Here is a 57,671-nt window from a genome sequence, read left to right as displayed (position 1 = left end):
GAGGTCCTGGTGCCCGGCCAGCGCGGCGCCGGCGGCCACGAGCGTCGAGGCCCGCCGGCGCTCCAGGCCGAGGGGGTGCAGGGCGGCGGAGGACAGCCGGGCGAGGGCGGCCGGTGCCGGCGGCGCCCACAGCCCGTCGACGCCGGGGGCGGGCGAGCCGTGGGTGGTGACCAGGCGGCGCCACTGCTCGGCGGCGTCGAGGCGGCTGATCCGCTGCTGCACGACCAGGCAGCTCAGGTCGTGCCAGAGCGTGCCGGTGCGGGCGATCCGCCGCCGGCCGTGCCGCCGCCACAGGTCCCGCAGCGGCGGGCCGGCGGGGTCGAAGCCGGTCACGTCGTCCTCGCAGCCCAGCAGCCGCGGCGCGCGCTCGAGCAGCCACCCGGCGCCGTCCCCGGACGCCTCCACCCGGGCGGTGCCCGAGCCCGGCTCCCAGGTGACGACGACGGTCCCGGCGCCCTCGGGTGTGCAGGTGGCCCGCTCGAACCGCCCGGGGGACAGTCGCGCCGTCGGGTCGCGCGGCAGCCAGACGACCGAACGCAGGGTGGCCGCGAGGTCGACGTCCCCGGTCGGCACCACGCGGACGGACGGTCGGGGGGCGGCGGGCACCCGCCGATACTGCACCCGTGCAGACCGCGCTCGTCCTCGTCCACGACGCCGACCCCTCCCGCGGCGCCCGGCTGCCCGGCACGCTGCGGCCCGCGCTGGAGGCGCAGGGGCTGGCGGTCGTCGTCGGCACCACCGTGGGGCCGTCCCCGCTGCTCACCGACCTGCCCGATCCCGCCGGCCTGCGCACGCTGGTGGTGATGGGCTCGGGTGCCGCCGCCTACGACGACACGGTGCCGTGGCTGGGTGCGGAGCTGGCCTACCTGCGGCGGGCGGTCGACGCCGGGACGCCGGTGCTCGGGGTCTGCTTCGGCGGGCAGGCGCTGGCGCGGGTGCTCGGCGGGGAGGTGTCGCAGGCCCCGGCCGGCGAGCACGGGTTCCTCGACGTCGAGACCGCCGACCCCGCACTGGTGCCGGCCGGCCCGTGGTTCGAGTACCACGGCGACCGGTTCACCGTGCCGCCCGGCGGGGTCGAGGTCGCGCGGACCGGGCGCGCGGTGCAGGCGTTCACCTCCGGCCCGCACCTGGGCGTGCAGTTCCACCCGGAGATCGACCCGGGCGCCTTCGCGGCGTGGGAGGAGACCTGGGCGCTCACCGGCCCGCCGCCGCCGGAGGCGGCCGCGCTGGTCCCGGGGCTGCGGCGGGAGATCGCCGAGCGGGCGCCCGAGGCGGCCGCGGCGTGCGCCCGGCTGGTCGCCGCGTTCCTCGCCCGCGCCGACGCGCTGCCCGGACCGGCCGCCGCACCGGCAGCATGACCCCGTGAGCGCTGACCGGCACGGCCACACCCACCGCCTCGACCTGGCCGACCCGACCGTCCGCGAGTGGGACGCGACGGTGGTCGCCGTCGACCTGGAGCGGGGCGTCGTCCTCGACCGGTCGGCCTTCTACCCGGGCGGGGGCGGGCAGCCGCCGGACGAGGGCGTGCTGCTGTGGGGCGGGGTGCGCACCCGCATCGCCGGCACGGTCAAGGGCGACGACCTGTACCTGGTCCCCGTCGAGGGCGACCCCGTCCCGCCACCGGGGACGGCGGTGCGCGGCGCGCTGGACGACGAGCGGCGCACCGCGCTCATGCGCACCCACTCGGGGCTGCACGTGCTCACCGGCGTGGTGCTGCGCGACTTCGGCGCGAAGGTCACCGGCGGCAACATGGAGCCGCTGACCGCGCGCATGGACTTCGACCTGCCGGAGGTGCCCGCCGACTTCCGCGACCGCATCGCGGAGGCGGTGAACGCCGAGATCGCCGCCGACCGGCCGATCGAGGTGCGCACCCTGCCGCGCGAGGAGGCCTACGCGATCCCCGACCTCATCCGCACGGCCACCGACCTGCTGCCGCCCGACATCGAGCAGGTGCGTGTGGTCGACATCGTCGGCCTCGACCTGCAGGCCGACGGCGGTACGCACGTCGCGTCGACGGCGATGGTCGGCCGGGTCGAGGTGGTCAAGCTGGAGAACAAGGGGCGGGGGTTCCGCCGGATCCGGATCCGCATCGTGTGACCCGGGTTTGTGCTCCACGAGCGGTCGGAACTCGGCCGCTCTAGTCTTCTCGTGTGCGGGGAGCAGACTCGGCACCGGCGACTGCGGATCCCGCAGTCGCCGTGGCGTGGCTGCAGAGGATCCTCCTGCTCGCCTGCCTGGTGACCGGCCTGTACGCCGTGGCGCTCCTGGCGTCCTCCCCGGCGCGTGCCGAGGACCCGCTCGCTCCCGTCGGTGGCGCGGTGGACGGGGTCACGGCGGGTGTCGACGACGCCGCGCAGGTGGTGGAGCCGGTCGCCGAGGTCGTGCCGGAGGCGGTCGCGGAGGAGCCGCCCGCTCCAGAGGTCGAGCCGCCTGCTCCAGAGGTCGAGCCGCCTGCTCCGGTGGAGCCGCCTGCTCCCGTGGAGCCGCCCGCTCCGGCCGTCGACGTCCCCGCGGAGACGTCTGCTCCGGCCGTCGACGTTCCCGCGGAGACGCCGGAGCCGCCCGCCGACCCTGTGTCCCCGGTGACCGAGACCGTGACCGAGCCGGTCTCCGAGGTCGTGGAGCCGGTCGTCGAGCCCGTGACCGAGCCGGTGCCCGAGGTGGTCGAGCCGGTCGTGGAGCCCGCGCCGCCCGTCGCCGAGGTCGCCGAGCCGGTCGTCGGCGCGGCCGCTCCCGGGGTCGGACCGCAGGCGCGTCCGGGACCGCCGGCCGGTCGTCCGGAGCTGCCGCCGGCCGCCGGTGGCCCGGGATCCCCCGGCGGCCCCGTGCTGCCGCCTGTGGTCGAGGTGCCGCCGGTGGTGGCGGGTCCCCCTGTCGAGCTGCCTCCGGTCGTCGAGCTGCCGCCGGTGGTGGTGGGTCCCCCCGTCGAGGTGCCCCCGGTGGTCGAGGTGCCCCCGGTCGTCGACGTCCCGCCGGTCGTCGAGGTGCCCCCGGTCGTCGAGCTGCCCCCGGTCGTCGACCTGCCGCCGGTCGTGCTCCCTGTCGATCCGCCGGTGCTGCCGCCGGTCGAGACCCCCGTGGACCCGCCGGTGCTGCCGCCGGTCGTGGTCCCCGTCCCGGACGTCGTCCCCGACGTCGTCGGGCCGGTCGTCGATCCCGGGGTCCCGCCCGTCGTCGTGCTCCCGGAGACGCCCCGCCTGCCCGAGCTGCCGCCCGTGGTCCCGATCGTCGACCCGGTGGTCCCCACCGTCCCGGTTCCCTTGCCTGACGTCGTGCCGCCGGCCGTCCCCCCGGCCGTCGATCCGGTGGTCCCCGCCGTCCCGGTGCCCCTGCCCGACGTCGTGCCGCCGGCCGTCCCCCCGGTCGTCGACGTGCCGGCCGACCCCGGGCAGCCGGGGCTGCCGCCGGTGGTGCCCGTCGTGGACCCGGTGGTGCCCGTCGTCCAGGTCCTCCTGCCCGACGTGGTCGGGCCGGTGGTCGATGCGGTGCCTCCGGTGGTGGACCCCGTCCTCCCGCCGGTCGTCCCCGACGTCCTCGTGCCGGTGCTCGAGGTCGTCCAGCCGGTGGTCGAGGTCGTCGCACCACCCGTCGCCGAGCCGATCGCAGAACCCGTGACCCCGCCGGTCACCGACACCGCCGATGCCCCGGCCGAGTCGGCCGTCCCGTCCGACGAGATCGTCGCGTCGGGCGCCGTGAGCACGACGACCGCGACCACCCCGACCGCGACCACCCCGACCGCGACGCCCCCGACCGCCACGGTCGCGGCCGCCGACGTCGTGGTCGGGGCAGCGCTGTCCGCCGTCGCCGCCGTCGTCGGCACCCCTGCGCCGACCGTCTCCGCGGACGAGACGGGGTGCGGGTCGGCCACCGCGGCGCTGGTCGGACCGCCCACCCGGTCGGCCCGCGGTGAAGACGCCGCGCGCACCCAGCCGGTGACCGGCTCGAGCCCGGCGTCGACCCCCGCGGCCGGCAACCTGCCGTTGACCCCGCGCCTCCCGGACCCGGGCCGCCCGACGTCGCCGGACTCCACTCCGGCCGCGCCCGCCGCGCCGACGCTGTCGTCGTCGACCTCGCTCGCCGCCGTCGCGGCGGTCTGCCCGTCCGCGGCACCGCCGGCGGCCTTCTCGCTCGTCCCGGCACCGACGGCGGCCGCCGCCGTCGTGGCCGCCCACCTGCGCGACCCGTCCTTCTCTCCCGACTGACCTCCCTGCCGGGCGCGCACCAGCCGCCGGGCGAGGTCGGGGCCACCCCGCACCGCACCGCCGGCCGTGCGTCGCCCTCCCGGGCGTGACCCCGACCTGGCCAGAACTGGGCCGGGGCCACCGGGCGGGGAGGTATCGGGGCTGGGGGTTCCGCGCGACGGCCGGCCGTCAGCCCGGCACCCCTGACTTCCCCGCCCACACCCCAGGACGACGGGGGCGGTGGTGACACCATCGCCTCCGCCCCCGTCGACCTGACCTCACGACGCGGGGGACACCGCCGCGCGGCGACCACTCCCGCACGGGCTCGACGTCGTGCACAGTGCCGCCCGTGACGGCGTTCGTGATCGTGACCGTGCTGGTGGGGGCGTTCCTGATGGTGCTCAGCTCACGGCTGGGCCGGTCCCGTCCGCCCGGCCGGCACGCACGGGCCGCCGGGGCCGACGGGGGGTCGTACGGCGACTCCTCCTGGTCCGACGGTCACCACGGCGGCCACTCCGACTCCGGCGGCTGGGGAGGCGACGGCGGCTGTGGGGACGGCGGTGGAGGTGGCGGCGGCGACTGACCGCCCCTCAGCGCCGGACGGTCACCGCCGCTCGTCGTCGGGTCGGTGACCGGTGCCGCCGGGACCGTGGTCGGCCGGCACCTCCTCGCCGGAGGCCACCGGGCCGGGCGGGGTGCCGTCGCCGAAGGGGGAGCCGCCGAGCTCCTCGCGGCCGTGCGGGGTCAGCCAGTTGCGGGTGTCCGGGCCCATCGGGATGACCTGCGTCGGGTTGATGTCGGCGTGGACGACGTAGTAGTGCTCCTTGATCTGCGGGAAGTCGGTGGTGTCCCCGAACCCCGGCGTCTGGAACAGGTCCCGCGCGTAGCCCCACAGCGCCGGCATCTCCGACAGCTTCTGCCGGTTGCACTTGAAGTGGCCGTGGTAGACGGCGTCGAAGCGGGCGAGCGTGGTGAACAGCCGGACGTCGGCCTCGGTGATCGTGTCGCCCATGAGGTAGCGCTGCGTCGTGAGGCGCTCCTCCAGCCAGTCCAGCGCCGTCCACAGCCGGTCGTAGGCCTTGTCGTAGGCGCGCTGCGAGCCCGCGAACCCGCACCGGTACACGCCGTTGTTGACCTCGGTGTAGACCCGCTGCATGACGTCGTCCATCTCGTCGCGCAGGTGCTCGGGGTAGAGGTCGGGGGCGCCGTCGCGGTGGTGCGCCGTCCACTGGGTGGAGAAGTCCAGCGTCATCTGCATGAAGTCGTTCGTCACGACGGCCTTGGTCGGGATGTCGACCATCGCCGGCACCGTGATGCCGCGCGGGTACTCGGGGTCGCGGGCGAGGAAGGCCTCCTGCAGGCGCTCGTAGCCCAGCACCGGGTCGCGACCGCCGGGGTCGAGGTCGAAGGTCCAGCTGCGCTCGTCGTGCGTGGGCCCGCAGATGCCCATCGAGAACGCCGGCTCCAGGCCGAGCAGCCGGCGCACGATGGCCGCGCGGTTGGCCCACGGGCAGGCACGCGCGATGACCAGCCGGTAGCGGCCGACCTCGACCGGCCAGGGGCTCGAGCCGTCGGCGGTGATCCGGTCGGTGATGTAGTTCGTGTCGCGGCTGTACTCCTGGCCGCTGCTGACGTATCCGGACCCGCTGTTGTCACTCACGCGATCAAGCCTCGCCGACACCGCGTGCCACCGCGCGGCAGGACCTACAGCCGGGACGTCGTCGCCTCGTCCTCCTGCCCGCCGAAGTACCGGTCGAGGACCGCGCGGAAGACCGGCTGCTCCGGGTCGGCGCGGGCGAAGAGCGTCATCGACGAGCGCAGCTTGACCGCGTCGACGGTGCCGAGCACCGCCTCCGGGTCGCTCTGGTCGATCTCGGTGAGCGCCTGCGCGGACTCGACCAGGCGCGGGCCGAGCACCGGGTGGGCGAGGTAGGCGCGGGCCTCGTCGAGGCCGCTGAGCGCGTAGTGCTGCGCCGTCGGGCTGCGGCCGAGCCCGGCCACCTGCGGGAAGACGAACCACATCCAGTGGCTCCTCTTGCGTCCGGCCCGCAGCTCGGCGAGGGCCTGTGGGTAGGTGCCGTCCTGGGCGACGACGAAGCGGGCGAGCCGGTACGGGTCGTCGGTCACGGGATGCAGGATGGCTGGCCGGTCCCGATCGCGCGACGGACGCCGGCCGCTACCGGGGGAGGACCGTGACGGGACACCGCACACCCGGTGCGCGGCCCAGCCGTCCGTCGCCGGTGACGACCGGACAGTCCAGTGCCTCGGCCAGGGCGACGTAGACGGCGTCGTAGGCCGTGAGGTTCTCCCGCAACTCCCAGACGCGCTCCAGGAGGCCGCCTGCAGGATGACGGACGACGCCGAGGCGCCGCCACGTGTCGAGTGCGGTCCACCCGTCCTCAGGGGACACGTGGCCGGCCGCCACGACACGACGCAGCGCGCTGGCCACCTCGGCGTCCACCAGGTGCGGCACGTGCACCTGTTCCCGGGACAGGGAGGCACGTGCCGGACCGTCGTTCAGCAGGGCGGTGACCACGGCCGAGGCGTCGGCGACGATCACCGTCCCGCGCGGTCGGCGTCGAGGGCGCCGACCAGGTCCGCGACGGGGACGTCGAGGTCGGGTAGCGCTGCGAGGAGAGCCGGGTTGTCGGCCCGGCGCGCTGCTGCGCTCAGTTCGCGGACGGCGAGGGCGCCGACCGACATGGACTCGCGCTTGGCCAGCCGCTCCAGGCGCTCCACCACGTCGTCCGGGACGTTGCGCAGGTAGAGGGTCCGCATGTCGCACGATGCTAGCAAGCAGCAAGCAATACGCAGTCAGTCATAGGGGTCGGTCAGGACGGCGGTCGCCTCGACGACGTCGAACGTCACGGGCGGGCCGTCGGTCGTGGTGGTCCCGGGGACGTCGGCCGGCGCGCTGCCGTCGACGGTGAACGTCGCACCCCACGTCACCGTCAGGCTCGCCGAGTACGTGCCGGACCGGTAGAGGTGCTCGGCGGCGTGGCCGGGGTAGGCGCTGCCCGGCTCCGTGCTGGTGAGCGTCGGGGCTGCCGGGTCGCCGGTGCGCCAGGTGTACTGCTCGGCCCGGGCGACGATCACGACGGTGAAGCCGCGGATGTCCACGGTGAAGGTCTGCGTGGCCGGCGAGTCGGTCCAGAAGACCACCGGCAGCCCGGACAGGCCGTCGCCCGGCGGCGCGTGCTGGGTGGTCAGCTGCGGGAGCGGGAGGCGCTGGAAGTAGGTGAAGACCTCGTCGGGCGACGGCGGCGGGTTGAGCGCCGTGATGTCGATGCAGGCGGTGCGGACGTCGGCCCAGTCCTCCAGCAGGTCCCCGGGGGCGAACCCCGCTGGTACCTCGACGACGGCGGTCCCGTCCGGACGGACGACCGGGCGCTGCTGAACGGTGAGGAAGCGAACGACCTGGCCCGGCTCAGCAGGACAGTCCTGGAAGTCGAAGACTCCACAGAAGCCGTCGCGCTCGTCCGCCAGCACACACGGCTGGCGCAATCGCCAGACATAGTCGACGGCTGCTGCGCCAACGGCGCCGACTACCTCGCCGACGCGTCCCCCGGAGAACGCCGTCGTAACAGCACCATCGTCAAGTCCCGTCTCGGGGCAGCTCTCGAACCGGCAATCGGCATTGGCAACGCTGGCGCTGCCGAGGAGACACATGCCAAGCGCGCAAAGGGTGGCAAGGAGAAGAGTGATTAGGCGAGTCATCCAATGCCAAAGCTTGTGACGAGCCAAGTCCGATCACTGGCTGACCAGAGCAAATCAATCCCGCCAGCGGCGTTGGTCTTGAGCTCTTGTCCAGGGTCGACGACCGCTCCTGTTGCATCTACTAGGCGCACAGCCTCCTGCCGGACGCCAAAACCGAAGGCAGCGGTGTCTTCAGCTAGCCGCGGAGTCGTAACGTCGTTGAGCTCTAGCTCACCGCCCTCATACCGCTCGCCTGCGGCCGCCGTTTCGTCGTAGGCGCCTGCGATGCGCTGGCACTCGCCGCAGTCCGGACCGAGATCACGCAGGGGCTGTCCGGCGGGGATCGCTCGCTGCCGGTTCAGCAGGTCGATCCAGTAGCGGAGGAAGGCCTCGGCGCCGGCGGCGTCCTGGGTGCGCGCCTCCGGCAGTACGGGGAAGTCCGCGGGCCCGACCACGGGGAGCGCCTCGGTGGTCGGTGCGGCTGAGGTGGCCGAGGGCAGGCTGGTGCTGGGGGCCTCGGCGTCGGCACTGCCGCAGCCGGTGAGCAGCGTCGTCCCGAGCGCTACGGCCGCCGCCGTCAGTCGCATCCCCCCGCGGTGAATACGCACGGCTGGGGACGATAACCAGAACGGAGGCGAACGCCGGTCACCCCTGTGGACGAGCCACCCGAACGGCTGCTCAGCCGGTCGTGTCGACGACGGCGAGGCCGGCCGTGCGCCAAGCCTCCAGGAGGTCGCCGTCGCCGGCGGTGGCCACGACCGTGGAGTCGGCGTGCCCGACCGCGGCGGCGCAGTGCACGGCGTCGTAGCCGCGCAGTCCGTACGTCGCAGCCAGCCCAGCGGCGCTGCGGACGAGCTGGGTGTCGACGGAGAGGGAGACCACCTGGTCCCACAGGGCGTCCCAACGCTGCAGCGCCTCGGCGTGCTGCGTTCCGGTGAGCCGGCCGAGGCGCTGCGCGCGAGCGAGGGCTGCCGCCGCCTCCACGTAGGTGAGCTCCACGGTCAGCACGGCCTCGGCCTGGTCCCACACCCGTCGGCAGCGCACGCTCGTGGGTTCCGCGACGATGAGCGGGACGAGGGCCGAGGTGTCGAAGTAGGCGATCACCGACGCTGGTCGGTCACCAGGTCGGACACCGTGCCGTCGACGACCAGGGGCTCTGGAGCGGCCCGCTTGGAGGTCCGAGGCGGCTGAACGAGCCCTTCTGCGATCAGTCGTTCCAGCGTCGTGGGCCGGTTGACCGGCACGATGCGCGCCACGGGCCGTCCGTGGTCGGTGACGGTGACCGTGCCGCCGTCACGGACGGAGGCGATGTGACGGCTGAGCCCGTCGCGGAGCTCACGGATTCCGACCCAGGACATCGGACCTCCTTGTTGTGCCCATCACGCGATGGCTGATTGTAGCCACGTAGGCGCACGGGAAGATTTTGATCATCGAGTCCTTGCCCTCCGCGCCGGCGTGTCCGCGCGTGTCAGCGGCAACAACCCGATGATCAACAGTCGAGCCAGCCCCTCATGCCGGAAGCAGTGAGTCCAACCCCTGCTCCGAGTCGGCCGCCAGCGCCCGCCCGACCGCGACCGCGTGCGTCATCCGCAGCGACCCGGCCAGCCACAGCAGCACGTCGTGCAGCCGCAGCCGCGTCAGCGGGCGCCCGAGCAGGGTCGCCGTCGCCGTCTCCAGCGCGGTGAACGCCGCGGCGTTGGCGGTCAGCTCCCGGTGGACGACGGCCTCGGGTCCGCTGTCGCCCTCGCCCACGTGCCCGTACAGCTGCCGCCGCGTGACGCCGTCGAGCAGTGGCACCAGCGCCGGGTACCGGGAGTGCAGCGCCGCCCGCACGTGCCGGTCACCCACCTCGCGCAGCGCCGCGCCCACGGTCCCCGGCTCCATGAGCACGGAGAACTCGTCGGCGGGCAGCTCCCAGAACGCGCGCCCGGCCGCCCGGTCGACCAGTGTCCCCACCACCGGCCAGACGTCGTCGAGCGCCGTGCGCACCCGGCGCCACCCGGCCGGGTCGAGTCGGCCGTGCAGGCCCTCGGCCACGAGGACGTCGCGATCGGTGGGGGAGCCGGCGGTCTCGGGCGGCTGCCCGTCGAAGCGGTCGTGGGCGAAGGCGAGCACCTGCACCCACCGGCCGTGCGGGTGGCTGGGGGAGCGGAAGAACAGCGGACGGCGGCCCCGCGCGTACCCGAGGACGGCGGCCAGCGCGGTCGGCAGCGGGATCGGGTCGGGTCCGGCGCTCGGGAGGACGAGGGCGGCGCCGCCCCCTCGTCCCGCTGTCACGTCTGTCATTACTACCCCGTTCCGGGGTGGCCGTGGGACGGATGGCGGGACCGGGTCCAAGGACACTGGGCGGACCACCGGAGCGGGAGCAGGCTCCCCTTCCCGGGTCCGAGCCCGCGGTCGTCCCTGCCGGAGGTCCCCATGGCCCGCCTGCGTCGTCTCGTCCTGGTCCCGGCCGTGGCCGCCGGCCTCGTCACGGCGCTGGCTGCCCCGGCCTGGGCGGCGCCACTGACGCCCAGCAAGCCGACGACGGTCGTCATCGAGGACCTGACCTTCCCCTACGGGCCCTGCCCGGACGTGACCGTCAGCGACTTCGACATCCGTCTCAGGATCCAGACGTTCAGCGACGGCGACCGCGTCGTCCAGGAGGTGCGCAACGTCTCCTACACGGGGACGCTCACCGGTCCGACGGGGACGCAGACGACCTACGAGGGCCACTTCCGGGTCGTCGACCTGTTCGACGAGGGCGTCTCCGTCCGGCAGGGACTGGTCGGCCGGACCACGCTGCCCGACGGCGGCGAGCTCGTGCTGACCGCGGGTCGCCAGGTGCTCGACCTCGGCACGCAGGACGTCGAGGTGGCCGCCGGGAACAACACCTTCGAGGAGTTCAACGCCGCACTGTGCGGAGCCCTCGGCGCCGAGGTGGTCTGACACCGGGAGCCCGGCGCCGATGAGTCCGGGCGTGCTAGGCGGTCCCACCGACGTGCAGACGATCGACCTGGGGCCGGCGACCGCCGAGGTGGCGCGCGTCGTGGCCGGCATCCGCGACGAGCAGCTGACCGCGCCGACCCCGTGCGAGGGCACGACCGTCGCCGGGCTCCTCGACCACCTCACCGGGCTCACCCACGCGTTCCGGATGGCGGCGGAGAAGACGCCGGTCGAGGGCGCCGCCTCCGCCGACCCGGGGCACCTGCCCGCTGACTGGCGCACCCGCATCCCCGCGCAGCTCGACGCGCTGGCCGCCGCCTGGCGCGACCCGGCGGCGCACGAGGGCACCGCGCGGGCCGGGGGAGTGGACATGCCCGCCGGCGTCGCGGCCGTCGTCGCCCTCGACGAGGTGGTCGTGCACGGCTGGGACCTCGCCGTCGCCACCGGGCAGCCCTACGACGTCGACGACGCCGCGGCCGAGGCGTGCCGCGCGTTCGCCGAGTCCTTCGGCGACGACCGCCCGCCGGGGCTCTACGGGCCGGTCGTGCCGGTGCCGGCCGACGCCCCGGCGCTGCACCGGCTGCTCGGCGCCACCGGCCGTGACCCGTCCTGGCGGCCGCCCGGCTGAGCCCTTCGACCCTGGCCGGTTCCGCAGCGGGGTGCTGAGGTGCATGCACACCGGGGGACAGGGGGACACCGTGCGCAGGCAGCTGATGGTCGGGATCGCGGCGCTGCTGCCGCTCGTGGCGGTCGCACCGGCCGCCGCCCAGGAGGACTCCCCGCTCGGGACGCCGGTGTACCTCGCCCTGGGTGACTCCGTCGCCGCCGGCATCGGCGCGGTGCCCGCCGCCCCCGGCTACCCGCAGCTGCTCGAGGAGCTGCTCGACGCCGACTACAACCCGGCGGCGGATAAGGCGACGGGGCGGTCGCTCGCGGACTTCGAGCTCGTCGACCTGGCGGTGCCCGGCGCGACGACCGCAACCCTGATCGAGTACCAGCTCCGTCCGGCGGTGCAGCTGATCGAGGCGCGCGACGCCGACCGCGACCCGAAGAACGACGTCGAGGTCGTCACGGTGACCATCGGCGGCAACGACGTCTTCACCCCGATCGCGCAGGCGTGCATCGCCACCGCGACGCCGGCGGGCTGCCAGGCCACGGTGGACGCCGTGCTGGCCGGCGTCGAGGACCGGCTCACCACGATCCTCCGGGAGCTGGTCGCCGCCGCGGGCCGCGACGCCGAGGTCGTGGTGACGACGTACTACAACCCGATCGGCTCCTGCTTCCTGACCGGGGTCAACCCCGCCGCCCCGGCGATCGCGGACGTCGTCCTGGAGGGCGGGACCATCCCCGGGGTGCTGTCGCTGCAGGGCGGCCTGAACGACGTCATCCGCCGGGTCGCCGCGGAGACCGGAGCCCAGGTGACCGACCTGTACGGCGCGCTCGGTCCGGCGGACTACGTCGGCGGACGCGACTGCCTGCACCCCGATCCCTCCGGGCACGAGGTGATCGCCGAGGAGCTCTACGCCACCCTGGCCAGGTGAGCGGTGGGGTGGCGGCGCCGCCACCCCACCGCCGTCCTCAGGCCTGTCCCGCCTTCTCCTTCTCGTAGCGCTCGGTCATGGTGGCTACGGCCTGCAGCTGCGCGGCGGCGTAGTCCTCGCGCTTGCCCATGGCGTACTCCTTGGCGCCCAGCGTCTGCTGCGCGTGGCTGACCTCGCCGCCCTGGAAGTGCGGCATCACGTGCTGCGCGATCAGCTCCCACGACCGCTTCGTGGCCTGCGGGTTGGCCCATTCGTGGCCGAGCAGCAGCATGGCGCCGAAGCCGCCGGACTGGTCCCACAGCCGCTGCACCTGCGCGCGGGCGTCGTCGACGGTGCCGATCGCGCCGATGCCCGCCTCGTTGATGAAGTCGATCATCTCCTTGGCGTCACCGCCCTCGACCGCCATCTGCGGGAACGCCGCCGTCTTCTGGAAGTACCGGAACCAGGTCTCGATGCCGAACTGGACGTCGGCGTAGGCCTGCTCGCGCGTCTCGGCGATGTGCATGAGCCCGACCAGCCGCCAGTCGCGCCGCGAGACGGTCTGGCCGTAGTGCGCCGCCCGCTCCTCGACGACGTTCCAGTGGTGGGCGAGCGCGTCGAAGCCGTCCTTGGTCAGGGTGGCGCCGATCGACAGCAGCCCGACGCCGTGCCGGCCCGCCATGCGCGGCCCGGTGGGGGAGGCGACGGCGGCGACGGCGATCTCGAAGCAGGGCTGGGTGTAGGGCCGCAGGTGCAGCCGCGCGTTGACCAGGTTGTGGGTCTTGGTCTGCTCGGTGACCGTCTCGCCGCGCAGCAGCCGCATGATGATGTCGAGGTCGACCTCGAGCAGTTCGCGGGTGTCGGTGGGGGTCAGGCCCAGCATCATCGAGTCGGTGGGCAGCGAGCCGGGCCCGCAGCCGAGCATCGCGCGCCCGCGGGTGAGGTGGTCGAGCAGCACCATGCGCTCGGCCACCCAGAGCGGGTTGTGGTACGCGATCGAGGTGACGCCGGTGCCCAGCTTGATGTGGCGGGTGCGCTCGGCGGCCGCGGCGATGAAGATCTCCGGTGAGGCGATGATCTCGGTGCCGGCCGAGTGGTGTTCACCGATCCAGGCCTCGTCGTAGCCGAGCCGGTCGAGGTGCTCGACGAGCTCGAGGTCGCGCTGCAACGCCAGCGTCGGGTTCTCCCCCGGCGGGTGGAACGGGGCCAGGAAGGTGCCGAAACGCAGCCGGTCCATGAGGGTCCTCCTCGGGTCGGGGATGGGGCCCATAGTGGTGCACGTCACACCCCGGAGGCCATGCCCCCAGGCCCCACCCTCAGGCGACGACGAACGCGGTCGACGACGACGGCGCGGCGGAGATGCAGGACCCGATCACGGTGAGCCGGTCACCGGTCAGCGCCACGCGGCCGAAGCTCGCCTGGCCCTCGCACACCCGCACCGCACCGAGCTGCTCACCGCTGGCAAGGTCGAGGGTGACGACGCCGGACTCCACCTCGAACCCGGCCACCGGCAGGTAGGCGACGCGCCCGTCGGGGGAGACGGCGAGGTCGGCGAGCGGGCGGTCGGTGCCGGGGATGCGGTGGGACGCCGTCACCTCGCCGTCGGAGACGGTGACGACGCGGAAGGGGTCCTCGCCCGAGCCCGCGGTGAGGGTGACCACCGCGGTGCCCTCGTCGGCGATCCGCAGCGCGGACGGGATGCTGGCCGGGCGGTCGGGCGCCAGCTCGACGAGGTCGCCCGGCGCCAGGTCCGCCGACCAGGTGCCCAGCACGGCGACGTCGGCCAGGTCGACGGCGCGGGCGTCGCTGAGCAGCGCGGTGGGTCCGCCGTCCGGGCCGACGGCGAGGGCGCGGACGGTGAGGCCGGCGTCGAGGTCGGCGGTGGCCCGCACGTCGCCGGTGGCGGGGTCGACCGCCGCGAGCCGGCTCTGCGTGGCGAGGTAGAGGGTGCGCCCGTCAGGGGAGAGCGCGGCGGTGTCCCCGGCGACGTCGAGCTGGGTGACCGCCGGCTCCCCGCCGGGCGGGAGGGTGGTCAGCCGGCCGGGTGCGGTGACCACGGCGGTGCCGTCGTCGGTGACGAACAGCTGGTCGGCGGGGCCGGCGAGCGGCCGGAGCCCGCCGACGCCGTCCTCGTCGACCGGGGCGAGGTAGGTGACGGCCGGGTCGGCGGTGTCGGCGAGCAGGGCGACCGCCCCGTCGGGCCCGGCCGCCAGGTCGAGGACGTCGACGCCGGCCGGTGCGACGGCGTCGAGGTCGACGATGGCCCGCAGCTCGCCGAACGTCCGCGGTGCCGGGGCGGTGTCGCCCTGGACGTCCGTGCACCCCGAGACGGCCAATATCGCGACAAAGGCACCGAGGGCGGCGCGGCGGGTGGACGGCATGCGGGCTCCGGGGTCGGGAGCCGAGTGTCCGGCCGCCCGGACCGGCGCGGCAACCGCGTGGTCTGATGCTGGGCGATGGAGCCGGCGCCGGTGCCGGCCCGGAGTCCGGAGGTGCGCTGGTGGCTGACGCCGAGGTCCTGCTCGAGGTCGACGGCGGCGTGGCGGTCGTGACGCTCAACGCGCCCGACCGCCGCAACGCGCTGACGCCGCAGATGGCCGGCGAGCTCATCGACGTCTTCGAGCAGGTCGACGCCCAGCCGGAGGTCGGCGCGCTCGTGGTGCGGGCGGTGGGGCGGTCGTTCTGCGCGGGCGGCGACGTGGGCACGCTGACGTGGGCCGGCAGGGACCCGGCTGCGCCCGACGCCTACGAGGGCATGGGCCGGATCTACGACTCCTTCTACCGGCTCGGGCAGGTCCGCGTCCCCACGATCGCCGCCGTGCGCGGATCGGCCGTGGGCGCCGGGATGAACATGCTGCTGGCCACCGACCTGCGGATCGTCGCGCACGACGCCCGGCTGCTGGCCGGCTTCCTCAAGCGCGGCATGCACCCCGGCGGCGGGCACTTCGTCATCCTGTCGCGGCTCATCGGCCGGGAGGCCGCCGCGGCGATGGCGCTGTTCGGCGAGGAGGTCGACGGGCGCCGCGCGGTGGAGCTCGGGCTGGCGTGGGAGTCGCACGACGACGCCGCCGTGGAGGACCGCGCGCTCGAGCTGGCCCGCCGGGTGGCCGCCGACCCCGAGCTCGCGCGGGTGGCCGTGGGCAACTTCCGCAAGGAGGTCGTCAACGGCGCGGTGAGCTGGGAGGTCGCCACCCAGTTCGAGCGCCCGGCGCAGATGTGGTCGATGCGCCGCCAGGCCCGCCAGGACTGATCCGGCCTGGGGCCCGCGCCGCTGCGTGCTCCGTCCGTGACGGTCGGCAACTACAGTCCATGCGTGTGAGCGCCGCCCCGACGCCCCGCCCGTCCGGGTCGGTGCTCCCCGACCCCCGTCCCGCCGTCGCCGACCCCGGACGGCTGGCCGCGCTCGACAGCTACCGGGTGCCCGGGCACGCCGGGATCGGCGACCTCGACGCGGTCGTGTCGTACATGGCGCGGACCGTGGACGCCCCCATCGCGCTGATCAACCTGGTCGGCACCGACGAGCAGTGCTACCCGGCCGAGCGTGGTGTCGACGTGCCGTACTCACACGTGCCCGACGAGCAGAGCTTCTGCGCGTACGTGGTGGCGCTGCGGGCGCCGCTGCAGGTGCCCGACGCGATGGCCCACCCGGTGTTCCGGCACACCCCGGCGGTGGCCGAGGGCGTGATCCGCTCCTACCTCGGGGTGCCGCTGATCGACGAGGACGGCTTCGTGCTCGGCGCGCTGGCCGTCTTCGACGCCGTCCCGCGGGAGTACACGCCGGCCGAGCAGGAGGTGCTGGAGGTCCAGGTCCGGCTGGTGCGCGGCGTGCTGTCGCTGCGGCGGCAGGTGGCCGCACACCGGTGGGACGGCGAGCTGCTGGCCGCGCAGGGCCGCGTGCTGGAGGCGGTGGCGGCCGGGCTGCCGCTGACCGAGGTGCTCGAGGTGCTGGCCGGCGCGGTGGCCGGGCCGGCCGCCGGCGCCGACGCCGCACAGCAGGTGCGGCTGCAGGAGGCGGTCGACCGGCTGACCGCGGTGGCGAGCCGGGCCGACGGCTGGCGGCAGGCGCTGCTGCGCTCGGCCCGGCAGGACCCGCTGACCGGGCTGGCCAACCGCAGCCACCTGCTCGACAGCGGCCGGGTGGCGCTGGCGCTCGGCGGCGCGGTGCTGTTCGTCGACGTCGACCGGTTCAAGGAGGTCAACGACCGCGGCGGGCACGCGGTGGGCGACGCGCTGCTGGTGCGGCTGGCCGAGCGGCTGCGCCGGCACGTGGAGCGGGAGCTGCCGGGTGCCGTGGTCGGCCGGCTCGGCGGGGACGAGTTCGTCGCCGTGCTGCCCGGGGTCGACGCGGCCACGGCCGAGGCCCTCGGGCACGGACTGGCCGCCGCGCTGGTCGACGAGGTCGACGTCGGACGGCGGACCGTGCGGGTGTCGGCCAGCATCGGGCTGGCGATGGCCGCGCCGGGGGCGACGCTGGACAGCGTCCTCGCGCTGGCCGACCGCGCGATGTACGGCGCCAAGGAACGCGGCCGCGGCGTGCTGCACGTCGTCGAGCCCGAGGGCCTGGCCGGCTAGCAGCCGCGGGAGTCCCCGCCGTCGTCCACGACGAGCCGGTCCACGTGGTGGGTGTCGCCGTCCCGGCCGATCCCGACGTCGACGGCCCAGGTCTGCGACGAGGTCCGCCGGACCTCCCCGACCGTGACCGTCAGGCCGGCGTCGACCTCCTCGACCACCGCCTCGACGGCGTCCTCGATGCGGACGGGCCGGCCGGCCGCCCCCGGTTGCCGCTGGGTGGCGGCGCACAGCTCCCGCCAGGAGAGCAGCCGGTCGGGGCGCCGGCCGGCCGGGTGCTCCTCGACCGCCCGAGCTGGCAGGCCGGGGTCGGGGCGAGGGCGCGGTGGGTGAGGACGCGGTGGGTGAGGACGCCGGCCGCGGCGAGCAGCAGCGCGAGCAGCACCGCGCCGGCGACCGCGAGGGCGGGGGAGCGCCTGGTGCGGGCGTGCGGGTCGACGACCCAGTCGCCCGGGCCGGGGGACCAGCCGTTCGGCGCCGTCACCGCCGGCCGTTCCCGGCCCGGCGCAGGAACGAGGACGGCACGTCGACCAGCGGCTCGACCCGGCCCCCGGCGGCCAGGTGCAGGCTCCAGGTGCCGTCGAGCGCGCCGTCGAGGACCTCGTGCAGGGCGCCCATCCACTCGCCGTCGTCGTCGGTCTCGACCGGCTCGCCGGGACGGCACAGCGCCAGGGCCAGGTGGGCGCCGTCACCGGTGAGGTGGGTGCCCACCTCGGCGTGGACGTCGAGCACCCTGCTGAGCAGTCCCCGGTCGGGCTCGACCGGGACGTCGTCGACGGGGAGCACGACCGGGGACTGCCGGCCGTCGGCGCCCAGCCAGGTCAGCCAGAGGCTGCGGCGGCCGAAGGTCAGCGGGGTGAGCAGGGCGACCCAGCGACGGGTCAGGGCCAGGGAGGAACGGACGGGGACGTCGGCGAGCGCGGGTGTGGTCACGCGGCACACCGTGGCAGCCCCGGAGGACGCACCCCCGGGTTTTCCACAGGCCGCCGTCGGTCAGGTCAGGTACCGGCGGAACCAGTCCAGCTGCGCGGGCGCCGAGCGCGCGAACGCCTCGCCCGTGTAGGCCTCGAAGTGGCCGACCGGAAGCACGAGCAGCTCCTTCGGGTGCCGGGCCCGCTCGTAGTACTCGAGGGTGAGGTCGGCGACGGTCAGGTGGTCCTGCGCGGCCACCACCACCATCAGTGGCGTCGGCGCGATGTCGGCGATGTAGGCGCCGGGCTCGTACTCGACGAACATCTCCACCGAGCGCAGCGTGACCTCGTTGCGCCAGGTGCTGGCCCGCTCCTGGATCGGGCCGAAGAAGAACTCCGAGGTGTCGGCCGTGGGCAGCGCGCACACCTCGGCCGGGTCCTTCTCCCAGGTCACCTGCATCATCTCCGGCGGCTTGCCCGCGTAGCGGGCGGCGCGGTCGGCGTCGAACATCGCCCGCAGGTCGGCGAACTGGTCGGCGCGGATCAGCCGCCGCGCGTTGGCCAGCCCGCTCACCAGGGGCACCTGGGAGACGACGCACCTGACGCGGCGGTCGATCGCCCCGACGACGAGCACGTGGCCGCCGGAGTACGAGGACCCCCAGATCCCGATGCGGTCGGGGTCGCACCACGGCTGGGTCTGCGCCCAGGTGATCGCCGTCCGGTAGTCGCGGACCTGCTGCCACGGGTCGATCTCCCCGCGCGGCTCGCCGTCGGACCCGCCCAGGTTGCGGTTGTCGTAGACCAGCACGCCGAGCCCACCGGCGGCGAAGTGGTCGGCGAAGTCGTCCAGGAACATCTCCTTGACGGCGGAGAAGCCGTGCGCCATGACGACGAGAGGGCGGCGCGTGTCGGCCGGCCCGTCGTCGGGGGCGTGGTGCCAGCCGCGCAGGGTGACGCCGTCCTCGGTCCTGAACTCGATGTCCTCTCGCATGCCGCCGACCGTGGCCGCTGACGTACGCGGCGTCGCGGCGGTCCCTGCACGTCCCGCGGCGATGCCTGCAGGTCTTGCCGCCCCGCCCGGCCGGGAGTTGGCTGCGCCGCGGGAGGTCCCCATGACGCCGACCGCCGAGCTCCGCACACCCGCCGGCCGGGTCGAGGTCACCCGGTACCGCGTCGGCGACCTGGCGCTGGTGGACCGCCGGTGCGGCCCGGGCGCGCGGCCGGCGGCGGCCGACGCCGGCGTGGTGGGGGTGAGCTTCGTCCGCGAGGGGCGCGAGGTCGTCGAGGTGGGCGCGTCGCGGGTCGTGGCCGGCCCGGGGTCGGCGGTGCTGTGGCGGGGCGACCAGCCGGTGCGCTTCCGGGTGCCGGGGCGGCTGCACGAGTGGACGCTGCTGGCGCCGTCGTCCCGGCTGCCCGCCGCCGCCGGCGGCCCGCTCGACGCCACGGCCGCCGGGCTGCTCACCGCCCTGGTGGGGACGGCGCTGGCGAGCGCCGGCGCGCTCGGCGGGCGGCTGGGGCAGCCGGTGGCCGACGCGCTGGTCGACCTGCTGGCCGGGGCGCTGACCCCGGTCGACGACGACCCGGCCTGGGCGCGGGTGACCGCCCACGTCGCCGCCCACCTGCGCGAGCCGTCCCTGTCCCCGGCGGCGATCGCGGCGGGGGCGTTCGTCTCGGTGCGCTCGCTCTACGGGCTGTGCGCCGCCCGCGGCACGACCCCGGCCGGCTACGTGCGCCGGCTGCGGCTGGAGGGCGCGCGGCGCGAGCTGGCCCGGCGCGGCACCGCGGTGACCGTGGCCGCGGTGGCGCACGGGTGGGGCTTCGGCGACCCCGCCACGTTCGGCCGGGCCTTCCGGGCGGCGTTCGGGCGCACGCCGGATGAGGTCCGCCGCGGCACGCCCTGACCCGAGGGACTCCTGCGGCGGAGGACCGGTCAGACGGTCTCGGGGACCCGGAGGTGGGCGAGGACGAGGTCCATCTCGGCGACGTCGACGATCTTGGCGCCCATGGCCTGGGCGAACTGCTCGCGCAGGGAGCGGGCGTGCCGGCGCACCAGCCCGGCGGCGTCGCGGTTCTCGAAGCTCGTGACGCTGACCGTCCGGCCGGCGCGCCGGTCCACCAGCATGCTCACGCTGCAGAAACCGGGGAGCTCCCGCAGCTTGGGCAGCAGGTTGTGCCGGTAGGCGTCGAGCAGGTCGTCGACGTGGTTGTTCGGGATGCGCGCCCAGGTGACCTGCGCGCCGGCGCCGTCCCCGGCCGGGCGGTCCCGGTGCAGGACGGCGATCTCCCACTCCTGGACGTCGGCGTGCTCGCCGCCGAGGGCGTGCAGCAGGCGGTGCTGGACGGTGCGGTCCTCCGCGGCCGTCGCCCGCATGGCCCGCTCGTCCTGCCAGGCCGTGGCCACGATGCAGCGGCCGGCCTCCCGGTCGGCGAGCAGCGAGAGGCCGACGCAGCCCTCGGCCTGCTCGGAGGCCGGGAGCACCTCGTCGCGCACGTAGCCGATGCCGGCGTCGAGGTGGGCGGGGTTGCCCCGGATGCTGGTCGACCGTGCGTGCATGCCGCCGCTCCTCGCGATGGAACGGGACGCCCCTACGGCGCCGCCGCGCGGCCCACTCTGCCGGTCCCGTCCGGGCGGGGCCAGGGGAACGCTAGCGGGGCGCGCCGGGGCGCTCGTGCCACGGTCGGACGGGCGACGTGGCCTAGCGTGAGCCGGTCGTCCTCGCCGCGCGCCCGTGCCGGATCGAGGACCCCGCGACCTCCGTCCTCGTCCAGGGAGCCCGCAGCGTTGTCCGGCACGTCCTCCGGTAGGCCTCTCCGCGCACCGTCCACAGGGAACCTGCTGGCCGACTGCGAGCGGTGGTGCCGCGACAACCTGCCGCCGCGTCCGAAGCGGCCGCACACGGCGCCGTTACGGGTCGTCGCCGGTGGGGGAGCCGACCGGGCGCCGTCCCGGCGCGGCGGCTTCCGGCCGGGGCCCGGCTGGCCGAGCTCGGCGGCCGCGCGCACCGGCACCTGAGGACGCCGGCCGGTCGAGCGGTCACGGCGTCGGCGGTCCACTGTCGTAGCCGGGCAGCCAGCGCCGGACCTCGCCGTCGACGGCCACGGTGGCGCCCAGCGAGCAGAGGACGCCGGCCAGCCCGGCGGCCACGCGCTGCAGGAGGAGGTGGCGCGGCGGGATGGTCAGCCGGCGCTGGGTCTTCGAGGCGGCGTTGAACGGGTCGGAGACGACCCTGGTCTGCTCCTGCATCCAGGCCCGGGTGAACCGGTAGGCGTCGGTGCGCAGCGGTTGCAGGTACGGGTCGAGCAGCGCCAGCAGCGCCTGCGGGGGAACCTGGTCCGGCCGGAGCAGGCCTGCCGACGCCGCGACGCGGTGCAGGGCCGCGGCGTCGCCGTCCCGTCCGGCGGCGAGCAGCGGTCCGAGCCGGGCCGGCCAGCCGGACGGCAGTGCCTCGGTGGCGCCGAAGTCCAGGACGCCGAGCCGGCCGTCGGGCAGCAGCCGGAAGTTGCCGGGGTGGGGATCGCCGTGCAGCCGGCGGGCGCGCACGGGGGACGACGCGAGCAGGCGCACGAGCAGCAGGCCGGCGCGGTCGCGGTCGTCCTGGCTGCCGTCGGCGATCACCCGGGACAGGGGAGTCCCGTCGATCCACCGGGTGACCAGCACGCGGTCCTCGGCGGCGAGCACGTCGGGGACGCAGATGTCCGGGTCGTCCCGGTAGGCCTCGGCGAACGCCGTCTGGGCGTCGGCCTCCCGCGCGTAGTCGACCTCCTCGACCAGCCGGTCGCGCAGCTCCTGCAGCAGCTGCCGGGCGTCGAGGCCGGGCATGGCCGTCTGCATGAGCGGAGCCGCCTTCTGCAGCATCCCCAGGTCGGCGACGAGCGCCTCGCCGGCTCCCGGGTACTGGACCTTGACCGCCACCGGGCTGCCGTCGGACCAGGTGGCGCGGTGCACCTGCCCCACGCTGGCCGCCGCGACCGGCCGGTCGTCGAAGTCCCCGAGCAGGCCCCGCCAGCCTCCGCCGAGGGACCGGGCGAGCTGCTCGTGCACCATCGCCGTCGGCATCGCCGGCGCCGCCTCCTGCAGCCGGACCAGCGCCTCCCGGTAGGGGCCGACCAGCTGGTCGGGCAGGGCGGCCTCCATCGCCGACATCGCCTGCCCGACCTTCATCGCGCCGCCCTTGAGCTGGCCGAGGGTGACGAACAGCTGCTCGGCGGTGCGCTGCTGCACCTGCGCCGCGACCGCCTCGGCGGGGCGGCCGCCGATCCGCTTCCCGAGACCGACGGCGGTCCGGCCGGCGTAGGCCGCGGGCAGGGCGGCGAGCCGGGCGGTGCGGGCGAGGCGGCTGCGGGTCGGACGGCCGGTGCCGGGCTGGTCCACCGGGGGACGGTAGCGCCGCTGAGGCGCACCCATGTCGGTCGAGATCACGCGATCTCGACCCTTCAGGCGGCCCCGGGCGCCGAGATCGCGCGATCTCGACGGGGTTAGCAGGTAGCCGTCAGTGGACGGCGCGCTCCTGCCCGGCCCAGTACGGCTTCCGCAGCTCGCGCTTGAGCACCTTCCCGGCGGCCGACAGCGGCAGCGCGTCGACCAGCTCCATCGACCGCGGCACCTTGTAGCCGGCGATGCGCTCCTCGCAGAAGTCGTGCAGCTCCTCGAGCGTCACGGTGGCACCCGACGCCGGGACGACGACGGCGTGCACGCGCTCGCCCCAGGTCTCGTCGGGGACCCCGATGACCGCGCACGTGGCCACCGCCGGGTGCTGGGCGACGACGCTCTCCACCTCGACCGAGTACACGTTCTCCCCGCCGGAGATGATCATGTCCTTGATGCGGTCGGTGAGGTACACGTAGCCGGCGTCGTCCATCCGGCCGGCGTCGCCGGTGTGCATCCAGCCGCCGCGCAGCGCCTCCGCGGTCTCCTCCGGCCGGTTCCAGTAGCCGAGCATGACGTTCCCGCCGCGGACGACGATCTCGCCGACCTCGCCGCGCGGCAGCTCGGCGTCGTCCGGGCCGACGACGCGCACCTCGACGTGCGGGGCGGCGCGGCCGACCGAGCGGCGGTGCCTCGGGTCCTCGTGGTCCTCGGAGGTGAGCAGGGTGGCGGCCGGGGCCAGCTCGGTCATGCCGTAGGCCTGCAGGAAGCGGGCGTTCGGCAGCGTCTTCACCGCCCGGCCGAGCAGCGCGTCGGACATGGGGGAGGCGCCGTACATCACGCGGCGGACGCTGGTCAGGTCGAACTCGTCGACCCGGGGGTTGTCGACCACCAGCTGGATCATCGTGGGCACCAGGAGCAGGTCGGTGATGGCGTGCTCCTGCACGGCGGTGAGGACCGCGACCGGGTCGAACACCGGGATCATCACCTGCGTGCCGCCGAGCACGCCGCCGCTGACCCAGGTGGAGAAGGCGGCGAGGTGGAACATCGGCGCGGCGTGCAGCAGGACGCCGTCGCGGGTGAAGTGCTCGGTGGCCAGCCCGCCCATGGACGACGTCAGCAGGTTGTCGTGGCTGAGCATCACGCCCTTGGACCGGCCGGTGGTGCCGCCGGTGTAGAAGACGCCGGCGAGCTCGCCCCCGCCGCGGCGGGCGTCCTCGACCGGCTCGTGGGACGCGACCAGCTCCTCGAAGGAGAGCATGCCGTCGGGCGTGGGGCCGTCGCCGGCGTGGACGACCTCCCTCAGTGAGGGGTGGGCCGCCCGGATGCCGTCGACGTGACCGGCGAACAGGTCGTCGACGACGAGCACCTGCGCGTCGACCTCGACCAGCGACTCGGCGATCTCCGGCACGCTCCACCGGATGTTGACCGGCACGACGACGCCGCCGGCCCACAGCGTCGCGCCGAGGAACTCGTGGAAGCGGTCCGAGTTCAGCGACAGGATCGCCGCGCGCTCGCCGTCGCGGATGCCGAGCCGCTGCAGGGCGGCCGCGAGCCGGGCGATGCGGTCGACCGACTCGGCGTGGGTGCGGGTGCGGCCGGCGCAGACGGTGGCGACGTCGTCCGGTCGCTGCTGGACGTGACGGTGCAGACCCTGGGTGAGGTACACGGCGCTGGCCTCCGATCGGGTGGGTCCGGATCGTGGCGCCGACGGCGGCCGCGCCGACAGAGGCGGACGGCCCGGTCAGCCGATGACGAAGGCGGTGGTCGTCGGCCCGTCGGCGTCGATGCAGGAGCCGACGACGGTCACCGTGGTGCCGTCCGCTGCGAGGGCACCGAAGGCGCCGGCGCCGCCGCACAGCCCGACGACAGCGGTGCGTGCGCCGGTGGTGAGGTCGACCGCCGTCAGCTCGGCCGGGTGGTACGAGGCCGACAGCACCAGGTAGGCGATCCGGCCGACCACGGCGACGTCGAGGGCGGTGGCGTCGGTGCCCTGTAGCTCGGCGACGGTCCGCACCCGGCCGCCGGCGACGGTGACCAGCCGCCCGGCGTCGCGCGCTTCGTTGACGTAGGCGGTGACGACGACGGTGCCGTCCTCCGTCACCTGCAGCGCGGTGGGCGTGCTGGTGCGCTCGGGAACGACCGTGAGCGGGTCGCCCTCCGGCCGCAGGTCGGGAGTGAGGCGCAGCAGCAGGACGCCGTCCGCCGGGTCGTCGGCCAGCGCGGCGAGGTCGCCGTCGGGGGCGCGGGCGATTTCGGTGACCGGCGCGGGCGCCTCCGCGGTGGCCCGGACGGCGCCGGTGCCGGGGTCGACGGCGGCCAGCCGGGTGTCGCGGGCGAGCACGAGCGCCTCGCCGTCGAGGAGGGCGGCGGTGGGCGGCCCGTCGATCGGCAGCGGGAGGGCCGCGCCACCGACCGGCGTCAGCGCGGTGCCGACGACGAGCGGCGTTCCGTCGCCGATGACGAGTTCGCTGTCCGGGTCGATGGGGGTCGGGGCGCCGCCGTCGAGCGGGACGAGCCAGCGCCGGCCGGCGTCGCCGACGAGCACGAGGGAGCCGGCGAGGTCGTGGACGACGACGTCGGTGCCGACGGCGGCGTCGAGGTCGACGGTGTCCAGGACCCGGGGAACGTGCGGGTCGTCGCCGCCCGTGCAGCCGGCTGCGAGCAGCACGGCCAGCGCGACGGCGGCGCGCCGGTCAGTGTGCGGCGGGGACCCGGTCGGCCGACGCGATGAACTCCCGGACGACGGGGGCGATCTCGGCCTCCCAGCGGGAGCCGCTGAAGACGCCGTAGTGCCCGACGCCGTGCTGCAGGTGGTGGCGCTTGCGCTCGGCCGGGATGCCGGTGCACAGCCGGTGGGCGGCCTCGGTCTGGCCGGGGGAGCAGATGTCGTCGTTGGCGCCCTCGACGGTGAGCAGCGCGGTGTGCCGGATGGCGCCGGGGTCGACGCGCCGGCCCTGCCAGGTGAGGCGCCCCTGCGGCAGCTCGTGCCGCATGAAGATGCGGTCGACCGTCTCCAGGTAGAACTCGGCCGGGACGTCCATGACCGCGCCGTACTCGTCGTAGAAGGCCTGGGTGGCCGCGGCGGCGGCGGTGTCGCCGCGCACCAGGTCGCGGTACATCCGCGCGTGCGCGCCCCAGTGCCGGCGCGGGTTCATCGACATGAACGCCGTCAGCTGCACGACGCCGGGGTAGACCCGCCGCCCCGCGCCGGCGTAGCGGCGGGGGACGGTGTCGATGAGCCGCCGCTCGAACCACTCGAGCGGCTTGGTTGCGGCCGCGGTGTTGACCCGGTTGGGGTTGATGCGGGTGTCGATCGGCCCGGCCATGAGGGTGAGGCTGGCCGGCTGGGCGGGGTCGTCGTCGGCGGCGAGCAGCGCGACGGCGGCGAGCACCGGGACGGCGGGCTGGCAGACGGCGACGACGTGGCTGCCGGGGCCGAGGTGGCGCAGCGCGTCGACGACGTGCCCGATGTACTCGTCGAGGCCGAAGCGCCCGTGGGCGGTGGGGATGTCGCGGGCGTTGTGCCAGTCCATGACGTAGACGTCGTGGTCGCTCAGCAGCGTGCGGATGGTCGGCCGGATGAGCGTGGTGAAGTGGCCGGACATCGGGCCGACGACGAGCACGCGGGGCTGGCCGGGCACGTCCGGCTTGGCGAAGTGCAGCAGCGTGCCGAACGGCGTGGCCGTAGCGGGGCGCTCGACGACGTCGGCGTCGCGGCCGTCGACCCGCACGGTGTCGATGCCGTAGGCGGGGCGGTCGTGGGTGGGGCGCGCCTTGGCGAGGATCTCGCAGGCGGCACGGGCGTGCCGGACGGCGGGGTTCGTGGCGAGCGGGCCCGGCAGGGCGTGCAGCGCCCGGGCGGTGAACGCCGTCGCGGCGGCCGCGGGGGCGCTCGCGCGGCGGTTGAGCTCGTAGGCGGTGTAGAGCATCGGCCTGCCTGTCCCCGGGTCGGTGGAGTGACGTGCGTCACCCTGCGGAAACGTAACCGCAACCGGGGACGGTGGCGCGGTGATCAGCGTGTCGGCGGCGCGTCGCCGACACGGCGGACGGTGCCCGTCCTGCTGCGGCGCGTCCGGGCGCGCTCGGCTGACCCGGGGGCCGCGGTCCGCGTCGGTCTGCCGCGGGGGGACCGCTGGTGCAATCGGCGGCCCGACAACCCGGGACGAGGTGGACGCCGTGCCCAAGTTCGTCATCTTCTTCGCCTACCTGCCGGACACGTGGGACCGGCTGGTGCAGCAGCCCGGTGACCGCACCGCCGCGGTGCGGGCGTCGGCCGAGGCCGTGGGGGCGCGGTTGGAGGCCCTGTACTGGATGCTCGGCGAGGCCGACGGCATGGTGGTCCTCGAGGCGCCGGACGCCGAGACCGCGGCGGCGGTGACGCTCACCTCGGCCAGCACCGGCACGGTGCGCACGCTGGGCACCCACCAGTTGTTCGACCAGGACCAGCTGCAGTCGATCCTGGGGAAGGTGCGCACCGGCCGCGAAGTCTTCCGTCCACCCGGCAGCTGACCGCGTCAGGCGGCAGGTGCGCAGCTCCTCGGACGGCACCTGCTGCTACGACGGTGTGCCTGGTGCAGCAGTGCCGGTGCTCTCGTACTGATCGAGGAACGCGACCAGCTCGGCGACGACCTCCGCGGCCCGCTTGACCTCGGTGACCGAGCCGACGCCGGCGCCCGCGTACATCGCCATGGCGTCGACGTGGCCCTCCGCGCCGGCCATCGGCGGGATGCCGGAGCCGCACCACACGGGCATGCGGCCGCGGCCCACCCGGGCGACGACGTCGTCGTCGATCTCGGCGACCCGCTCGACCGCGCGGCGCAGCACCCGCGCCCGGGCGCTGGTGGCGCACAGCGGGCAGTCGGTGGCGAAGGCGCCGGTGATCTCGGTGCAGTCGCCGGCTGCGTCGACGACGGCCTGCTTGTACGCCGGGTGGGCGCCGGACTCCGTGGTCGCGATGAACCGCGTGCCGATACGGGCGCCGTCCGCCCCAGCTCCCAGGACCTCGGCGAGTGCCCGACCGTCGGCGATGCCGCCGGCCGCCAGGACGGGGACGTCGACGGCGTCGAGCACTGTGCGCAGGAGCGGGAGCAGCGGCTCGCGGCCGCGGACGTGGCCGCCGGCCTCGACGCCCTGCACGGTGATCAGGTCACAGCCGGCGTCCACGGCGGCGTGCGCCTCGGCGAGCGACCCGACCTGCCAGTTCACGAGCGCACCGGCGTCGTGGGCGACCTCGATCTGACGGGGGGACGGGTCGAGCCAGAAGAAGTCGACGAGTCGCACGCTCCGGGCGAGGTCGGCGAGCAGGTCGTCGTCGACGTCCGTGGTGAGGACGTTGATCGCCAGCGCCCCCGCTGTCCGCTGGCGCATCCCGTCCAGCCGGCGCAGCAGGGCCTCCGGCGGGGTGCCGAGCGCGGTGACGGTGCCGACGCCGCCGGCGTCGGCGACCGCCACGGCGAGGTCCGGGGGGGACACCGGCCCCATCGGCGCCTGCTGGACCGGCACCGTGCAGCCGACCAGTTCGGTGAAGCGCGTCCGCACGGCCGGACGGTCCCGCCGTCGGTGGGCGCCGTCAAGGCATTCACTGGGCACTGCCATGACGGCTTGGATTCCACAGGGAAGACCCGCAGCTCACGTCTTGCGTGTGAGCGCCGCCGTCCGACGCCCGTCCTACCTGCACGTGCCCGACGAGCTGTCGTTCTGCGCGTACGTGGTGGCGCTGCGGGCGCCGCTGCAGGTGACCGACGCGCTCGACCACCCCGTATAACGCGACAACCCGGCCGTGGCGGCCGGCGCCATCCGCTCCTACCTCGGGGTGCCGCTGATCGACGAGGACGGCTTCGTCCTCGGCTCGCTCGGCGTCTTCGACGACGAGCCGCGGGCGTTCTCGCCCGCGGAACAGGCGCTGCTGGAGAACCAGGTGCGGCTGGTGCGCAGCGTGCTGTCGCTGCGGCGCCGGGTGGCCGGGCACTGCTGGGACGCCGGGCTGCTGGCGGCGCAGGGTCGGACGCTGGAGGTCGTGGCGGCGGGGTTGCCGCTGGAGTCGGTGCTCGAGGTGCTGACCTCCTCGACGGCCGAGCTGGCTGCCGAGGCCGATCTGGAACAGCCGCGGCGGCTGCAGGAGACGGTGGACCGGCTGACCGCGGTGGCGACCAAGGCCGACGGCTGGCACCAGGCGCTGCTGCGCTCGGCGCGGCAGGACCCGCTGACCCGGCTGGCCAACCGCAGCCACCTGCTCGACACCGGCCGCGCGGCGCTGGCCGTCGGGGGAGCGGTGCTGTTCGTGGACGTCGACCGGTTCAAGGAGGTCAACGACCGCGGCGGCCACGCGGTGGGGGACCAGCTGCTCGTCCGGCTCGCCGACCGGCTGCGCCCGGCACGTGGAGAAGAAGCTGCCGGGAGCCGTGGTCGGTCGTCCGGGCGGGGACGATCTCGTGGCGGTGCTGCCGGGGGTGTCCGTCGCCGCCGCGGAGGCCATCGGGCACGGGCTGGCCGCCGTGCCCGATGGACGAGGTGGAGGTGGGACGGCGGACAGTGCGGGTGTCAGCCGCCGTCGGGCCCTCGATGGCTGCGCCCGGGACGACGCTGGACGAGGTACTCCCGCTGGCGGACCGGGCGATGTACGGCGCCAAGGAGCGCGGCCGCGGCGTGCTTCACAAGGTGGACGCCTAAAACCGTCTAGCGTCACCAACGCTGGACTTGAAGTGCTCGTCTTCTCAGCCGTTGCACATGCCAGTGGGCTTCTAGCTCACGGAGCGCCCTAGCGGTCGCCTGCTCTCTACTGAGGTAGTATTGCACGGTCTCCAGACTTTCTCGCAAGCGGCTCGCTTGCCCCGTCCGCAAGAAACACTCGAGAATCGGTGGTGCGCCGACACGCCTGGCTGCTGCTGACGGTGAACATCCCCTCAGTGCTTAACGCTGCCAACGCGCTACAGCAGACGCCGAGTACCTCACGAAACTCCAGCAGCGGACCAGTCGTTGCCGCAGTGCAGATGGAGGCCGCGGGCAAGTCGGCCGCCGCGACAAGGCGTCACGATGGTCGGTTTCAAGCTCATCGCGCGTCCGACGCGGCGAGAATGCAAACTGCCGTCACGCCAAGATGGGGAACATAGTCCCGACGGATCATTTTCCCCCTCCCTCATGAAGGGTGCAGTAGCGGTGCGCTAGAGCCGCGTTGGCAGGGATCGTTTTGCCTCCTCGCCAGTAGTGCTCAATGTGGTGCACGTGCGCGTCATCGATGGAACGGATGACCTGACTGCAGAGTTTGCACTTAGGAGACTTGTTCCATAGCTCCTCCTTGAGTTCCTGGCTGAAGTTGCGCGCCTGCGGGTCGTCGCCGACTACGTCCTCGAGGCGTGCTAGCCATGTCGTGAAGCGATAATTTACACGCTTCGGGTCAGTTGTGCTTGCTGTGATCGCGTCAACAAACTTGGCGTCACTCGACATCAGATCGATGAGAGACTCCCGGATCGCTTCAAGATGAGGCCAATACTGAGCCTTGGATCGCAACGAAAAGCCATACATCACCACGTCATCGAGGGCCTTGTTCACCTGGCGCAACTCCCACTGACCATCCGGTTCTTCGTTCGCGCCGGTAATATACCGACGAAACGCATGCGGGCCGAAAGTTTGCCAGCTTAGGTCGATGGCGTTCTTGAGCTTCTGCCTCCAGCGTACTCAACTTCTTGGCGGAGTACGTACGACCAATCACCATTTCCTCATCAAGGAAGTGGCCAATATTCTTGCTGGTCAGCGTCTGCCATCGGCGGTTGATCCAAGAACTTCCGCGCAGCATCATTTCCACATCCAGCATGCGGATGTCTGGCTTGGCGTCCGCGCGGAGCATCTTGAGGAAGGTGGGATTCCTCGCCCACTTCTTGAGTTCGTCGTTATAGGGTCCTCGGAACGCAGCATTTCGCAGCTCTTGTGCATTCAGCTTCACGGACCCCGTGTTGAGCCGGCGGAAGACCTCAAGCTTCACGTCGGGGTCGGACTCGCTCTTGATGCGAATGATCTGGAGTTCGCGATTCTTGAGAAACTTCTGTTGTGCCGGGTCTAGCTCCGAGAAGAGCCTTCCATTGAGCTCGTCGAAGACGTCGAGGCCGGACAGTGTGACAGGTGCCGATTTGAGCGGGTCGATCCGCTTGTTACGCACAAACTCATATAGCGCCGTTAAACGTTGCTGGCCGTCCACGACAGAGAATGACCCGTCTTCCTCCTCCGCGAGATAGATCAGCGGAATCGGCAACTGCAGAAGAAGTGACTCGATGAGCTGGGAAGCTTGCTTGTTGGACCAGGCGTAGTATCCCTGCCAGTCCGGCCTCAAGACGAGATCTCCATCGTCTACCATCCGCGCCAAGTCCGTGACGGCCTTATCTGCTCGTTCTGCCGTCAGCTTGCGCGTGTGTGCTGCACTCGTCGTAAACGACGCTCGCTCCTCGACCTCGTCCACATCCTCGAGGGGGCTTCCGGGCTCGATCAACTCATACTTGTCGGCGGTGGCACCGCAAAAGGCGCCGTTGCCGGGGCACTCCCAGTTTGCAAGATCAATCAGGCTGGTGCCGTCGTGCTCTCCTGGGATGTAGATGTGGCCACATTCGGTGCAGCGCTGCGGCAAGGCTTAGACCATGTGGTGACACTAGCAAGCCGAGACCCGGTGCCGCAGTGGGTACGATGACTAGCTTCTCCCTCCAAAGAGTGCATCTCTGTTGCCACAGGAAGGTCGGCGTAAGGTCAACCGCTAAACTCCAGCCGTGGCAGCTCCGTTTGCGCAGCGACTCTATGGTTGGCGTCCTAATGGGTATCCCAATGTCTCCGACAAGGATAACCAGACTAGTGTCGAGCTAGCTGCCGGCGTGAACGATTCCCTCGAGGTGACCCGCGTCAGTCATGAGAAGGGGCAAACTCTCGGGAGTAACCTCGAGGCGGCGGTATGGGCGGATCTTTGCGCCGAACTCCAAGAGGGGCATGAGTCAAGCGAGTGGCGGGTCCGTCGAAATGTGGTCATCAGCGACTTCAATCAATTTGCCCACTTGGCGGAAGCTCAGAAGGCCGTCGATCGCTATCCAGTCTTGCGAACAGCGCTGGGCATGGATTACCTCATCAAACTTGATGTTGCAGTGTCTGTCGCGAGCCCTTTACCGCACGCGGCGCGTGACATGCTTCATGCCGCTGTCTCCTGTAAGTGGTCTATTCGGTCCGACCGGGTGCAGAACACGCGCCATGAGTTCCTAAAGATGGTCCATAATCGTCGCGCGCGGACCCCTCACTTGATTTGTGTCACCGCGGAGCCCTTGCCCAGCCGTCTTGCGGCCATCGCTCGCGGTACGGGAGAAGTGGATGCGACATACCACATCGCCTTCTGGGAGCTCCACAAGGAAGCGATGGCCCTCCCCTCCGGAAATCTCGAACGTGATATCTGGCAGGAGTTGACCCTTCAAGGGCGTCTGCTTCCCTACGAGAGCCTCGTGGATACGTTGCTCCACTCCTAGCCTCGCTGCTTCGTGGGGACTCAGGAAATGGCGGGGGTGGGCGGCTGCCGCGACACCTCGGGGCCTTCTTGTGCCTCGTCGCCAGGCAGGGCGATGGCGTAGTAGCGGCCCGAAATCTCCGCTGCAGGTCTAGACGAAGTCGGACCGTCTATCTCAACTACGCGAGCCGCGACGAACTCTCCCTTCCGCGGCCTGGGAAGGCCGAGGGCTTCTGCCACCACCGGATCGTTGTCTTGGTGCCCCAGCACGAGGATGCCCTCGGGCCGGAGCTTGTCGCGGGCGCCTCCGTTCCCGCGTGCCCGCTTGAGCGGATCGTCGGCTCCGTGTGCGACGGTCTCCAAGACCGAACGGCGGATGATCCGGCCCTGCACCTCACGGAAGAGCTGATTGACGCGTGCCTGTACTGGGTTCGCGCGCCGAGTTCGCCCGGTCGCGGACATGATCCGGTCGCGGACCTCGGGGTTGAGGTGCAACAGGAGGTTCTCCGCCAGGCGACCGTGGTCCGGCCAAAGCCACTGGATGCGGCTCATGCCGAGGTCGTTGAGCCGCCTTTTGGCATCCCGGTTGGTCGTCTCGCGCAGCACGTCTGCGGACGCCCGGACGAGGCCGGCCCGCCACGAGCTTTCACGGTCCGAGCACCAGACGACGAGGCACAGCTGGTCGAGCATCTCCGGCCCCAGCTCCCAGCCGCCGATCCGCTGCGAGAACTTGCAGTCGACGTCGACGTCGACGATTGAGTAGTCGGTGACGTCGCCGTCCTCGAAGTCGAACGCCCGCTGGAGATTGATCTCCACCAGGGTCCCCATGTACGTCTTCTCGGTCTTGTAGAGGTCGCGGTAGTCAAAGCGTCCTCGTCGCCGGCCATCCAGGAGCTGGTCCAGGGTGTCACGGAGGACGGCAGCGAAGCGATCGCCGTCGGGGTCGAGCTCTTCAAGCTCGCGGCGGACGAGGCTCAAACCGGCGTCGCCCGACCCGTGCTCCGCCATGGGCTCGTATTCGATGCCCAGCTGGTCGCGGGGCCAGATGCTGTCCTGCATCGTCAGTCTCCAACGGAAGCTATTGCGGACGAATCGGTTGCCTGCCACTGCGCTGCGTCGCTGGACTGGCCGGCGGGCGTACGCCGACGAATCCGCATGACCCGTACGTGGTGGCCGACGAGTTCCTGGAAACCCTCACCGCGCATATTGGACACCCATGCCGAGCCAGTCGCGTTCTGCACCAGGAGGGCAGTGCGTCCGTTCTCCGCGGTTTGGGCGCGCAGCAGCTGGCCTTCGACACCGTCCGCGCCTCCCCATGCCCGGAGAGCGATCCAGTGTGGGTCGCATCCGGGTCGTCGGGTGCAGTATCTGCAGACCTCTGGCGCCGGCAACGCGGGGCGGTCGTGTGCCATCCAGGCGGAGCGCCTTTCGTCCAGCAGGCCGAGCAACCCCAGGTCTGACGGGGACACAGGCACTTGCTTAGCGCCCTGACGCAGACTGAAGACCCCCACCCAGGTTGGCGCCCTCCCGCGAACTGCCGCGACGAGGTGGCTGTAGATCGAAAGCTGGCTCAGGATGACCGCCGGAAGCAACGACTGCGCAGCATCCATCCCGGACTTCAAGTCGATGAGCCAGACACCACGGTCTGAGGTGATGAGGAGATCAAGCGTTCCCCACAGTCGGCGCTCGCTGTCGTGCAGGGTGACCTCCGCCTCTGCCGTCGCGTCGGCGCCCGCCTGCCGCATGAGCTCGCCGAGTGAACTCGCCCTCTGCTCTAGTCGCGCCTCCGTAACGCGCCCGTTCATGACTGCGGCAACAGCGACCTTGCGAGCCTCGGCCACAGCGTGAAAGTGGTCGACCAGCGCACCGTCGCGGTCGCCGTACCTCCAGTCGTCGGCCATGACCCAACGCTGCAGAGCCGCGTGCGCCAGGGCGCCAGCGGACGTGCCCGTCGACGGTGCGGGGCTTCGTGGGGGAGGCCCTGTCACCAGCCCGACCACCGACGCGGGGCACGTCAGAAGACGCGCTGCAGACGTGGGGGAGAGCCACGGGACGCCTGATTGCCGGACGCCTGCCTTCATCGGCCACCGGTGGCCGTGCGGATGGACTTGATGACGCCCCCCGGGTCGCGGTCCAGCGTGAAAGTGTCGGCGAAGACGATTGCGTCCGCGGGCGGCTCCATGGCCTCCGCGGCAGCGAGCGCGCTAGCGAGACGGGGTGCGATCAAGGTGGTCTCGCTTGCCTCCAGCGGGTGCTTGGCGACAACGATGGCCCGTCCGTAGAGCTGACTGTCTAGGACGGCCGCCGCGCACGGCAGCTCGTCGATCAGCTCAGCACCGTACGCCTCAGCCCAACTGGTGATGGCCCGTCGCTCCCGATGGGGATCAATGGGGAGTTGGCCGGTCTGGAGGACGGAGAGCAGGTCTCGTGCCAGACGCCAGTCCAACAATGCGTGATAGGCCATGTTGGAGTAGTCCCGCAAGCAGCGGTAGCAGGAAGCCGAGCACTCCGTCGCATGAGCGGGTTCCTCAAGACTGGTGAGGTACTCGCGCACCTGACCGTCCATGAGCTTGTCGAAGACGTCTGGCGAGCCGAGATGTGTGCTGAAGCCGGCGCCGTTCTCGAGGGTGTCCGCGAGGAACGCCATCATGGTCGGGGAGTCGTCCACCAGGCCGTTGTAGATGCCGGCACTGAGCTCGAGCGTCTGGACGTCCAGGTACGTCGCTGCGGCCGTCCTTAGGAGGAACGCCAGGGAGTACCAGGCGGCCTTCCTGGCGTTGGCGCTCTCCGGGGCACCGCTCTGCTGCATCGCGCTGGTGTCGAGGTCCAGGCGCAAGCCGAGATCGCTCATCACTGGACGGCGGGAGCCGACGAACAGGAAGTCCGTGGGCTGTACTGCGCCCAGGGCTACCGAGATCGCGTCCCCCGTCGCGAACGCCGACGGCAGGAGCCCCTTCTCGACGGCCTCCACCGACACGTACCCGCCCCAAGGGGACGGGCCAGACGGGCGGAAGCGGTGAAGATTGCCGCCGTTGTCGTTGATGACGTAGCGCGTGCCCGGCCCGCTGAAGGCGGTCACGCCCGCCTCCTCCGTGCGCATCAGCTTGGACAGGTCCGTCATTGCCCGGGCCGCCATGGCGCGTGCGGACCATGAGAAGTTGCCGTCGAAGTCCTTCGGGCGGCCGGCCCTGAAGCCAAGAGGCTCGCGGAGCTGGAGTCCCTGGTAGGTGCCAGGAGCTGCGCTGCAGCGCGGGCACGGGTCCATCTCCCCAACGGCGCTGCTGTCTGTCTCGGCCAGGTGCGCGCACGACCGGCAGACAGCGAGGTGCCGCGTGGATCCCAGGGGCTCGGCCTCCGGAACAGGCTTGTTCCCCACCGGCTTGAACGCGGCCACTCCGACAACGGGGTAGACCTGTCCGTCGCGGACGACCTCACTGAGCGGAGCGAACTGTGAGACGGCCATGCCCAGGTCGCGGTCGATGACGCCGGACGGCGGCCAAGGCCGGGAGTTCTGTGGCGGGTTGAGGTGGAGATAGCGCACGTGGGTGGGGAAACCGAACATCGGCAGCGCGCCAGCCTCGGCCAGCCGCTGGCTGAGCTCGACGTGGCCGCCAGCGGGATTGCAGGCATGGTCGATGGTTGCCACCAGGTCGTCGCGTACCCACTCCGCCCAGTTCTGTGCGGAGACGTCGGCCGGAGCAAACGTGCACAGAGCCTGGGCTGCCGCCTCGACCTGGGCGCGCCTCTCGTCGATCCACTTCTGCACGAGGTGTCTGACCGCTGGCCACTCGGCGGTCAAACCGAACTGACCGTGGGGGTTGTTGGTGAGGTCGGACAAGATCTTTGTCTTGATGAGCTGCGGGCCCAGTTCGGCGAATGCCATCCGCAGCACTTCACTCCGGAGCGCCCGCCGCAGGATCTCGGTGCGATCGAGCGCCAGGTACGGCTTGGGCGTCGGCTCGTTGGTGATCGAGTGGGGCCTGGCGAAGTAGTACTCGTCATGACTACGCCCGCGGCACACCGTCAGTGCGACAGCCACCGGTGAAGTCCGGCGGCCCGCTCGGCCAACCCGTTGCTGATAGTTGAACCGCGTGGGCGGCATGTTGCCCAGCACGACGAGCTCGAGGGCGCCGATGTCGACCCCCGCCTCGAGAGTCGTGGTCACCGAGAGCAAGTCGATGCCATCGGCCAGGCGGCTCTCCCGTCCGCCCTCATCGAGGAAGACGCCCTGGAACCGTGCCTGGCGAGATTGGGCGTCCACCTTGTCCGTCTGGCCGGTCAACTCGGCGCTGTTCAGCCGGAAGCGCCCCCGATGCTCCGTGGCCTTCCAGGAGTAGTAGTCCTGTCCGCGACGGGTCGGTGAGCCCTGAACCGGCAGAAGCTGACGGCACCGGGTACAGATGCCGGAACCTCGATGCAGGTGCTGGCGACGGCAGTTCCCGCAGATCCAAGCCTCCTGCCCGGGTTGCCGCATCGTGACTCGAGCAGGGTCGATGAGGTAATCGCGGACGGCGTCGGACCAGAAGGCGCGGACGCCGCTGGCGACCTCCGCGGGGTCAAGACCGTGCGTGCGCGCGACCGCGTCCCAGTAGGCCGTCAATCGTGCGTGGGCCTTGTCTCGGGGATCCCGAAGTCCGAAGAAGCGCCGCAGATCGCCGAGGACCCGGAGGCTCGACCGGGCGATCGCGGGCATGGACGCCGGCTCCAGGTCGGGCCGAGCCTGATCCGAGGCGAGCGTGAGCCAGCCCAGGCCCAGGGACTCGAAGTCCCGGCCGGCGCCGGAGAACAGGCCCTCGATGACCTCTGACTTCAGGTTGTCGTCGATACGGCCCAGAAGCTCTTGCTCAGTCAGCCCGAGTCCCGCGCGCGGGCGGGCGGGAGTGGTCGTCCAATCGAAGAGCGAAGACCACGGGGTGGGGTCCTGTTGCCCGTTGTGTGCCGAGTTCAAGGAAGGGCTGGGACCCCCCGGGTTCACGCCCAGGCTGAGCAGGGTCTCGCCGACTTGATTGGCGACGTCGCTGAGGGGAGTGGCAGCTGCAAGTTCCGATTCCAGCTGCGCCAGTTCCCCGGTGTGCGCCTCGTCGTCTTCATCCCGCCACAACTCGGCAGCGCGGTCGTACTTCGCGCCGAAGCGCTGCTTGAGCCGCTTCGTCGCCTGTCGTGTCTCCTCCGTGCGGTCGCGGTCTACGAAGAAGCGCTTGGCGGCTGCGACGTCGTCCGCGGCATCGGCGGCTGCGGCGACACGCTCATGCACGAGGAGGCGCAGGAGGTCCTGGTAGTGCCGTAGCCCCATGCCCGCCGAGAGCTTCGCGGCGTCCTGCCGGCTGTCGGTGAACACGATCGCCTTGCGCTGGTCGTCGTCCAGCCCTTCGACGAGTTCGGTGACGAGGACCTGGTTGATCTTCTCGAAGCCGGTCCGCATGCCCCGGATGGGGCTCCGCTGGCGCAAGGGATCGGTGGGCGGGACTGTCCCGGCTTTCGTGTGGCGGATCTCCCAGTCGTCCGCACAGCTGGGACAGCGGGTCGGAAAAGGAGAGAGCGACGTGAGGTCGCGCTGAGGTCTGCCCGTCTTCCGGTCGATCTTCGACGTCACGTGGAAGGTCCAGCCGGTTGGCTGCTTGCCCTGCAGGGCGTTGCGCACCTCGCCGCTCGCGGGGATCAGGATGCTGGGCCGGTATGCGTAGTCGACCTTCTTCCCGTCCGCGTCCCATGCAAGGTCATCCAGCTCCGGCTTCGCCGTACGAGGCCAGTAGACCAGGAAGTTGTCAGCTGTCCGCTCGAGCGAGACCTGGTCGGGCATCTTCGCGAGATCAGGCACGTCGGCGAGCATGAGGCTCCTGAAAGGGCTCAGCTGGGTCTCGCCAGCGGGCACGAAACCCCCGAGCAGGACGTCGCCGCAGTTCTGGCAGTAGAGCAGCTCGAGTACCCGTGCCCCGCATGTACACCGCGTCGTCGGCTCGGCGAAGAGTCGGCCCACCGTAGGAACTTCCGTCGTGCGTGACGGCGCGTCCGGGCAGCGCGGATCGGTGCACGCCCACATCCCGGGGACGTTGCGGAAGAACAGGTGGGCGCGCAGACGGGGCCAACCCGGTCGGTCCTCACTTAACGGGATGGCCGCGAGGAGGTTCGTCAGGGCGGCCTTGGCGACGGAGCTGTCGGCCTGCCCGAACAGGAGACCCTCGAGCTGGCGCTCGTCTTTGGCCTCGGGGGCGGGAAGGGCGCGACCATCCGCGCCCAGGTGGAAGGCGCTTCGCAGTGCCGTGGGAGCGCCGGAGGCCTCTGCCACTCGCAGTGCTTCCTTGGCGTCGGATGCTCCAGCCAGGTCCTCAGCGGCCTGTGAGATGTCGGCACGAAGGGGGTTCGGCTGGACCGTGTCGCCCTGCAGGAATTCGAAGGTCCCCTCATCCAGCCCGAAGAAGTCCTGGATGTACTTGCGATCCCGTGCGGGATCCAGGCTGGCCGAGGCGGCAAGCACGCGCAGTTGTCCGGGGGACTCGATGAGACCGAGCCGGTTCCGGAGGTTCCGGATGAGCAAGGCGACCTCGGTGCCCGCGGTTCCCCGGTAGGTGTGCAACTCGTCGATGACGAGTGTGAACCGGTGCGCGGCATCCGATTGAAGCCACTGACGTGTCTGCTCGAAGAAGGCGCTCTCGCGGTCCCGGAGGAGCATGACGTTCAACATGCTGTAGTTGGTGATGAGGACGTCCGGCGGCGCATCCAGCATGTCCCACCGGCTGCGCATCTCTGCACCGCCAAGTCGCGGCATGAAGTACTGCGTCTCGCCACCGAGCGCTTGTGCCTTGGCGGATCGGCCGTCCAGGTCGCGGAGCAGGCGGCGGAGATCCCTCACTGCCCGGTTGTCATCGGGGCTTCCCGTCACAGGTGTGGCCCCGGTGTAGCGGCCGAAGAAGAATCGGTGCCCATTGCGATTGGCGTCCAGCCAGGCCCTGGCATGGTCGCTGTCCAGGGCCTTCCTCAGTCTGATGAGCTGATCGTCCACGAGGGCGTTCATCGGGTAGAGGATCATCGCGCGCACCGCTTGTGGGCGCCCCACCTCGCCCTTGCGCTGTGGCACGAAAGCGCCGTTCTCGTCCTGCCACCAGCTGCTTGCCGGCCCGCGTGTCCCCGTCCATGAACGCGACTCCTCGAGCAGTGAATCGAGGATGGGCAGCAGGAACGACTCCGTCTTACCCGATCCGGTGCCCGCGGTAATGACCATGTTGCGATCCGCGCGCCGCCCGACGGCAAGGGCCTCTTCCTGGTGCCGATACAACTGACGTCCCGCCGGGATCAGGCCCGCGGCCGCGAAGTCAGCCAGTTCTGGTGCAGCGCCCCCGGCGGCCGCCGATGCAGCTAGGTCGTGGCCAGCCAGCGTGTATTCCGGCCGAAGCTCGATCAGGGGGCGTCGGTAGACGCCGTTGTCCTGGTCCAGGAGGTCCTGCCGTTCGCGCTGCAGCTCCTCGTCGGCGAGCCCGAACGGGGTGTTGTAGTACCTGAAGAAGGCATCCCGCAGTCGCTCGAAGCTGCCTACGACATCCAGCCCGGTGCTCGCTTGCTCCACGTGCTGCTCCTAGATGGTCTCGAGGTGTTGCCCGAGCGAGGACGCGACGGCGCCGGCGATCGAGCGAGGGACGTTGTCGTAAACGCCGGTGAAGGCACGATCGAAGAAGTGCGGGGTGAAGCCACTGCACAGGACCAGGCAACGCTGGTGGAGCGTCGGCAATGGGGCGCCCCAGTCAACGTACAAAGAGCCGACATCCCGGCCGTTGCCATCTGGACGCCACCTGAGCGTGGATGCGTTGACCTCCCGGAGAGCAGCGAAGACGGCGGCGGCCATGTCGGCATGACGCCACCCGTCCCTCCCCAGGAACAGGTGATGCTTACGGCCGAAGTGCTCATAGCGATAGGCACCCTGCTGAGGACCCGTACGGTCGGCTGGGCCCCAGCGGAGCGACCGCGGATTGAAGCGCTCGAGAGTCTGATTCTGGTAACTGGGCGGGGCAGCAGGCTCGCCAAGCTGAGGCGGCGTCAGTCGCTGGCTGAGTTGCCCGGCTGCGCACGGCACGTACTCGGCGCTCAGCGCCTTGCTGACTGCATCAAGGTCGTCTGGCCCGCCGTACTGCAGGAGGACGACGGAAGGACGAGCAACGCCTTGCGTCTGCGTGACCTGATCAAGCTGGAGAACCTCGACATCGAGGTCGGAAATCGCCTGCAGTGTGACGCCTGTTCTGCAGCCCACCAGCAATGCGAGTCCATCGCTTTCCGGAAGACGAGTCACCACCAGCGGTGTGGTAGACCAGCGGCCGCTCTCCCAATCGACTTCGATGTGGCCGAGCGCCGACATGTCGCGGAGCCAACGTCCGGCTTCGAATGTGGGAGCCATGATGTCTGCTGACCGGGCGATCCAATCGTGAGCTCGCCGGAACTGGTCGATGGATCCCGAGCCCTGCACAGCAAGCCATTCAGCCAGGAGGTCACCGAGCACGGCTCTTGCCCTCCCATGCGCTGATGTACCGATCCAGAATCGGGTCAGCCCCTCGCCATGTCTGTGTGATGTCGGCCCATAGACCATCGCTGGCCGCGTCGAGCTCGGTGATGTGGGGCTCGATCCATCCGAGACGGTGCGGCTTCCGCAGCTGGTTGGTCCGGCGGTCCACCTCGAGGACCCACATCGCGTCCGTTGGCGGGAGCAGTTCCCAGAACTGAGACGCCGGAAGGTCGTGCCGGGCGTACACGGCGGACGGCGGTGGAGGAGTCACACCCCATGCGCGCCCGTCGCGACCGATCAACCAGAAGTCCCTGCTGCCTCGACGCAAGAGCAGCGGCTCCCGGACGTTTCCTGGTACAAGCGCGCCGGCCAGGCCATCGGAGCTCCGCTCGCCACGAACCAATCTGTAAGTGGGTGCCACCGGATCGCCGAACGTCACGTCCCAGGTCAAAGGATCCCGACGAGCCGCCGGGATCTCATCTGCGCGGCAGATACGGAACGTGAGCTTGATGCCGTCGACCTCGAGTGTGTGATCCCCCGGTTCCAAGTCGAGCTTTCGAAGCGGAATGGGGAAGCCGGTTGCCGCGAAGGGGTGTTCCTGCTCGACGCCGTCGAGCGCCGCGCGTACCTGCCGTGGCTTGTCGGAGACGGGCAGGAGCAGGTCGGGTGCTCCGCCTTCGAGATAGTGGCCGCGTCCCATCGCCTGTGCGACTGGAAGCCCGTTCTTCAGTTGTGGACGAGGGCTGGGGTCCGGGCGAAGGAGGGACACCAACTCCGGTTGGATGCCCTTGACTGCTGACTCGAAGGCGTGCGCGTCGGTGAGGATGACGTCTGTGTAGATGATCCGCCCGCGGATCAATGGCTTGTCTGGATGCTGGCGAAGCTGGCGAAACGAAGAGTCAGCTGCCGCTGCCAACACTGACTCGACCGTCTCGCGATGCTGCGGGAGCACTGCGAGAACGTGCTTTTCGTACGGGAGCATCGAGTCGACGCTTATCCATCCAGCGTCCGGGTGGCCTCGGAAGGCGGCCAGCGGACGGAAGCGGAAGGAGCCCTCATATCGCTCACTGGAGACGCTGACGGTGGTGTCCATCAGTGAGCTGGCGTTGGGCAGCTGCCCTTCGATCTCATACAGGCCACCCCAGTCCGGAGCACTCAGGGTGAGCGTGCTTGATCCGCAGGCGAGGGTGAGCTCAGGGGTGCCCTCGATCACCGGAATGGCCCAGCCGGCTGTCATCTCGTCGAGATCGAGCGTCACCCGCAGTTCCAGTTGCTGCCGTCCGCGTGCTGTGAGGACCACGCCATCCCAGGATTGAGCCAGCCGATGTACGTGCTCGCAGATCAGTAGCCGGAGGTCTTCGTTCCTGAGCGCCCGGGTGAAGGCATCGGAGAGGCCGCGAGGGCGACTCGCCCAAAGAGAGAGGTGGCGCACCAGTTCCGGGGCCGGCGGCACGCCAAGATGCTGGATGTCGAGGGCTGCGAAGAAGTGAGTCAGCCGCATTCTGTCCGAGAAGCGGACGAGCGATTGCGACAGTGGGTACCCGATCCGTGTCAGGGTCGGGTGAGTCCGGATGGTGCTCTCTCCAAACTCATCCGCCCTGTCGCCGACCCAGGCCCCCAGGTCCTTCCACCATCCCGCTACGGTGTCGAAGTTCTGTGCGAGCCGGTCCTTCGCGCTGACGAGTTCGTCACCCGTCAGCTCCGGCCTCAATAGCTGAGCGAGGCGCAGGAAGTAGGCGTTGGAACTGGCGACGGCGTCCCGGTGCATGGCCGCGGCTGCGAGCACAGAGACTGCGAGGACAGGGAGGTTCGGCGGGGGAACGCTGCGGTGCAACCGCCATTGCGACCATGGCGTCGGGAGTGCCCCGAACAGACCGGTTGGGGACTGCCATCGCAAGTGGGCATTCACGCACTGCGCCAGCTGCTGGGCAGGCCCATCCAGATCAGGCCAGAGACGCCTCGCCTCAGCCTCGTCGAGGAAGAACGTCCAGGGCGTGGAGGGCGAGGGCTGGAAGTAGGCAGCAATCAGCTCGGCCTGCCATTGATCCCAGCCCCAGGTCTGCTCCCCGTTGGGCATTGCTCGCCCCCCATGTTCCGTGACGCTAGGCACACTAAACGCATGAGGGGCGGACTTGGCCAGTGGCGGGAGACTTGGGCCATATGCGTGAGACGAGGCTGGTGGGGCGACCTGGACGTCTAACCACGGCAGACGGGACACGGTGGGAGCAGTCCGAGTAGTTGGGGGGTCAGCAGCGACGCGGGAACTGTCAGACCCGCCTCGTACCGTCGGGGGCGTGTTCAACCGCCGCAAGGACCGCCTGGATGGCTTCCTCGAGCCCTGCGTGCTCCCACACCCTCACGACGCTCCAGCCGGCGTCTTGAAGCGCGGCGTTGGCTTGCTCGTCGCGCTCGACGTTCCGGCGGAGCTTGGGAGTCCAGTACCACTCGTTGCGGGTGGGCTGCCGTCCGTGCACCGGACACACATGCCAGAAGCACCCGTCGACGAACACGGCGACCTTGCGCCGGGTGAACACGATGTCTGGTCTGACCCTGGCGCCAGGCAGATCGAGCCGATGGTCCTTCCTGAAGCGGAGGCCGCGGGCGTGCAGTGCAGAACGGAGCTTGATCTCGGGCTTCGAGTCGACCCGGCGGTTGGCCTGCATGTTGCGGGACCGGCCCGGACTGAGCGCTCGGGGTTGGCGCGCGTCCGTTGTCGCTTCCCCGTTGGGCTGTGGCACGTGTCGAGTCTGCGCGCCGTGGGAGGACTGCAGCAGTTGGTGAGTCAGGATGTCCTCGGCGAGCGCGGCGTCCGACGAGGCGAGTGGTGAGGGGAAGCGTGTGAGTGACATCAACGTCGTTGAGATCTGCGCAGGCGCTGGCGGACAGTCTCTGGGGCTGCATCTGGCGGGCTTCCGGCATCGGTTGGCGGTCGAACTTGATCCTACGGCGGCCGAGACCCTCCGCACCAACATGGAGCGACTGCATCCCGATGAGGACATGACGTCGCTGGTCGCCGTCGGCGATGTGGCCAGCGAGGCTGTGTGGCAGCCGGAGGCCCACCGCGGAGAGGTCACTCTGCTCGCCGGCGGAGTTCCGTGCCCTCCCTTCAGCGTTGCTGGCAAGCAGCTGGGCTCCAGTGACGAGCGCGACCTCTTCGCGTGGGCCGTCAACTTGGCTGGTCGCATCCAACCGGAGGCCGTCCTGCTGGAGAACGTTCGCGGACTGAACGACGCCCGTTTTGGTGGCTATCGCCAGGCTGTGGTCGATCAGCTCGGGGCGTACGGCTACGTAGCTGACTGGAAGTTGCTGGAAGCGAAGGACTACGGCGTTCCGCAACTCCGCCCCCGGATGGTGCTCGTGGCCTTGCGCAAGGAGTACGTGGACTACTTCGAGTGGCCCGAGCCCAAGCCGACCAGCGCCACCGTCTCTTCAACCATCGCCGGCCTGATGGGGGTGAACGGCTTTCCCTACCTTGATGAGTGGGTTGAACGAGCCGACAAAATTGCTCCGACCATCGTTGGTGGGAGCAAGAAGCACGGTGGAGCTGACCTGGGCCCAACTAGAGCGAAGCGAGCGTGGGAGGCGCTTTGGGTAGATGCCCATGGCCTCGCCAATGCCGCTCCAGGCCCGGACTGGGATAGGGATGCGGATCAGAACAAGCGCGGGCCAAAGCTTACCGTCGATATGGTGAAGCGACTACAGGGTTGGCTGGACGAGCCGTCTTACGAATGGAAGTTCGTCGGCCAGAAGACCAGTCGTTACCGCCAGATTGGAAACGCTTTCCCGCCGCCGGTGGCGCGAGCAGTTGGTGAGAGCATCGCCCGCGCGCTGCGCAAGGACAAGGCGGCTGGTACGCCGCGGGGTGACCTGCGGATGCACGATGAGGTCTACCACGTCATGCGGGACCGCGCGGAGTACATGACCGCTCATCGGATCAGTAAGCTGCTGGGCGGCCGCATCTCAGTCGAGGACGTGGAGAAGCGCATCACGCTAATCCAGCACGACTTCGTCGTTGAACAGCGGGGTCCTGCAGGTCGGCGCTCGTACTTGCTCGGCGAGTGGAAGGCTTTCCAGGGCCAGGCTGACCACATCCGCCACGAAGCGTTCGCCGAGCGGAAGCGTCTTGGGCGCATCAGCTGAGTCAAGCGAGCGTCTTCGCGCCTTGCCAGATGCGCTGCCGGTGCCATTGGAGGTACTTCATGGCAGGGGATGTAGCGGTTGGGGGAATCCGTAGCGCCGTCGCCAATGGTGGCCTACCGAAAGCGGCACCGATCGAGAACTCACTGAGGGCTGCTGCCTCCAGCGAGGGCAGTACGCGGATTCCCAGGTCGTCGCCGACCGTCAGCAGGCCCGTATCGAATGCGACGTCGTGCGTGGGGCACGCGGCGAGGCCATTGGAAATGTCGAGACGTTCGGCATTGTCGCTAGACCGCCACGGCTTGATGTGACCTGCGGTGAGCATCCGGGCGGCCCGGCCGCCTGCCGTTGGAACTCGCAGGCCGCAGAAGACGCACCGGTATCCGTGATTTTGCAGCACTCCAAGAGCGAACCGGTGCTGTCCGATGCGCGCCGATGCGGCAAGGAGCCTTTCGGTGACCGCTTGACTGACACTGTTCCCGGCGGTTGCCCAAGCCGCCGCCTTTTGCTCGGCCTCAATCTCGATGGTCCTACTGTCCAGTTCGCCCTGCGATAGCAAGTCGATCCCTTCGTCGTTGCCTTCGAGTCCCAGGAAGTCGGGAAGTCGGCCGGAGTTAATGCCGACCTCTCGAGCGGACGACAAGATAAGCCGGTAAGTCTCTGCCAGCCGGTCTAGCTCACTGAACAACGTGGCTGCCACGCCGGACTCGTGCTTGGCTCCGTTCGGCCTGCTCCCATCCAGGTTCGCCATCTTGGCGAGAATCGAGCTGTTCGGCCGAGCGAAGAGCTTCGCCAGTGCCGGCACTGGAGGTTCCGCGCGATGAGCACTGTTGCCGCCATACTTTCTGTGATTCACCACGAGGCTTGCAGCGAGACAGGTCAGTGTCTCAACAGGAATGAAGTCAACTTGGCGCTTGCCCGGCTCTGGCACTCGACGCGCGCCGATTGACGCCCATTGGTCACGAGCCTCGGGTCTCGTGAGGTGGAGGTAGTCGGACGAGTCGAACACCAAATCTCCTTCTGCAGGCAGGCTGTGAAAGGCTGAGCGCGCCGCGGCGGATCATCGCGCAGGAAGGCTCGACCCGTCGTTCTAGGGACAGTGCACCGCGGACGATGGTCGCGATGCCAGTAGTGGGGCAACTGTAACCGAGCAGTGCCTGGCAGAGGCTCATTGGCGGATCGGCCTGTCTACACCGGCATGCAGGTTTGTGGGCCGGATTATTTGACTGGCCACCTCGTCGCTCAGGGTCTCGCACGCCTCTGGCGGCGTGGTCAATCGTACTGCGAGCCTGCGTCATGGGACCTATCGCGGCATAGAGGCGGCAGTTCGTGGTCGAAGACTGTTCAGCGCCTAAGGCCCGTCAGCGAGGCCCAGCTGTCATGTGATTGACGCCTCGACTCGTGGGCCAAGGCTTAGGTTCAGGGCCGCAACTCGCCAAAGGATGAGCTTCGGCATGTGGGCGTCCGGGACGCTCGCCTTCCGGTGCGCCGGTCTCATGGCCATCTTTGAGCCCACAGGGATCGCGCCAAGCGCGCCTCCTCCGAGCTGTCGGTCCGGCCTCCTAGCATCCGCCTAGTGAAGCAACGGCCCACGGTCATAGATCTCTTCGGCGGGTGCGGCGGCATGACCGCCGGCTTCGTCCAGGGCGGGTTTGATCCGGTGCTTGCGGTCGAGTGGGACCGTGCTGCGGCCAGCACGTACGCGGCCAACTTTGGTGAGTCCCACATACTTGGGACAGACATTGAGGCCGTATGTACGCAAGATCTGCCTAGGGCCGACGTGGTGGTGGGCGGTCCGCCCTGCCAGGGTTTCTCCAACCTGGGTGGCAAGAATGTCGACGACCCCCGGAACGCGCTTTGGAAGCAGTACATCCGCGTGGTCGAGGACTTGCGGCCGAAGGTATTCGTCGTCGAGAACGTCGAGCGATTTTCGTCCCGTGGTGAGTTTGCCATGCTCCTAGAAGAGGCACGCCGTGGCCGAATCAAGGACTACAAACTGTCCTGGGGCATTCTGCTTGCCGCCGACTATGGAGTGGCGCAGCGTCGACGGCGCACAATAGTAATCGGTTCCCGTATCGGCCACATCCCTCTACCCGCCCCGACTCACGCTAAGATCCCGACGCGCGACCTCAGGCCGTGGGAAAATGTGCGTAGTCGGATCGCCGGTCTTCCGGCGGTTCCCCACACGACCGAGCTGCCCATGTCGACCGTCGATCTCTTCGGGCAAACGATCCCCGGCGTGTTCAAGGGTTCGGATCTCCATATCGGCCGTCGACCCCAACTCACCTCCCTAATGCGATACGATTGCATCCCCCCTGGCGGAGGACGATTCGATCTGCCTCCGGAATTGCAGCCGGCATGCTGGCGCAACAAGCCGACCGGCACCACCGACGTCATGGGGCGCATGCGCTGGGATAGTCCCTCGCTGACGATCCGTACTGAGTTCTTCAAGCCCGAGAAGGGGCAGTACCTGCATCCTCAGTGGGATCCCACGGACGCTGCCAATCGAGTCAACCGCCCGATCACACATTTGGAAGCCGCGCGGCTGCAGGATTTCCCCGAAGATTTCCTGTGGTGCGGAACCAAGATCGAGATAGCCAAGCAGATTGGTAACGCAGTTCCGGTCAGTCTCGCCCGCGCCATTGCGCAACACCTGCGACGGTATCTGGACGGCTGACCGGCGCCGCCTCGTTGCCAAGCGTCCGGATGTCGGCCAGGACGGTTGGGCGCCCTGAGCCGCTGGCTCAGTCCTCGCTCACGCCCGCCTTGACCAGCTCGTCCTTCGTCTTGGCGTGCGCCTCGGTGAGTCTGCCCTTGGTTGGTTCGAGAGCGGTCTGAGCTCGGTCGAGCGCAGCGGCACGAGCCTTCTCCACCACGACCACGGACTCCCGTCACGCGGCGCGGATCCTCCGAGTCATCTGGCGGTTGCCCTCGAGGGCCGTGGTCCTCAGGAGCCGGCTCTGGTCCGCACAGGTCTTGAGATAGCGGACCGCCAACTCTTGGCCGGCGGGGGTGGCCATCAGGACGTCGAAGAACGTGCTCATCCACGGTCCGCGGTCGTCCTTGGCGAGCAGGACGGTCCGCATGCGGTCACGCCACTGGTCGGCGGCCCGTCGAGCAGCACGGACGAGGCCCAGGTCAGCGTCCTCCCGCGAATGGACGTCGCTCATCCGGAACACGTAGTCGGCGACGGCCTCGTCGACGGATCGCTCCGCGGCCGCGGCCAGTCCCTGGACGCGGGGGCCGGTGAGAGCAACAGCGTCGCGGTGGCGGATGGCCAGCTCCTCGAGCAGCGTCTCGTAGGCCGTGTGGCATGTCGTCGCCCGTCGCTGGAAGTCCTCCGCAGCTCGGGTCGCGGCCGTGCGGACGTCCGCGTCGGCTTGCTCCTTCTGCTGCGCCACGGCGGCTTCGAAGTCCCCGAGCACCTCCATCAGGTCAGACTGTGCCTCCCGGAGGGGCGCCAGCTTGATGTGGCTGGCCACCTGGCCACCTGCGAGAGCGCCCCCCACGGCACCGATCAAACCGCCCACGAGGCCTCCCAGACCGAGAGACGTTCCACCGAGTGCTGCGTCGACCAGGAGCCCCGCCTTCGCGCCCGCGATGCCTCCCGCGGTGGCCCCGCCACCTTTGACTGCCGTGTCGACCAGCACGTTCTTCAGGGCTCGCTCGAGATCGGTCTTCCCGCCGACGAGCAGCCGCCCCTCCTTGTACCCGCTACGGACGGCGGCGGAGAGGAAGCTGACAATGGGGATCTGGTCTGCGAGACCATCGGTCAACGGGTCTCGGGCCGCATCTGCAACGGCCGCTTGAGCGTGCTCGAGTCCCGACAGGCTCAGCGACTCGTCGACGATGACGAGATGGTCGCCGACCAATTGACCGGGGTCGAGGGGCGTCTCACCGTCGAAGATGAGCGCATCGTCCGGGATGTTGGCGGCGTTCTCGTTGAGGACGAGCGGGACATCCGGGTACCGCGCGAAGTGCTCCGAGATCGCCCTCGACGCGTCGCTGACGACCTTGACGTTCACCTCGTGCCCGTCGATGGCGAGGTCCCAGCCGGGGTTGTTGCTGGGACCGAACTCCGTCGCCCCTCCGGCCGGCCAGGTGACCTCGTGTCCCGCCTCGGTGAACTAATCGGCGACGGCCTGTTCGCCGGCCCCGCCTCGGACCTTGAAGCTCAGCAGGTCGTAGTGACGAGAGTTCTGCAGGTCCCTCAAGTCGGCCAGGCCGCTGACCTGCTCCCCTGAGAGCTGGTGGAGGCTGCGCAGGACGGTGCTGTCCATGGCCAGGACGTCGTGCACTGTCTCGGCGCCTGCAGCCGCGGCCAGGAGCTCGGAGGGCAGCGCGATGAAAGCGGCGTCCCGCAGCGCCTCGGCTCGCCGCCCCTTCCTGTCCTGGGCCGCGCCGGAGGAGGAGTTCGAGGAGTCCCTACCTGCCCGGAGAGGAGTGACCTCAGTAAGAGGAGCAACACGGCCGTCCCCCCGCTCGACCTCGGGGACCGTGGTTCCGGGTCCCAGGATCGAGGTCGCGAGCTCATCGAAAGCGCCTGCCCGAACACGGAACGACGGAGGCGCCGGCGGGGAGGCGGCGGTGTGTCCACCGATCCGACGGGACCGGGACCGGGTGACGACGATGCAGGCGATGACGATCAGCAGGCCGATCGCGATGACGCCGAGCCAGAGCACAGTCCCTCCACGAGGTCGCGGCACGCAGCAACTTGTTCTTCTGCGGTGGTGATCGGCAGTTCAGTGCACTTGTCGAGCGCAATCACTCCTGCCAGTGAGCCGCCGTCCGAAAGGGACGGCGTGGCTCCGTACGCGAGGACGAACAGACGTGAGGCGTGCGCCTCGTCCGTCATCGCGTTGCGTTACGGCGCCCCGAAGCTCGTCAGATCACGCTCTGCGGTCATGCCCCGTTGCGCAGCTCGAAGCGATAGCGGATGCCCTCTCCGACCGTCCGGAAGTGCTGCGAGTTGCGCGGGTCGACGGGGTTGGGCAACTGGTAGATCCGCCGGAGGTCGCTGTTCAGAGCGTGCTCCACGTACAGCACGGAGTACCGCTCGCGGTGCTTCAGGTTCTGTGCCCGGGCGATCTCACCAGCGGTCAACAGGAACTCGCCTGCCGACCCGATGGACGCCTTGACCTCGTAGAACCAGCACGTGCGCCGGTCATCCACTCGGATGTCGAACCCCAGAGTGTCGTCGCCCCGCTTGTCTCCGAGGACCTTGTTCCGGTAGCCGGACAGCCAGATCTCCAACTCGTCCACACCCGGGTGCTTGGCCTTCACCCACTCGAGCGCAGCCACCTCTCCTGCCAACCCGACGGCCGCTGCCTGCACGTCCGAGAGTCGCTGCTGACGCGCGGCTGCGAGGCCCGGACGGCCCGGGGCGGCAGGACGCGGGGTCGTCTTGCTGCTCAGGGGCCGCAGGCTGACCTCTCCTGAGGACCGACGGAACGCGTCGTCGATGCCGGCCAGGACAAGAGCCCGGAGGTCCGCGTAGTTGCTCTCGGTTCCGAGGACCTCGCGGCCGTCCACGATGACGCGCTGCCGAGCCTCCAGACGGGCCCGCCGCTCCTGCGCTGCATCGTCCTGAGCTCGCTGGACCGCATCGGCCGACAACCCGAGCGCCTCGACGTCCAGGGTCAGCGGCAGGTCGGCCGGCCACAGCTCGACATCCCGGAGCCAGGCGAGGAACCGCTCGACGGGGAGCGGTTCGAAGTCCAACAGTCCCAGGTCAGCCATACGGTCCGCGAGGTCGGCGCCCGAGGGCCACTCCGCCGTCGGCGTCGCCAGCTCGGCCTTCGCCCGAACCGCCTGCAGCGCGGCCGCCGCCCACTCGATCACTTGCCTGCGGTTGTCGACCCGCACCGTTGCGAGCGGCTGCAGGGTGGTGCCCTTGTGGTCCGGTTCGCCGCAGTGGACCGTGAGCCAGTCGTCGACCCGCGCGCGCAGCAGCTCCTGCGGGATCTCCCCGTAGTACTCGTCGGCCCAGGCCGGATCGGCCGTTAGGCTGCTCAGCGAGCGCGCTTGCAGGTAGTCGTCCAGCGGCTCGCCCCGTCGAAACTCCACGAGGTGTGCCAGCCGCAAGGCGTGCAAGACCTCCTCCTCGCACCGGGAGCGGAAGGCCCGAAATTGTTGCTCGATCGCGTCCTCGTCCCTCAAGGCCTCGTACGGCGCGCCAAGCAACTGGATCGCCGCGTTGAGCTTGGGGAGGCCGACCTGCAGGACTCGGCGAGCCAGGTCCAGGTCGCCCTCCGCAGCCGCCGCGGTCAGTCGCGCCACGGCGTCCGTTGCTCTCGTGCGAGCGGCGAGCCAATCGATCAGGTCCGCTGCAGCAGGGGCGTCCTCGTCCTCGCGCGCCAGCGATCGCGCCTCGTCGACGTCGAACACCGCGACGACCGGGATGAGCACCGACAGGGCGACGTCGTCCGGCTGACGCAGCCACGACCGGACCTCGGCCACCCGCGCGGTCGGCTCGTTCAGCACCGCGGCCAGGGCATCGGGTCCCGGTGGCCGGCCGGGACCGTGTCCGCCCGCGCGCAGGTCCATCAGGACGAGACGCAGGTCAGCAGCGAGCTCCGGGTGGCCGATCAGCTCGCACACCGACGCGGCAGCCCGCTCCAGCGCGGTTGCTTCGCCCGTCCCGTCGTCCACCAGGAGGACGGTGGGGTTCTCCTCGTCCTGGATCGCCTGGGACCGGGACCCTCGACCGAACTCGACGTCCCGTCCGTCGACCTGTGTGCAAAGGTCGCGAGCCCAGGCCAGGCGGATGCGACGGAGCCGGGCGACGACGCGTCGGAGCGCTTCCGGAGTCGTGCGGCGAAAGCTGCTGCCGCGCAGCTCCACGACGGCGGCCACCAGGTCGACGAACCACGAGTGATCGGCGCCGACGAGCAGGGGCCGATCGGATCCCGGGCGGAACGGCTGACCGTCGACCGAGACGGTCACCTGCAGCTCCGAGACCCTGCGGACCCGCGCGGGGAACGCCTCCTGTAGGCGGCGGGCGATCTGCTCCTGACGCGGACCGCGGATCGGCACGACGAGGGCCTCGCTCTGCTCGAGCAGCTGCATCGTCTGACGTGCGTCGCCGTCCTGCACGTAGACGGTCTCCCCAGCGGGATCAAGCAGGTCCACGACCTCCAGCCGTGTGCCTCGGGTGACCACCACGGCCGCTCTCGTGGCGCCGTCGAAGGGGGTCCCGCGCGACGTGGACCCGACGAAGTCGGTCCACGCCTCCTCGTACGCGCTCCTGAAGTTGTGGACGACGGTGTCGCCGACCGCTCCGCGCTCCCACAGGTCCGCCAGCAGGAGCACCCGGTCGGCCGCGGTCCCGGGCGCGTCCCACAGGCGGACGCCGAGCTCCCGCGCACGCCGCTCGGTCGCCGGTGACGCGTGTACGACCCGGCGGACCTGCCGGGCGATGACTACCAGGAAGGGCGGGGCGTCGTCGGCCTGGGACCACGCGTCCCGGCAGCGGACGTACTCGATGTCGGTCCGGTTGCCGGGCGGGCTGACCGGCACCCACGGGACCTCGGTGAGGAAGGCGCGCAGAGGGCTGGACAGGCGGAAGGCCTCACGTCGATCCGACGGCCGCGCCATGGGGATTGTGAAGACCTCGTCCTGCCAGCACGGCAGGCCGGAGGCGATGAGTGACGCATAGGCCATGCGGGCAGCCGGGGGGAAGCTCTCGTAGTCGTCCTGGCCCGGCAGCCGGTAGAGCGGCTTCGTGGCAACGTAGTCGGTGTAGGGGCGGGCCGCTCCCAGCGCGCGCTGGTCGACGGCCGCAGCCAGGACGGCGCTCGTCGGCCTAGTGAGTCCCGCTTCGACGAGCGCGGCAGGGGCGCTGAGCTGGCGGCCCTGGATTCGGAGGGTGCCGACGATCGGCACGGGCGCCAGTCCTGTCCGGACCCCGATCCGGGTGAGGAAATCGCGAAGACCGTCCTGCGGCAGGTCGCCGAACCGGGGGTCCGACGGCGGAGCCACCAGAGAGCCGGCCAGGGCATCGAGCTCGGCGGACGTCCCGGCCGTTCTCTGCAGCAACTGGTCGAGGACCTCGACGTCCGTGCCGCTCCACTCGACCGAAAGCAGGGTCTCGTCGGCTGGCGCCCAAGAGCCGTTTCGGAGGGGGACGAGCAGCCGCATCCTGCTGATCTCCCGCCACGGGACCTCGTCCCGCGTGGTCGAGAAGCGGAAGGTCCACTGCAGGACGTCCTGGGCGACGGCCGCCTGACGGCGGTGCAGGACCTCGGAGATGACGGGCAGCAGCGCGTCCGCGCGGTACTCCTGCACCAGGCCGTCCTCGAGGAGAGCGCGGCCCGGTCGCTTGCTCGCCACACGACCTGTCCGGGGGTTCCAGTCGATCGCCTGCGACACGAAGAAGACGTTCTGGCGCAGCCGCGTCGGGAGCTTGATGTCCTCCGCTCCACCGGGCTCGTCGCCGGTCGACCGTGGCGAGAAGAACGCCTCGGCCCTGCGTCGGGGGTCCTCCGCCCCGTTGCACCGGCGGACCGCTCCGTGATCGTCGATGAGGATCTTGCGGCCGCGGAGCACGGCACGGTCCGGGACGACCGCGGCGAGCTCGTCGTAGAAGGTGCCCCAAATCTCCGGCGGGGCTCCGCGCTTCCCCAGGCTCCCAGCGACTGCCTCAGCCCAGTCGGCGACGACGCCGGGCCGCGGAGCGAGCTCCCGGCCGGCCAGCACACGAGCCGCGGCGTCGAGTCGCGCTGCCCGCTCGGGGGACACCCGCAGGACGAGACGGGCGCCGGCGTGCCGGACCAGCTCCTCGCCCGTTAGCACGGATCGATCGTGGTCGGCCCACAGATGTGCGGTCGCCAGGGATCCCCTCGCCCGCTCAGGGGCCTGCAGGGGGACGACGTCCGCTGTGGCGACCGACGATCCGAGTCGCTCGAACGCCCGCACGATCCGCGCGTGCTCCGGCCTGCGCCAGGAGAGGAGGTCGATCAGCGACTCCGGCGGTACGGGGAGCTCGTCGTCGGCAGGGGTCAGCAGGAGCCGCGCACCGAGCTCGGCGACCTGGTCCAGCAGCAGGTCGTTGAGCGGCACGGTGGCCTCGAGGTCTACACGGGCCAGGCGCGCGAAGAAGGGAGCATTGACGTGCGCGGGGAGCGGCGCCACCGCGTCGGGTCCCATGGGCAGGAACGTGTAGAGACGGCCCTCGGCGAGCTCCTCGTCGAGCCGCAGTGCCAGGGACACGCGGATCTCACCGGTCCAGTCGCGCCACCCGTCGCTGATGTGACCCCCGGCGATGCTGCGGTCGACCGCGTCGCGGACAGCGCCTCCGGCACGGCCTGCTCGGCGAGCGCCCAGGTGCCGGCGTAGCCCAGCTCGACACGGACCACCGTGGCCGGCCCCGACCCGGCATGGTCAGCCTCCGTGCGGAGCAGCACGCTCTGGCTCGCGGTCTCCCCCGACACGGTCTCGACGACCAGCTCGGCGACGCGGCGCAGGAACAGCAGGACCGGCGGGCCGTCGGTGAGCTGCTCGATCTGCGTGCGCGCGTCGTCCGCGGTCTCGGCGCTGGTCAGGGGCAGCCGTACCACGGTGACGTAACCGGAAGCGAAGAGCTGGCGGACGGCCTCGGGCAGATCGGGGCGCGGGGCCGGGAGGCACAGCGGGAAGACGTCGCGGACGACGTCCTCGGTGAGCCTCTCGACGTCGTCGGCTCCGTGACCGAGCGCCTCCAGGGCGCGCGCGATGTCGTCGTCCGCGGCGAAGCCGAAGCAGTAGCCCCGGGCCTCCGGGTCGGGGGCGTCGTGCCGCAGCGAGAAGACCTCGGGTCGACGGCTCAGCTGCAGGACGCTCTTGAAGCCGATCCCCTTGTTGCCGATGCCCTCCTCGGGCCGCTTGTCCGACCGGGCGATGTCGGTGATCGCGTCGAAGTTGCTGTCGGAGAGGCCGCGACCGCTGTTGGCGACGTAGAGGACGCCGTGTGCCTCCTCGTCCTCGTCCAGCCGGATGAGCACCCGGCCGGCCCGATCGCCCGGTGCCTGGGCGTCGTGCGCGTTCTGCAGCAGTTCGACGAGCGCCCGGTGCTCGTAGTCCCGCACCGCGTGCTCGGTGAGGCTCTTGAGGCTGGCCGACTGGTTCCAGTCGTCACGGGAGCTGAGATAGGAGCGCAGTCGCCCGCGGGTCTTCTCCTCGACCCGGTCGAGGACGTCGACGGTCGTGCCGTCCTGGGCGTCCCGGAGGCCGGTCACGACGCGGTCCCGGAGAGGGGGACCACGACCGCCGTGTCCGGTGCAGCGAACACGAGCACGGGATCGACGGGCTTCCCAGTGGCTGCGGTCAGTCCGGAGGCGTAGGCCAGCTGCTGAGGCGCGTAGTACCGCGCCCGTGCGGGGAGCGCGCCGGCCGGGATGGCGTCGGTCTTGTAGTCGACCACCACGAGGGAGCCGTCGTCCTCCCGATAGACGAGGTCGACGTAGCCCTCGAGCACGGTGCCGTCGGCCTGCACCGTGCCGACGTACATCTCGCGCCAGTGCTCCCGCGCGGCGGCTCGCTGGACGACCCGCAATGACAGCGCCGACTGCACCAGCGCCGTTACCACGTCCGCGTGCTCCTCCACGCCCTCGGTGACGCACTGTGAGGCCACGGCCTCCTCGAGGCCCGTGCCCGTGGCGAGGTCGATGGCTTGCAGCACGCCGTGCACCGCCCGGAGTTCTTCCAGCGCAGCGCGGCCGTAGCCGGTCACGCGATGTCCGCCGAGTAGCGGGCGACGTAGTCGTCTGAGGTGACCGCCGGGTCGCAGAAGACCGCAGGGTCCAAGTGGCGGAACCGGTCGGGCCGGCGCAGCAGCCGCGTCCAGACCTCGTCGACCGTCGAGCCTGCCCGGCGCTGGCTGTCCCGGGTGAGGCTGGCCTGGTAGGCGCTGTTGCCCGGCGGTAGCACGTGGACGACCCGCACCGCCGAGGCGCCCAGCTCTCCTCGCGCCTCCAGCTCGTGGGCGAGGAGCTGCTGGCGCATCAGCTGGTAGAAGGGCTCTGCCAGCATGTCCTCGAACGGGACCACGTCCGTGTGCAGCGGGCCGTCGTCCGCCGCCCACAGGTGGTGGTAGCGCTGCCGCCGCACGGCGTCCTTCGCCGGGTCGGCCGGGCGGCCGCGCCGGTACTCCTCGGTGTACTTCCACTCGACGAGCGCGAGCTCGGTCTCGCCTTCGGACGTCCGGTACAGGAAGGCGGCGTCGACACTGGTGTTTTGAGCACCGCGGGTCCGGCTGCCGCCCCGCGCCTCGCCCAGGACGTCGGCCGAGCCGATGAACTCGAACGTTAGGTGACGTCCCGGCTCGATGGGCAGCACCTCGGCGACATCGAGGACCGCGCCGAACGCCTTCTGCAGCCGAGCGGGGTCACGGACCATGCGGGTGAGCGCGTTGACGCACTGCACCTGCGAGGACAGCAGGTGGTTGCCGGGCCCGGCGCCGTGGCCCCGGTGCCAGGGGATGCCCAGCTCGGCGAAGAGGGACAGCGCCTCCTCGCGGACGTCGGGGAGCAGGTTGGCCGCAGCGTGCTCGACCGGCAGGCAGAAGGGCAGCGGAACGGACGACGGGCCGCCCCAATACGGCGCCGGGCGACGAGCGTCATCCGGCAGCGCGACGGTCCGCTTCTTCCAGCGGACGGCCGTCGCACGGCAGGCGGTGCGGAAGGCGTCGTCACCCGTCCTGGCGGGCTCCGTCCACTCGGCGGGCACGGTCCGCTCGGCGGGGGAAACCACGGACGGGCTCGCGTCCGGGCCGAACCAGTCGGTCACGGCCTGCACCGACCAGGCGACGTCGTCGGCGAGGGCGGCCAGCAGGGCGGCGCTGTACCGGGACAGGGCGACCTGGCCATCCGCGTCGGCACCGACGACCAGGTCGAGGACCAGGCGGGCCGCCGGCGAGGCACCGAGACGGTCTGCGAGCACGTCGCGGTAGGCCTGGGCCCAGGTGAGGTAGTCGAGGCCCTGGAGCACGAGGAGGGCGTCGTCGTTGCTGGCCAGCTTGGTCTCGACGACGCGCAGGTCACCGTGACCGTCGAGCCCCAGCAGGTCGACGTAGCCGCGGCTCCAGCGTGCAGGAGTGTCGCGCGGACGCCAGGCCGGCACCTCGCGGAGCGCCGGCTGCTCGATGCCGACCCGGTGGGGGCGGCGTCGCAGGACGGCCTGCAGCCAGTGCTCGTCGGGACGGTGCAGCGACCCCTCGCCCGGTTGGAGACGCCGGGCGATCCCCGCCTCGACCGCGGCCCTGACCTCAGTGAGCTGCTCGTCGGTCAGCCGGGTTCCGTGATCCAGTTCGAGCGCGAGGGGTGCGCGGTCGTCGGTACTGCCGTGGATGCCGGCGAGCACACGCACCCCGCCCCGCCGGCCGCGGACGGACAGCACCCGCTGCCCCGAGCAGTGCCACGCGCGCTCGTTCTGCCGGTGTGCGGAGTCCAGCCGGGAGTCGCGGGTCGCCCAGTCGACGAGCAGGTCGACCGCACCGGCACGGGCGCCGAGGTGCAGGGCGGTCGACGCGGCGGTGAAGTCCGTGCGGACGTCGCCGTCCTCCAGGCGTGCGCCGAGGGCGGCGATCGCTGCCGTCCGGTCGAGCACGGGTGCCGGCCGGACTGTGGCGCCGTCGTGCAGCCACAGCTCGGGACGGTGCGCGTCGCTGAACCAGGGGATGCGCTGTGCGGTGGCCGTGGAATGGGCGTGGGGGAGGGCCAGGACGAGCCGGCGGTCACCGGCCCAGGTCATGCCGTACGCCAGCGCCAGCTGGACGGCATCACCTTCCTGCGGTCCGGCGACGACGAGGAAGCGGGTGTCGTCGGCGAAGTAGGCGAACCGGTCGGACTGGCCGTCGGGTGAGCGCTCCGGGACGCCGATAGCCGCCGCGATGAAGGGTGCGACTTCCTCGTTGAACGAGGTGCGCTCAATGTCGCCACGCGTCACGGTCGGTTCCTCTCGACGTGCGGTCCTGGCCTGACGTACCGCCGAAAGGTAGGTGGGCCGGATCCGCGACATCGCCGCCCGATGGGGTGTCCGGGACCGCGGCTGCACAGGGGACGGATGGGGCGCAGGTGCTCCTCACGGAGTCTGGACGCGCCTGATGCGTCCTGGCTGGCTCCTCGAGCGCGCCGAGGAGGTCAGGAACCTGCCGGCGCCATGTGTGGCAGCGGCCCACCGTGAGGGTAGCGGGCTGATGGCTGTCCGTGGTGCCGCGACAGGATGCGGGTGTGGCAGCTCATGTCTTCGTCGTCCCCGGCACCCTCGACGCGCTGCACTGTGACGACGTCATTGTCTCCACGGACCAGCGCGGTCCAGCGGGCGTGCGGCGGCGCTGGTGGCGCACCCTCGGCTGGGACAGCGCGGTTCCCGAGCGGCAGAGGATCGTGCCACTGGACGATGAGCGCAGGTACCTCCGACTGGATCCTCACGGT

General features: G+C 71.2%; 53 protein-coding genes (1 of these 53 cut by a window edge). 16 read left to right on the top strand and 37 right to left on the bottom strand.

Translation table 11 applies throughout. The annotated features are described in order from the left end of the window. A protein-coding gene (locus CHC04_RS12675; protein ID WP_141233788.1) for a DNA glycosylase family protein crosses the window boundary here: on the bottom strand, nt 1-576 show its 5' portion. Its footprint begins 324 nt before the window's first position; only the first 576 of its 900 coding nucleotides appear in the window; the start codon lies at nt 574-576; the stop codon falls past the left edge of the window. Nucleotides 577-623: 47 nt separating this feature from the next. Here CHC04_RS12675 and CHC04_RS12670 point away from each other — a divergent pair, with 47 nt between their 5' ends. The 4 genes from CHC04_RS12670 to CHC04_RS12655 all read left to right on the top strand — a co-directional run bounded on the left by CHC04_RS12670 (nt 624) and on the right by CHC04_RS12655 (nt 4,764). Next, the gene (locus CHC04_RS12670; RefSeq protein ID WP_217897337.1) at nt 624-1,358 is read left to right on the top strand and encodes a type 1 glutamine amidotransferase; all 735 of its coding nucleotides are present in this window, start codon (nt 624-626) and stop codon (nt 1,356-1,358) included. A 4-nt stretch (nt 1,359-1,362) separates the two neighbouring features. Further along, on the top strand, nt 1,363-2,097 hold the full coding sequence (locus CHC04_RS12665) for an alanyl-tRNA editing protein (RefSeq protein WP_089404285.1): 735 nt from the start codon (nt 1,363-1,365) through the stop codon (nt 2,095-2,097). A 101-nt stretch (nt 2,098-2,198) separates the two neighbouring features. Next, complete coding sequence (locus CHC04_RS12660; protein ID WP_089404284.1) at nt 2,199-4,202, top strand: hypothetical protein; 2,004 nt, start codon at nt 2,199-2,201, stop codon at nt 4,200-4,202. Nucleotides 4,203-4,530: 328 nt separating this feature from the next. Next, nucleotides 4,531-4,764: a hypothetical protein gene (locus CHC04_RS12655; protein WP_176449983.1), complete on the top strand. Its 234-nt coding sequence runs from the start codon at nt 4,531-4,533 to the stop codon at nt 4,762-4,764. 21 nt (nt 4,765-4,785) lie between these two features. On the opposite strand, the gene CHC04_RS12650 is transcribed toward CHC04_RS12655, so the two are convergent. The 9 genes from CHC04_RS12650 to CHC04_RS12610 form a co-directional block, all read right to left on the bottom strand. After that, a complete protein-coding gene (locus tag CHC04_RS12650; protein WP_089404283.1) occupies nt 4,786-5,841 on the bottom strand; it encodes a glutathione S-transferase family protein in 1,056 nt (351 codons plus the stop codon). Between the two features lie 44 nt (nt 5,842-5,885). Continuing rightward, the gene (locus CHC04_RS12645) at nt 5,886-6,308 is read right to left on the bottom strand and encodes a DUF1810 domain-containing protein (protein WP_089404282.1); all 423 of its coding nucleotides are present in this window, start codon (nt 6,306-6,308) and stop codon (nt 5,886-5,888) included. A gap of 49 nt (nt 6,309-6,357) precedes the next feature. Then, complete coding sequence (locus CHC04_RS12640) at nt 6,358-6,741, bottom strand: type II toxin-antitoxin system VapC family toxin (RefSeq protein WP_089404281.1); 384 nt, start codon at nt 6,739-6,741, stop codon at nt 6,358-6,360. After that, on the bottom strand, nt 6,738-6,959 hold the full coding sequence (locus CHC04_RS12635) for an antitoxin (protein WP_089404280.1): 222 nt from the start codon (nt 6,957-6,959) through the stop codon (nt 6,738-6,740). The genes CHC04_RS12640 and CHC04_RS12635 overlap by 4 nt, the downstream gene beginning before the upstream one ends. 36 nt (nt 6,960-6,995) lie before the next feature. Further along, the gene (locus CHC04_RS12630) at nt 6,996-7,670 is read right to left on the bottom strand and encodes a hypothetical protein (protein ID WP_141233787.1); all 675 of its coding nucleotides are present in this window, start codon (nt 7,668-7,670) and stop codon (nt 6,996-6,998) included. 224 nt (nt 7,671-7,894) lie between these two features. Next, nucleotides 7,895-8,464: a hypothetical protein gene (locus CHC04_RS12625; protein ID WP_089404278.1), complete on the bottom strand. Its 570-nt coding sequence runs from the start codon at nt 8,462-8,464 to the stop codon at nt 7,895-7,897. 91 nt (nt 8,465-8,555) lie between these two features. After that, a complete protein-coding gene (locus tag CHC04_RS12620; protein ID WP_089404277.1) occupies nt 8,556-8,981 on the bottom strand; it encodes a type II toxin-antitoxin system VapC family toxin in 426 nt (141 codons plus the stop codon). Continuing rightward, entirely contained in the window at nt 8,978-9,235 is a 258-nt protein-coding gene (locus CHC04_RS12615) for a type II toxin-antitoxin system Phd/YefM family antitoxin (RefSeq protein WP_089404276.1), read from the bottom strand. The genes CHC04_RS12620 and CHC04_RS12615 overlap by 4 nt, the downstream gene beginning before the upstream one ends. 151 nt (nt 9,236-9,386) lie before the next feature. After that, nucleotides 9,387-10,154 (bottom strand): hypothetical protein, encoded by a 768-nt coding sequence (locus tag CHC04_RS12610; protein ID WP_245817151.1) that lies wholly within the window; start codon nt 10,152-10,154, stop codon nt 9,387-9,389. Between the two features lie 141 nt (nt 10,155-10,295). Here CHC04_RS12610 and CHC04_RS12605 point away from each other — a divergent pair, with 141 nt between their 5' ends. The 3 genes from CHC04_RS12605 (at nt 10,296) to CHC04_RS12595 (ending at nt 12,343) form a co-directional block, all read left to right on the top strand. Beyond that, entirely contained in the window at nt 10,296-10,805 is a 510-nt protein-coding gene (locus CHC04_RS12605; RefSeq protein ID WP_089404274.1) for a hypothetical protein, read from the top strand. 31 nt (nt 10,806-10,836) lie between these two features. Further along, nucleotides 10,837-11,430: a TIGR03086 family metal-binding protein gene (locus tag CHC04_RS12600; RefSeq protein ID WP_245817150.1), complete on the top strand. Its 594-nt coding sequence runs from the start codon at nt 10,837-10,839 to the stop codon at nt 11,428-11,430. Nucleotides 11,431-11,500: 70 nt separating this feature from the next. Beyond that, nucleotides 11,501-12,343: an SGNH/GDSL hydrolase family protein gene (locus CHC04_RS12595; RefSeq protein WP_176449982.1), complete on the top strand. Its 843-nt coding sequence runs from the start codon at nt 11,501-11,503 to the stop codon at nt 12,341-12,343. A gap of 37 nt (nt 12,344-12,380) precedes the next feature. Here CHC04_RS12595 and CHC04_RS12590 read toward each other — a convergent pair whose 3' ends face one another. After that, nucleotides 12,381-13,559: an LLM class flavin-dependent oxidoreductase gene (locus tag CHC04_RS12590; RefSeq protein WP_089404271.1), complete on the bottom strand. Its 1,179-nt coding sequence runs from the start codon at nt 13,557-13,559 to the stop codon at nt 12,381-12,383. 79 nt (nt 13,560-13,638) lie between these two features. Beyond that, complete coding sequence (locus CHC04_RS12585) at nt 13,639-14,703, bottom strand: NHL repeat-containing protein (protein ID WP_141233786.1); 1,065 nt, start codon at nt 14,701-14,703, stop codon at nt 13,639-13,641. A gap of 119 nt (nt 14,704-14,822) precedes the next feature. Here CHC04_RS12585 and CHC04_RS12580 point away from each other — a divergent pair, with 119 nt between their 5' ends. After that, a complete protein-coding gene (locus CHC04_RS12580) occupies nt 14,823-15,572 on the top strand; it encodes an enoyl-CoA hydratase/isomerase family protein (RefSeq protein WP_245817149.1) in 750 nt (249 codons plus the stop codon). Nucleotides 15,573-15,637: 65 nt separating this feature from the next. Continuing rightward, a complete protein-coding gene (locus tag CHC04_RS12575) occupies nt 15,638-16,894 on the top strand; it encodes a GGDEF domain-containing protein (protein WP_176449981.1) in 1,257 nt (418 codons plus the stop codon). On the opposite strand, the gene CHC04_RS24170 is transcribed toward CHC04_RS12575, so the two are convergent. The 3 genes from CHC04_RS24170 to CHC04_RS12565 all read right to left on the bottom strand — a co-directional run bounded on the left by CHC04_RS24170 (nt 16,891) and on the right by CHC04_RS12565 (nt 18,916). Continuing rightward, nucleotides 16,891-17,052, bottom strand: coding sequence for a hypothetical protein (locus CHC04_RS24170; protein WP_176449980.1), 162 nt, complete (start codon nt 17,050-17,052; stop codon nt 16,891-16,893). The two genes, CHC04_RS12575 and CHC04_RS24170, sit on opposite strands and share 4 nt — an antisense overlap. A 319-nt stretch (nt 17,053-17,371) precedes the next feature. Further along, nucleotides 17,372-17,824 (bottom strand): hypothetical protein, encoded by a 453-nt coding sequence (locus CHC04_RS12570; RefSeq protein WP_089404267.1) that lies wholly within the window; start codon nt 17,822-17,824, stop codon nt 17,372-17,374. A gap of 60 nt (nt 17,825-17,884) precedes the next feature. After that, nucleotides 17,885-18,916 carry an alpha/beta hydrolase gene (locus CHC04_RS12565; RefSeq protein WP_483866696.1) on the bottom strand — a complete coding sequence of 344 codons (1,032 nt, stop codon included), beginning with the start codon at nt 18,914-18,916 and terminating at the stop codon, nt 17,885-17,887. Here CHC04_RS12565 and CHC04_RS12560 point away from each other — a divergent pair. Then, nucleotides 18,915-19,703 carry a helix-turn-helix domain-containing protein gene (locus CHC04_RS12560; RefSeq protein ID WP_176449979.1) on the top strand — a complete coding sequence of 263 codons (789 nt, stop codon included), beginning with the start codon at nt 18,915-18,917 and terminating at the stop codon, nt 19,701-19,703. The genes CHC04_RS12565 and CHC04_RS12560 overlap by 2 nt on opposite strands. 29 nt (nt 19,704-19,732) lie before the next feature. Here CHC04_RS12560 and CHC04_RS12555 read toward each other — a convergent pair whose 3' ends face one another. The 5 genes from CHC04_RS12555 to phaZ form a co-directional block, all read right to left on the bottom strand. Further along, nucleotides 19,733-20,356 (bottom strand): hypothetical protein, encoded by a 624-nt coding sequence (locus CHC04_RS12555; RefSeq protein ID WP_089404264.1) that lies wholly within the window; start codon nt 20,354-20,356, stop codon nt 19,733-19,735. 480 nt (nt 20,357-20,836) lie between these two features. Beyond that, on the bottom strand, nt 20,837-22,174 hold the full coding sequence (locus CHC04_RS12550; protein ID WP_245817148.1) for an ABC1 kinase family protein: 1,338 nt from the start codon (nt 22,172-22,174) through the stop codon (nt 20,837-20,839). Nucleotides 22,175-22,292: 118 nt separating this feature from the next. Continuing rightward, nucleotides 22,293-23,837 carry an acyl-CoA synthetase gene (locus tag CHC04_RS12545; RefSeq protein WP_089404263.1) on the bottom strand — a complete coding sequence of 515 codons (1,545 nt, stop codon included), beginning with the start codon at nt 23,835-23,837 and terminating at the stop codon, nt 22,293-22,295. Between the two features lie 75 nt (nt 23,838-23,912). Beyond that, on the bottom strand, nt 23,913-24,839 hold the full coding sequence (locus CHC04_RS12540; RefSeq protein WP_089404262.1) for a PQQ-binding-like beta-propeller repeat protein: 927 nt from the start codon (nt 24,837-24,839) through the stop codon (nt 23,913-23,915). Between the two features lie 25 nt (nt 24,840-24,864). Beyond that, nucleotides 24,865-26,100 carry a polyhydroxyalkanoate depolymerase gene (phaZ, locus tag CHC04_RS12535; RefSeq protein ID WP_089404261.1) on the bottom strand — a complete coding sequence of 412 codons (1,236 nt, stop codon included), beginning with the start codon at nt 26,098-26,100 and terminating at the stop codon, nt 24,865-24,867. Nucleotides 26,101-26,347: 247 nt separating this feature from the next. Between phaZ and CHC04_RS12530 the strand changes: the two genes are divergently transcribed. Continuing rightward, entirely contained in the window at nt 26,348-26,680 is a 333-nt protein-coding gene (locus CHC04_RS12530; protein ID WP_176449978.1) for a GYD domain-containing protein, read from the top strand. 45 nt (nt 26,681-26,725) lie between these two features. Here CHC04_RS12530 and CHC04_RS12525 read toward each other — a convergent pair whose 3' ends face one another. Further along, nucleotides 26,726-27,709 carry an NAD(P)H-dependent flavin oxidoreductase gene (locus tag CHC04_RS12525; RefSeq protein WP_089404259.1) on the bottom strand — a complete coding sequence of 328 codons (984 nt, stop codon included), beginning with the start codon at nt 27,707-27,709 and terminating at the stop codon, nt 26,726-26,728. A 103-nt stretch (nt 27,710-27,812) separates the two neighbouring features. Here CHC04_RS12525 and CHC04_RS25300 point away from each other — a divergent pair, with 103 nt between their 5' ends. After that, nucleotides 27,813-27,935 (top strand): hypothetical protein, encoded by a 123-nt coding sequence (locus CHC04_RS25300; protein ID WP_281252230.1) that lies wholly within the window; start codon nt 27,813-27,815, stop codon nt 27,933-27,935. 15 nt (nt 27,936-27,950) lie between these two features. After that, nucleotides 27,951-28,850 (top strand): sensor domain-containing diguanylate cyclase, encoded by a 900-nt coding sequence (locus CHC04_RS25295; RefSeq protein WP_089404258.1) that lies wholly within the window; start codon nt 27,951-27,953, stop codon nt 28,848-28,850. A gap of 440 nt (nt 28,851-29,290) precedes the next feature. Here the strand turns inward: CHC04_RS25295 and CHC04_RS12515 are convergent, their stop codons facing one another. Together CHC04_RS12515 and CHC04_RS12510 are read right to left on the bottom strand one after the other, a co-directional pair. Beyond that, on the bottom strand, nt 29,291-29,719 hold the full coding sequence (locus CHC04_RS12515) for an HNH endonuclease signature motif containing protein (RefSeq protein WP_141233784.1): 429 nt from the start codon (nt 29,717-29,719) through the stop codon (nt 29,291-29,293). Next, nucleotides 29,700-30,785 (bottom strand): GmrSD restriction endonuclease domain-containing protein, encoded by a 1,086-nt coding sequence (locus CHC04_RS12510; RefSeq protein WP_141233783.1) that lies wholly within the window; start codon nt 30,783-30,785, stop codon nt 29,700-29,702. The genes CHC04_RS12515 and CHC04_RS12510 overlap by 20 nt, the downstream gene beginning before the upstream one ends. 136 nt (nt 30,786-30,921) lie before the next feature. Between CHC04_RS12510 and CHC04_RS12505 the strand changes: the two genes are divergently transcribed. Next, a complete protein-coding gene (locus tag CHC04_RS12505; RefSeq protein WP_089404255.1) occupies nt 30,922-31,659 on the top strand; it encodes an NgoMIV family type II restriction endonuclease in 738 nt (245 codons plus the stop codon). A gap of 20 nt (nt 31,660-31,679) precedes the next feature. Here the strand turns inward: CHC04_RS12505 and CHC04_RS12500 are convergent, their stop codons facing one another. The 6 genes from CHC04_RS12500 to CHC04_RS12475 form a co-directional block, all read right to left on the bottom strand. Then, nucleotides 31,680-32,696: a NaeI family type II restriction endonuclease gene (locus tag CHC04_RS12500; protein WP_217897336.1), complete on the bottom strand. Its 1,017-nt coding sequence runs from the start codon at nt 32,694-32,696 to the stop codon at nt 31,680-31,682. A gap of 2 nt (nt 32,697-32,698) precedes the next feature. Continuing rightward, nucleotides 32,699-33,718: a PD-(D/E)XK nuclease family protein gene (locus tag CHC04_RS12495; RefSeq protein ID WP_089404254.1), complete on the bottom strand. Its 1,020-nt coding sequence runs from the start codon at nt 33,716-33,718 to the stop codon at nt 32,699-32,701. Then, nucleotides 33,715-39,198: a DEAD/DEAH box helicase gene (locus CHC04_RS12490; RefSeq protein ID WP_089404253.1), complete on the bottom strand. Its 5,484-nt coding sequence runs from the start codon at nt 39,196-39,198 to the stop codon at nt 33,715-33,717. Before CHC04_RS12490 ends, CHC04_RS12495 begins: the two co-directional genes overlap by 4 nt. Nucleotides 39,199-39,207: 9 nt before the next feature. Beyond that, a complete protein-coding gene (locus CHC04_RS12485; RefSeq protein ID WP_089404252.1) occupies nt 39,208-40,122 on the bottom strand; it encodes a hypothetical protein in 915 nt (304 codons plus the stop codon). Next, nucleotides 40,112-42,202 (bottom strand): hypothetical protein, encoded by a 2,091-nt coding sequence (locus CHC04_RS12480; protein ID WP_089404251.1) that lies wholly within the window; start codon nt 42,200-42,202, stop codon nt 40,112-40,114. The genes CHC04_RS12485 and CHC04_RS12480 overlap by 11 nt, the downstream gene beginning before the upstream one ends. A gap of 190 nt (nt 42,203-42,392) precedes the next feature. Then, entirely contained in the window at nt 42,393-42,863 is a 471-nt protein-coding gene (locus tag CHC04_RS12475; RefSeq protein WP_245817147.1) for a very short patch repair endonuclease, read from the bottom strand. Between the two features lie 100 nt (nt 42,864-42,963). Between CHC04_RS12475 and CHC04_RS12470 the strand changes: the two genes are divergently transcribed. Continuing rightward, nucleotides 42,964-44,265, top strand: a complete 1,302-nt coding sequence (locus CHC04_RS12470) for a DNA cytosine methyltransferase (RefSeq protein WP_089404420.1) — start codon at nt 42,964-42,966, stop codon at nt 44,263-44,265. Between the two features lies 1 nt (nt 44,266). Here the strand turns inward: CHC04_RS12470 and CHC04_RS12465 are convergent, their stop codons facing one another. Further along, a complete protein-coding gene (locus CHC04_RS12465) occupies nt 44,267-45,271 on the bottom strand; it encodes an HNH endonuclease (protein ID WP_089404249.1) in 1,005 nt (334 codons plus the stop codon). Nucleotides 45,272-45,838: 567 nt separating this feature from the next. Between CHC04_RS12465 and CHC04_RS12460 the strand changes: the two genes are divergently transcribed. Further along, a complete protein-coding gene (locus CHC04_RS12460) occupies nt 45,839-46,939 on the top strand; it encodes a DNA cytosine methyltransferase (protein WP_089404248.1) in 1,101 nt (366 codons plus the stop codon). Nucleotides 46,940-47,006: 67 nt separating this feature from the next. On the opposite strand, the gene CHC04_RS24165 is transcribed toward CHC04_RS12460, so the two are convergent. The 7 genes from CHC04_RS24165 to CHC04_RS24575 form a co-directional block, all read right to left on the bottom strand. Continuing rightward, entirely contained in the window at nt 47,007-47,144 is a 138-nt protein-coding gene (locus tag CHC04_RS24165; RefSeq protein ID WP_176449977.1) for a hypothetical protein, read from the bottom strand. Nucleotides 47,145-47,153: 9 nt separating this feature from the next. After that, entirely contained in the window at nt 47,154-48,287 is a 1,134-nt protein-coding gene (locus CHC04_RS12455) for a hypothetical protein (protein WP_089404247.1), read from the bottom strand. A 102-nt stretch (nt 48,288-48,389) separates the two neighbouring features. Then, complete coding sequence (locus CHC04_RS12450) at nt 48,390-48,944, bottom strand: hypothetical protein (RefSeq protein WP_089404246.1); 555 nt, start codon at nt 48,942-48,944, stop codon at nt 48,390-48,392. A gap of 220 nt (nt 48,945-49,164) precedes the next feature. After that, nucleotides 49,165-50,001 (bottom strand): protein NO VEIN domain-containing protein, encoded by an 837-nt coding sequence (locus CHC04_RS24945; protein WP_245817176.1) that lies wholly within the window; start codon nt 49,999-50,001, stop codon nt 49,165-49,167. 3,335 nt (nt 50,002-53,336) lie between these two features. After that, the gene (locus CHC04_RS24940) at nt 53,337-54,476 is read right to left on the bottom strand and encodes a sacsin N-terminal ATP-binding-like domain-containing protein (protein WP_089404244.1); all 1,140 of its coding nucleotides are present in this window, start codon (nt 54,474-54,476) and stop codon (nt 53,337-53,339) included. Continuing rightward, nucleotides 54,473-54,970, bottom strand: coding sequence for a PD-(D/E)XK nuclease family protein (locus CHC04_RS24580; RefSeq protein ID WP_217897335.1), 498 nt, complete (start codon nt 54,968-54,970; stop codon nt 54,473-54,475). Before CHC04_RS24580 ends, CHC04_RS24940 begins: the two co-directional genes overlap by 4 nt. Continuing rightward, nucleotides 54,967-57,183: a PGN_0703 family putative restriction endonuclease gene (locus tag CHC04_RS24575; RefSeq protein WP_217897334.1), complete on the bottom strand. Its 2,217-nt coding sequence runs from the start codon at nt 57,181-57,183 to the stop codon at nt 54,967-54,969. Before CHC04_RS24575 ends, CHC04_RS24580 begins: the two co-directional genes overlap by 4 nt. Nucleotides 57,184-57,671 lie beyond the last annotated feature (488 nt).

Source organism: Geodermatophilus saharensis (genome assembly GCF_900188205.1).
In the GTDB taxonomy this organism is placed as follows: Bacteria; Actinomycetota; Actinomycetes; order Mycobacteriales; family Geodermatophilaceae; genus Geodermatophilus; species Geodermatophilus saharensis.
This window is presented reverse-complemented; position numbering and strand designations above follow the sequence as displayed.

Coding starts and splice junctions, on each gene's coding strand:
- phaZ (WP_089404261.1), bottom strand. CDS start 26,100: ATGCTCTACACCGCCTACGAGCTCAACCGCCGCGCGAGCGCCCCCGCG.
- CHC04_RS12480 (WP_089404251.1), bottom strand. CDS start 42,202: ATGCCCAACGGGGAGCAGACCTGGGGCTGGGATCAATGGCAGGCCGAG.
- CHC04_RS12495 (WP_089404254.1), bottom strand. CDS start 33,718: ATGAAGGCAGGCGTCCGGCAATCAGGCGTCCCGTGGCTCTCCCCCACG.
- CHC04_RS12590 (WP_089404271.1), bottom strand. CDS start 13,559: ATGGACCGGCTGCGTTTCGGCACCTTCCTGGCCCCGTTCCACCCGCCG.
- CHC04_RS12500 (WP_217897336.1), bottom strand. CDS start 32,696: ATGCAGGACAGCATCTGGCCCCGCGACCAGCTGGGCATCGAATACGAG.
- CHC04_RS12635 (WP_089404280.1), bottom strand. CDS start 6,959: ATGCGGACCCTCTACCTGCGCAACGTCCCGGACGACGTGGTGGAGCGC.
- CHC04_RS12560 (WP_176449979.1), top strand. CDS start 18,915: ATGACGCCGACCGCCGAGCTCCGCACACCCGCCGGCCGGGTCGAGGTC.
- CHC04_RS24945 (WP_245817176.1), bottom strand. CDS start 50,001: ATGGCTGACCTGGGACTGTTGGACTTCGAACCGCTCCCCGTCGAGCGG.
- CHC04_RS12625 (WP_089404278.1), bottom strand. CDS start 8,464: ATGCGACTGACGGCGGCGGCCGTAGCGCTCGGGACGACGCTGCTCACC.
- CHC04_RS12555 (WP_089404264.1), bottom strand. CDS start 20,356: ATGCACGCACGGTCGACCAGCATCCGGGGCAACCCCGCCCACCTCGAC.
- CHC04_RS12585 (WP_141233786.1), bottom strand. CDS start 14,703: ATGCCGTCCACCCGCCGCGCCGCCCTCGGTGCCTTTGTCGCGATATTG.
- CHC04_RS12565 (WP_483866696.1), bottom strand. CDS start 18,916: ATGGGGACCTCCCGCGGCGCAGCCAACTCCCGGCCGGGCGGGGCGGCA.
- CHC04_RS12615 (WP_089404276.1), bottom strand. CDS start 9,235: ATGTCCTGGGTCGGAATCCGTGAGCTCCGCGACGGGCTCAGCCGTCAC.
- CHC04_RS12605 (WP_089404274.1), top strand. CDS start 10,296: ATGGCCCGCCTGCGTCGTCTCGTCCTGGTCCCGGCCGTGGCCGCCGGC.